52 protein-coding genes, 1 tRNA gene and 1 riboswitch (2 of these 54 cut by a window edge) are annotated in these 57,671 nt (G+C 56.1%); of the genes, 30 read left to right on the top strand and 23 right to left on the bottom strand.

What is annotated here, in order from left to right; all coding sequences use genetic code 11:
- The 9 genes from dppF to AC1MDE_RS10300 form a co-directional block, all read right to left on the bottom strand.
- Positions 1-935 carry the 5' portion of a dipeptide ABC transporter ATP-binding subunit DppF gene (dppF, locus tag AC1MDE_RS10260; RefSeq protein ID WP_479397909.1) on the bottom strand. Its footprint begins 73 nt before the window's first position, so 935 of the gene's 1,008 nt are visible here — the first part of the coding sequence; the start codon lies at positions 933-935; the stop codon falls past the left edge of the window.
- Positions 925-1,911, bottom strand: coding sequence for a dipeptide ABC transporter ATP-binding protein (gene dppD, locus AC1MDE_RS10265; RefSeq protein ID WP_038643846.1), 987 nt, complete (start codon positions 1,909-1,911; stop codon positions 925-927). The genes dppF and dppD overlap by 11 nt, the downstream gene beginning before the upstream one ends.
- Positions 1,912-1,923: 12 nt before the next feature.
- Positions 1,924-2,826 carry a dipeptide ABC transporter permease DppC gene (gene dppC / locus AC1MDE_RS10270; RefSeq protein ID WP_034827779.1) on the bottom strand — a complete coding sequence of 301 codons (903 nt, stop codon included), beginning with the start codon at positions 2,824-2,826 and terminating at the stop codon, positions 1,924-1,926.
- A gap of 10 nt (positions 2,827-2,836) precedes the next feature.
- A complete protein-coding gene (dppB, locus tag AC1MDE_RS10275; RefSeq protein ID WP_034827777.1) occupies positions 2,837-3,856 on the bottom strand; it encodes a dipeptide ABC transporter permease DppB in 1,020 nt (339 codons plus the stop codon).
- Positions 3,857-4,054: 198 nt separating this feature from the next.
- A complete protein-coding gene (dppA, locus tag AC1MDE_RS10280) occupies positions 4,055-5,665 on the bottom strand; it encodes a dipeptide ABC transporter periplasmic-binding protein DppA (protein WP_034827775.1) in 1,611 nt (536 codons plus the stop codon).
- A 1,241-nt stretch (positions 5,666-6,906) separates the two neighbouring features.
- Positions 6,907-6,983, bottom strand: a tRNA-Pro gene (locus tag AC1MDE_RS10285).
- A gap of 125 nt (positions 6,984-7,108) precedes the next feature.
- Positions 7,109-8,800 (bottom strand): kdo(2)-lipid A phosphoethanolamine 7''-transferase, encoded by a 1,692-nt coding sequence (eptB, locus tag AC1MDE_RS10290; protein ID WP_480344534.1) that lies wholly within the window; start codon positions 8,798-8,800, stop codon positions 7,109-7,111.
- A gap of 258 nt (positions 8,801-9,058) precedes the next feature.
- Positions 9,059-9,487 (bottom strand): organic hydroperoxide resistance protein, encoded by a 429-nt coding sequence (locus AC1MDE_RS10295; protein WP_034827959.1) that lies wholly within the window; start codon positions 9,485-9,487, stop codon positions 9,059-9,061.
- Between the two features lie 98 nt (positions 9,488-9,585).
- On the bottom strand, positions 9,586-10,050 hold the full coding sequence (locus AC1MDE_RS10300; RefSeq protein WP_479397908.1) for a MarR family winged helix-turn-helix transcriptional regulator: 465 nt from the start codon (positions 10,048-10,050) through the stop codon (positions 9,586-9,588).
- Positions 10,051-10,111: 61 nt separating this feature from the next.
- On the opposite strand from AC1MDE_RS10300, the gene AC1MDE_RS10305 reads away from it, so the two are divergent.
- Positions 10,112-10,705, top strand: a complete 594-nt coding sequence (locus AC1MDE_RS10305; protein ID WP_058961089.1) for an HD domain-containing protein — start codon at positions 10,112-10,114, stop codon at positions 10,703-10,705.
- Positions 10,706-10,749: 44 nt separating this feature from the next.
- Here the strand turns inward: AC1MDE_RS10305 and AC1MDE_RS10310 are convergent, their stop codons facing one another.
- From AC1MDE_RS10310 to AC1MDE_RS10340, 7 genes are all read right to left on the bottom strand, one after another.
- Positions 10,750-11,046, bottom strand: a complete 297-nt coding sequence (locus AC1MDE_RS10310) for an HTH-type transcriptional regulator (RefSeq protein WP_034827767.1) — start codon at positions 11,044-11,046, stop codon at positions 10,750-10,752.
- 249 nt (positions 11,047-11,295) lie between these two features.
- On the bottom strand, positions 11,296-14,895 hold the full coding sequence (gene uca / locus AC1MDE_RS10315) for an urea carboxylase (RefSeq protein WP_480344535.1): 3,600 nt from the start codon (positions 14,893-14,895) through the stop codon (positions 11,296-11,298).
- A gap of 81 nt (positions 14,896-14,976) precedes the next feature.
- A complete protein-coding gene (locus AC1MDE_RS10320) occupies positions 14,977-15,612 on the bottom strand; it encodes an urea amidolyase associated protein UAAP2 (RefSeq protein ID WP_058961093.1) in 636 nt (211 codons plus the stop codon).
- On the bottom strand, positions 15,612-16,319 hold the full coding sequence (locus tag AC1MDE_RS10325; RefSeq protein WP_058961095.1) for an urea amidolyase associated protein UAAP1: 708 nt from the start codon (positions 16,317-16,319) through the stop codon (positions 15,612-15,614). Before AC1MDE_RS10325 ends, AC1MDE_RS10320 begins: the two co-directional genes overlap by 1 nt.
- Positions 16,320-16,330: 11 nt before the next feature.
- The gene (locus AC1MDE_RS10330; protein WP_480344536.1) at positions 16,331-17,092 is read right to left on the bottom strand and encodes an ABC transporter ATP-binding protein; all 762 of its coding nucleotides are present in this window, start codon (positions 17,090-17,092) and stop codon (positions 16,331-16,333) included.
- Between the two features lie 14 nt (positions 17,093-17,106).
- Complete coding sequence (locus tag AC1MDE_RS10335; RefSeq protein WP_480344537.1) at positions 17,107-17,919, bottom strand: ABC transporter permease; 813 nt, start codon at positions 17,917-17,919, stop codon at positions 17,107-17,109.
- Positions 17,920-17,933: 14 nt separating this feature from the next.
- Positions 17,934-18,992 (bottom strand): putative urea ABC transporter substrate-binding protein, encoded by a 1,059-nt coding sequence (locus AC1MDE_RS10340; protein ID WP_058961101.1) that lies wholly within the window; start codon positions 18,990-18,992, stop codon positions 17,934-17,936.
- Between the two features lie 63 nt (positions 18,993-19,055).
- A riboswitch (guanidine-I (ykkC/yxkD leader) is annotated at positions 19,056-19,150 on the bottom strand.
- Positions 19,151-19,558: 408 nt separating this feature from the next.
- On the opposite strand from AC1MDE_RS10340, the gene AC1MDE_RS10345 reads away from it, so the two are divergent.
- From AC1MDE_RS10345 to AC1MDE_RS10400, 12 genes are all read left to right on the top strand, one after another.
- Positions 19,559-20,281: a FadR/GntR family transcriptional regulator gene (locus AC1MDE_RS10345; RefSeq protein WP_160833346.1), complete on the top strand. Its 723-nt coding sequence runs from the start codon at positions 19,559-19,561 to the stop codon at positions 20,279-20,281.
- Positions 20,278-21,273 (top strand): ABC transporter ATP-binding protein, encoded by a 996-nt coding sequence (locus AC1MDE_RS10350; RefSeq protein WP_058961105.1) that lies wholly within the window; start codon positions 20,278-20,280, stop codon positions 21,271-21,273. The genes AC1MDE_RS10345 and AC1MDE_RS10350 overlap by 4 nt, the downstream gene beginning before the upstream one ends.
- Positions 21,270-22,331 (top strand): ABC transporter ATP-binding protein, encoded by a 1,062-nt coding sequence (locus tag AC1MDE_RS10355; protein ID WP_058961107.1) that lies wholly within the window; start codon positions 21,270-21,272, stop codon positions 22,329-22,331. Before AC1MDE_RS10350 ends, AC1MDE_RS10355 begins: the two co-directional genes overlap by 4 nt.
- Positions 22,332-22,349: 18 nt before the next feature.
- A complete protein-coding gene (locus AC1MDE_RS10360) occupies positions 22,350-23,867 on the top strand; it encodes an ABC transporter substrate-binding protein (RefSeq protein WP_058961109.1) in 1,518 nt (505 codons plus the stop codon).
- A 17-nt stretch (positions 23,868-23,884) separates the two neighbouring features.
- On the top strand, positions 23,885-24,826 hold the full coding sequence (locus tag AC1MDE_RS10365) for an ABC transporter permease (RefSeq protein ID WP_058961110.1): 942 nt from the start codon (positions 23,885-23,887) through the stop codon (positions 24,824-24,826).
- Between the two features lie 2 nt (positions 24,827-24,828).
- Complete coding sequence (locus tag AC1MDE_RS10370) at positions 24,829-25,710, top strand: ABC transporter permease (protein ID WP_058961112.1); 882 nt, start codon at positions 24,829-24,831, stop codon at positions 25,708-25,710.
- Positions 25,711-25,719: 9 nt separating this feature from the next.
- On the top strand, positions 25,720-27,318 hold the full coding sequence (locus tag AC1MDE_RS10375; protein ID WP_479401297.1) for a gamma-glutamyltransferase family protein: 1,599 nt from the start codon (positions 25,720-25,722) through the stop codon (positions 27,316-27,318).
- Positions 27,319-27,591: 273 nt separating this feature from the next.
- Positions 27,592-28,305, top strand: a complete 714-nt coding sequence (locus tag AC1MDE_RS10380) for a DUF3053 domain-containing protein (protein ID WP_034827740.1) — start codon at positions 27,592-27,594, stop codon at positions 28,303-28,305.
- 479 nt (positions 28,306-28,784) lie between these two features.
- A complete protein-coding gene (locus tag AC1MDE_RS10385; protein WP_058961114.1) occupies positions 28,785-30,719 on the top strand; it encodes a PTS mannitol transporter subunit IICBA in 1,935 nt (644 codons plus the stop codon).
- Between the two features lie 94 nt (positions 30,720-30,813).
- On the top strand, positions 30,814-31,962 hold the full coding sequence (mtlD, locus tag AC1MDE_RS10390) for a mannitol-1-phosphate 5-dehydrogenase (RefSeq protein WP_480344538.1): 1,149 nt from the start codon (positions 30,814-30,816) through the stop codon (positions 31,960-31,962).
- A 76-nt stretch (positions 31,963-32,038) separates the two neighbouring features.
- Positions 32,039-32,572 carry an MltR family transcriptional regulator gene (locus AC1MDE_RS10395; RefSeq protein WP_034827734.1) on the top strand — a complete coding sequence of 178 codons (534 nt, stop codon included), beginning with the start codon at positions 32,039-32,041 and terminating at the stop codon, positions 32,570-32,572.
- An 88-nt stretch (positions 32,573-32,660) separates the two neighbouring features.
- Positions 32,661-33,023, top strand: a complete 363-nt coding sequence (locus AC1MDE_RS10400) for a YibL family ribosome-associated protein (RefSeq protein ID WP_058961117.1) — start codon at positions 32,661-32,663, stop codon at positions 33,021-33,023.
- A gap of 7 nt (positions 33,024-33,030) precedes the next feature.
- On the opposite strand, the gene AC1MDE_RS10405 is transcribed toward AC1MDE_RS10400, so the two are convergent.
- The 3 genes from AC1MDE_RS10405 to AC1MDE_RS10415 all read right to left on the bottom strand — a co-directional run bounded on the left by AC1MDE_RS10405 (position 33,031) and on the right by AC1MDE_RS10415 (position 36,057).
- Positions 33,031-34,035, bottom strand: coding sequence for a VirK/YbjX family protein (locus tag AC1MDE_RS10405; RefSeq protein ID WP_058961119.1), 1,005 nt, complete (start codon positions 34,033-34,035; stop codon positions 33,031-33,033).
- Positions 34,036-34,226: 191 nt separating this feature from the next.
- Positions 34,227-34,844 carry a superoxide dismutase [Mn] gene (gene sodA, locus AC1MDE_RS10410; protein WP_034827730.1) on the bottom strand — a complete coding sequence of 206 codons (618 nt, stop codon included), beginning with the start codon at positions 34,842-34,844 and terminating at the stop codon, positions 34,227-34,229.
- A 187-nt stretch (positions 34,845-35,031) separates the two neighbouring features.
- Positions 35,032-36,057 (bottom strand): LacI family DNA-binding transcriptional regulator, encoded by a 1,026-nt coding sequence (locus tag AC1MDE_RS10415; protein ID WP_058961120.1) that lies wholly within the window; start codon positions 36,055-36,057, stop codon positions 35,032-35,034.
- A 294-nt stretch (positions 36,058-36,351) separates the two neighbouring features.
- Between AC1MDE_RS10415 and AC1MDE_RS10420 the strand changes: the two genes are divergently transcribed.
- The 4 genes from AC1MDE_RS10420 to alsE are packed head-to-tail and all read left to right on the top strand — an operon-like array spanning position 36,352 to position 39,101.
- Positions 36,352-36,792 (top strand): PTS sugar transporter subunit IIA, encoded by a 441-nt coding sequence (locus tag AC1MDE_RS10420; RefSeq protein ID WP_034827726.1) that lies wholly within the window; start codon positions 36,352-36,354, stop codon positions 36,790-36,792.
- An 18-nt stretch (positions 36,793-36,810) separates the two neighbouring features.
- Entirely contained in the window at positions 36,811-37,077 is a 267-nt protein-coding gene (locus AC1MDE_RS10425; protein ID WP_034827725.1) for a PTS sugar transporter subunit IIB, read from the top strand.
- 29 nt (positions 37,078-37,106) lie between these two features.
- Positions 37,107-38,369: a PTS ascorbate transporter subunit IIC gene (locus tag AC1MDE_RS10430; protein ID WP_034827723.1), complete on the top strand. Its 1,263-nt coding sequence runs from the start codon at positions 37,107-37,109 to the stop codon at positions 38,367-38,369.
- Between the two features lie 51 nt (positions 38,370-38,420).
- Positions 38,421-39,101 carry a D-allulose 6-phosphate 3-epimerase gene (gene alsE, locus AC1MDE_RS10435; RefSeq protein WP_182056662.1) on the top strand — a complete coding sequence of 227 codons (681 nt, stop codon included), beginning with the start codon at positions 38,421-38,423 and terminating at the stop codon, positions 39,099-39,101.
- A gap of 119 nt (positions 39,102-39,220) precedes the next feature.
- Here alsE and AC1MDE_RS10440 read toward each other — a convergent pair whose 3' ends face one another.
- Complete coding sequence (locus AC1MDE_RS10440; protein WP_480344539.1) at positions 39,221-40,561, bottom strand: aspartate aminotransferase family protein; 1,341 nt, start codon at positions 40,559-40,561, stop codon at positions 39,221-39,223.
- A gap of 172 nt (positions 40,562-40,733) precedes the next feature.
- Here AC1MDE_RS10440 and AC1MDE_RS10445 point away from each other — a divergent pair, with 172 nt between their 5' ends.
- Complete coding sequence (locus AC1MDE_RS10445) at positions 40,734-41,510, top strand: DeoR/GlpR family DNA-binding transcription regulator (RefSeq protein ID WP_058961122.1); 777 nt, start codon at positions 40,734-40,736, stop codon at positions 41,508-41,510.
- Between the two features lie 28 nt (positions 41,511-41,538).
- Here AC1MDE_RS10445 and fdhD read toward each other — a convergent pair whose 3' ends face one another.
- The gene (fdhD, locus tag AC1MDE_RS10450) at positions 41,539-42,321 is read right to left on the bottom strand and encodes a formate dehydrogenase accessory sulfurtransferase FdhD (protein WP_255253273.1); all 783 of its coding nucleotides are present in this window, start codon (positions 42,319-42,321) and stop codon (positions 41,539-41,541) included.
- 305 nt (positions 42,322-42,626) lie between these two features.
- Here fdhD and fdnG point away from each other — a divergent pair, with 305 nt between their 5' ends.
- The 9 genes from fdnG (at position 42,627) to AC1MDE_RS10495 (ending at position 52,782) form a co-directional block, all read left to right on the top strand.
- Positions 42,627-45,674 carry a formate dehydrogenase-N subunit alpha gene (fdnG, locus tag AC1MDE_RS10455; RefSeq protein ID WP_479401301.1) on the top strand — a complete coding sequence of 1,016 codons (3,048 nt, stop codon included), beginning with the start codon at positions 42,627-42,629 and terminating at the stop codon, positions 45,672-45,674.
- Positions 45,675-45,684: 10 nt separating this feature from the next.
- On the top strand, positions 45,685-46,584 hold the full coding sequence (gene fdxH, locus AC1MDE_RS10460) for a formate dehydrogenase subunit beta (protein WP_058961125.1): 900 nt from the start codon (positions 45,685-45,687) through the stop codon (positions 46,582-46,584).
- Positions 46,584-47,225 carry a formate dehydrogenase cytochrome b556 subunit gene (fdoI, locus tag AC1MDE_RS10465; protein ID WP_034827952.1) on the top strand — a complete coding sequence of 214 codons (642 nt, stop codon included), beginning with the start codon at positions 46,584-46,586 and terminating at the stop codon, positions 47,223-47,225. The genes fdxH and fdoI overlap by 1 nt, the downstream gene beginning before the upstream one ends.
- Entirely contained in the window at positions 47,225-48,151 is a 927-nt protein-coding gene (fdhE, locus tag AC1MDE_RS10470; RefSeq protein WP_034827709.1) for a formate dehydrogenase accessory protein FdhE, read from the top strand. Before fdoI ends, fdhE begins: the two co-directional genes overlap by 1 nt.
- A 129-nt stretch (positions 48,152-48,280) precedes the next feature.
- Complete coding sequence (locus AC1MDE_RS10475; RefSeq protein WP_034827706.1) at positions 48,281-48,892, top strand: glutathione S-transferase; 612 nt, start codon at positions 48,281-48,283, stop codon at positions 48,890-48,892.
- A gap of 13 nt (positions 48,893-48,905) precedes the next feature.
- Positions 48,906-50,285, top strand: a complete 1,380-nt coding sequence (gene selA, locus AC1MDE_RS10480; RefSeq protein WP_058961127.1) for an L-seryl-tRNA(Sec) selenium transferase — start codon at positions 48,906-48,908, stop codon at positions 50,283-50,285.
- Complete coding sequence (gene selB, locus AC1MDE_RS10485; protein WP_058961128.1) at positions 50,282-52,132, top strand: selenocysteine-specific translation elongation factor; 1,851 nt, start codon at positions 50,282-50,284, stop codon at positions 52,130-52,132. Before selA ends, selB begins: the two co-directional genes overlap by 4 nt.
- Positions 52,133-52,241: 109 nt before the next feature.
- Positions 52,242-52,526 carry a type II toxin-antitoxin system ParD family antitoxin gene (locus AC1MDE_RS10490; protein WP_058961180.1) on the top strand — a complete coding sequence of 95 codons (285 nt, stop codon included), beginning with the start codon at positions 52,242-52,244 and terminating at the stop codon, positions 52,524-52,526.
- Complete coding sequence (locus tag AC1MDE_RS10495) at positions 52,492-52,782, top strand: type II toxin-antitoxin system RelE/ParE family toxin (RefSeq protein ID WP_160833336.1); 291 nt, start codon at positions 52,492-52,494, stop codon at positions 52,780-52,782. Before AC1MDE_RS10490 ends, AC1MDE_RS10495 begins: the two co-directional genes overlap by 35 nt.
- 50 nt (positions 52,783-52,832) lie before the next feature.
- Here AC1MDE_RS10495 and glyS read toward each other — a convergent pair whose 3' ends face one another.
- Both glyS and glyQ read right to left on the bottom strand, forming a co-directional pair.
- On the bottom strand, positions 52,833-54,902 hold the full coding sequence (gene glyS / locus AC1MDE_RS10500) for a glycine--tRNA ligase subunit beta (protein WP_479397901.1): 2,070 nt from the start codon (positions 54,900-54,902) through the stop codon (positions 52,833-52,835).
- Between the two features lie 9 nt (positions 54,903-54,911).
- Positions 54,912-55,823, bottom strand: a complete 912-nt coding sequence (gene glyQ / locus AC1MDE_RS10505; RefSeq protein ID WP_034827699.1) for a glycine--tRNA ligase subunit alpha — start codon at positions 55,821-55,823, stop codon at positions 54,912-54,914.
- 342 nt (positions 55,824-56,165) lie between these two features.
- On the opposite strand from glyQ, the gene AC1MDE_RS10510 reads away from it, so the two are divergent.
- From AC1MDE_RS10510 to AC1MDE_RS10520, 3 genes are all read left to right on the top strand, one after another.
- A complete protein-coding gene (locus AC1MDE_RS10510; protein WP_038643895.1) occupies positions 56,166-56,558 on the top strand; it encodes a RidA family protein in 393 nt (130 codons plus the stop codon).
- Positions 56,558-57,529, top strand: coding sequence for a D-2-hydroxyacid dehydrogenase (locus tag AC1MDE_RS10515; protein WP_480344540.1), 972 nt, complete (start codon positions 56,558-56,560; stop codon positions 57,527-57,529). The genes AC1MDE_RS10510 and AC1MDE_RS10515 overlap by 1 nt, the downstream gene beginning before the upstream one ends.
- Positions 57,530-57,616: 87 nt before the next feature.
- A protein-coding gene (locus tag AC1MDE_RS10520) for a transporter substrate-binding domain-containing protein (protein WP_034827693.1) crosses the window boundary here: on the top strand, positions 57,617-57,671 show its 5' end (the start). 842 nt of this gene lie beyond the right edge of the window; only the first 55 of its 897 coding nucleotides appear in the window; the start codon lies at positions 57,617-57,619; the stop codon falls past the right edge of the window.

Below are 57,671 nucleotides of genomic sequence, written 5' to 3' on the forward strand. Positions count from 1 at the left end.
AGTTTGGGTTGCAACTGGACGCAGGTACCAAAGCGGCGGCGGCAGCGTGCGTTAAACGCACAGCCCGGTGGCGGATTGAGTGGACTTGGCAGTTCGCCGGTCAATTTAATCCTTTCACGACGCTCATCTGGATTCAAACGTGGCGTGGCTGACAACAAGGCCTGCGTATAAGGATGACGCGGATTGCTGAAAATGGCCTCTTTACTGCCGCGCTCAACGCAACGACCTAAATACATCACCATCACTTCGTCTGCGATATGCTCCACCACCGACAAATCATGAGAAATGAACACATAGGACAAACCCAAATCCTGCTGCAAATCCATCATCAGGTTCAGCACCTGCGCACGCACGGAAACATCGAGCGCAGAAACCGGTTCATCGGCGATCAGCACGTCCGGATCGAGCATCAGCCCACGCGCGATGGCGATACGCTGACGCTGGCCACCGGAAAACATATGCGGATAGCGATCGTAATGCTCGGTTTTCAGGCCCACCTTCGCCATCATCTCCAGCGTTTTCTCGCGACGTTCCGCTTTAGTCAGAGAGGTGTTAATCACCAGCGGTTCTTCGAGAATCTGGCTGATTTTTTTGCGCGGATTAAGCGAGCCGTACGGGTTCTGGAACACGATCTGGATTTTCTGACGACGCAGTTTTTGCGCCTGTGGATCGTGTTTCAGCAAATCCTGACCATGCCAGTAAAGCTGGCCTTCGGTCGGTGTTTCAATCATGGTCAGCAAGCGTCCAAGTGTGGATTTTCCACAGCCCGACTCACCGACCACTGCCAGCGTTTTGCCGCGTTCAAGGTTGAACGAGACGCCATCCAGTGCTTTCACCAGGCGCTCCTGGCCAAACAGCCCTTTCTTCACCGGGTAGTGTTTTTTCAGGTCGATCGCCTGCAGCAGGTAATCCTGCTGAGTATTATCAAGACTCATAAGTCGGTCTCCCGGCATCATCCAGTGGGAAATGGCATTTAGACTGGCGACCCGGAATGTCACGCAGTTCAGGTTCTTCACGACGGCAGCGTTCGGTCACATACGGACAGCGTGGATTGAGCAGACAGCCGGTTGGACGATCATATTTGCCCGGCACCACACCCGGCAGCGAAGCCAGACGCGCTTTATCTGCGGCAAACTCCGGCAGCGCGCGCAGCAATGCCTGGGTGTACGGATGACGCGGGGCTTTAAAGATGTCTACCGCTTTACCGCTCTCCACGACCTGGCCGGCGTACATCACGATGATGTGCTGCGCGGCTTCTGCCACCAGCGCCAAATCGTGGGTAATCAGGATCAGCGCCATGTTCTCCTGCTTTTGCAACTCCAGCAGCAGTTCGATGATTTGCGCCTGAATGGTCACATCCAGCGCCGTCGTTGGTTCATCGGCAATCAGCAGCTTGGGTTTGCAGGCAATCGCCATGGCGATCATCACGCGCTGGCTCATACCGCCTGACAGCTGATGCGGATAAACATCCAGACGTGACGCCGGATCGGGAATACCGACCTGATCCAGCAGGTCGATAGCACGCTGACGGCGCGTGCTTTTACTGCCGCCCTGATGCACCTTCAGCGCTTCCATGATCTGGAAGCCTACGGTGTAGCACGGGTTGAGGCTGGTCATTGGGTCCTGGAAGATCATCGCCACTTCGGCGCCCACCAACTGGCGGCGCTCTTTTTCAGAGATCTTCTGCAAGTCGCGCTGGTTGAACTCCAGCTTTTCCGCCATCACACGACCGGGATAATCAATCAGGCCCATAATCGCCAGCGAGCTTACCGACTTACCGGAGCCGGATTCACCCACAATCCCCACCACCTGGCCTTGTTCAACCTGGTAGCTGATACGGTCTACTGCACGGAACGGTGTTTTTTCGTCGCCGAAGTGCACCGACAGTTTTTCTACATTTAATAGTGCCATCTCGGTGCCTCTTTACTGCTTGAGTTTCGGGTCGAGTGCATCACGCAAACCATCGCCCATGAGGTTGAATGCCAGCACGGTGAGCAGAATGACGACACCAGGGAACGTCACTACCCACCAGGCACTTTGCGCATACTGCAACACGTCGGAGAGCATGGTGCCCCACTCCGGCGTTGGCGGTTGCGCCCCCATTCCGAGAAAGCCCAACGCCGCCATATCAAGAATGGCGTTGGAGAAACCTAATGAAGCCTGCACGATCAGCGGTGCCAGGCAGTTAGGCAGAATATTGACGAACATCTGGCGCAGCGTACCGGCACCCGCCACGCTGGAAGCGGTCACGTAGTCGCGATTCACTTCCACCAGCACCGCAGCACGCGTCAGACGGATATAGTGCGGCAGGGCGACGAAAGTGATCGCCAGCGAGGCGTTGACAATCGACGGCCCAAAGATCGCCACCAGCACCAGAGCCAACAACAAGCTTGGCAGCGCCAGCATGATATCCACCAGACGCATGATCACCGCGTCGACGACGCCGCCGAGGTAACCTGCCATCAGGCCAAACACCACGCCAAGGATCAGCGACAGCACCACCACCAGACAGCCGACCAGCAGCGATAAACGTGCGCCGAACATCAGGCGTGACAGCACATCACGGCCCACGTCATCGGTGCCAAAGATAAATTTCCAGCTGCCGCCTTCCTGCCACACCGGCGGATGCAGCAGCGCATCACGGAACTGCTCTGACGGCGCATGCGGTGCCAGCACATCGGCGAAGATGGCGATCAGCAGCATCAGAATGATGTAAACCAGGCCAATTACTGCGCCTTTATTGCGTTTGAAGTAGTGCCAGAATTCCTGAATCGGGGTCATCGGCTTGGGTGCAGCGCTTACGCTTGCAGGATCAACAGTTGTCATGATGCCCCCCTTATTTCTTATGCCGAATGCGCGGATTCACCACGCCGTACAACAGATCAACCAGCAGGTTGACCACGATGATCAGAATTGCCACCAGCAGCACGCCGCCCTGCACCACAGGATAGTCACGACGCTGCAATGCTTCGATTAGCCAGCGACCCAGTCCCGGCCACGAGAAGATGGTTTCTGTCAGAATCGCGCCCGCCAGCAAAGTGCCGACCTGCAGACCAATCACGGTGACCACTGGCAGCATGGCGTTACGCAGCGCATGCACCACGATGACGCGCATACGCGTCAGGCCTTTAGCGCGCGCGGTACGGATATAATCCTCACCCAGCACTTCCAGCATTGAGGAGCGCGTCATACGCACGATCACCGCCAGCGGGATGGTGCCCAGCACGATGGCGGGCAAAATCATGTGCATCACCGCATCTTTGAAATCGCCCTCCTCACCCCACAGCAGCGTATCAATCAGCATAAAACCGGTGAGTGGGTGGCTGTCATCAAGGAAAATCGTGTCACTGACACGCCCGGATACCGGCGTCAGGTTGAGCTGCACCGATACCAGCATGATCAGCATGATGCCCCACCAGAAAATCGGCATGGAGTAACCGGTCAGGGAGATACCCACAGCGGTGTGATCAAACACCGAACCGCGTTTTACCGCCGCCAGCACGCCCACCGGAATGCCCACCGCAATCGCGAAGAGCATCGCGCAGATGCCAAGTTCCAGCGTGGCTTTGAAACGAGGGACAAACTCATCCCATACCGGGATGCGGCTTTTTAGCGAGATGCCGAGATCGCCGTGCAGCACACCATTAATGTAGGTGATGTACTGTTTCCACATCGGCTGGTCGAGGCCAAATTGGGCCATCAGCTGGGCGTGACGCTCGGGAGAGATACCGCGCTCGCCCGCCATGATCAGCACCGGGTCACCGGGGATCAGATGGACAAACGCAAAGGTCAGTAAGGTAATACCGATGAACGTTGGGATGACAAGGCCCAGACGTCGGAGTATGAATTGCAGCATAAGCCGGATTCTCAGTCATTTCCCGTGGCGTTGCCGCCAGGGACTACATTGCTCACAACACGCAATCGACAAAGCCGATCGCGACGCAAGAAGCGCTTCAATATAAGAAATTAGCCGGAAAAAAAGTGCGGAGACCGGGCGGCAAAGGTGCCGCCCGAGGGCCAGCAGCGCTGGCCCAGACCGCGATAATCCGAAAGGTTATTCCTGGATATCGACGTTTTCGAAGTGATGTTTACCTAATGGATCAACCACATAGCCAGTCACTTTCTTGCTCACCGGCTCATACACGGTAGAGTGAGCAATAATCAGCGCCGGAGCCTGGTCATGCATCACTACCTGAGCCTGTTTGTAGAGCTCAATACGTTTGTTGTGATCGGCTTCTGCACGTGCAGGCTGAATCAGATCTTCAAACGGCTTGTAGCACCAGCGTGAGTAGTTAGAGCCGTCTTTGGCGGCGGCACAGCTAAACAGGGTGGCGAAGAAGTTGTCCGGATCCCCATTGTCACCGGTCCAGCCCATCATGACAGTCTGGTGTTCACCGGCTTTGGCGCGTTTCAGGTACTCGCCCCACTCGAAGGTGACGATCTTGGCTTTCACGCCAATTTTCGCCCAGTCAGCCTGAACCATTTCCGCCATACGACGGGCGTTCGGGTTGTAAGGACGCTGTACCGGCATCGCCCACAGGTCGATAGAGAAACCATCCGGCATGCCGGCTTCTTTCAGCAGCTCTTTCGCTTTGGCAGGATCGTAAGCGTAATCTTTCACATCGTCGTTGTAGCCCCACATGGTTGGTGGGATCAGGTTTTTCGCGGCCTGGCCAGCGCCCTGATACACAGCGTCGATGATGGCTTGTTTGTTCACCGCCATGGTCAGTGCCTGACGCACTTTCACGTTATCCAGCGGTTTTTTCTCGGTGTTGAATGACAGGTAACCGACGTTCAGACCAGGCTGCTCCATCAGGTTAATTTTGTCATCTTTCTTCATGCTGGCGATGTCAGCCGGGTTCGGGTACGGCATCACCTGGCACTCACCCTTCTGCAGTTTGGCGTAACGCACAGACGCATCAGGCGTGATAGAGAACACCAGACGATCTATCTTCGGCTTAGTGCCCCAGAAGTCCGGGTTGGCTTTATACAGAATGCGTGAGTCTTTCTGATACTGCTGCAGCACGAATGGACCGGTGCCCACTGGATTGAGGTCCAGCTTCTCTGGCGTGCCGGCTTTCAGCATGTTGTCCGCATACTCTTTTGACAGGATCGAGGCGAAGTCCATACCGAGGTCGGCAATGAACGGCGCTTCAGGACGGCTCAGGGTGAAGCGTACGGTGTAGTCGTCAACTTTCTCGATTTTCTCGATCAGCTTCGGCATATCCATACCTTCGAAGTATTCGTAGCTGCCGCCCGATACACCGTGGTACTTGTTGTTTTTGTCGAGCTGGCGCTCGAAGGAGAACACGACGTCGTCAGCGTTGAAGGTACGCGTTGGCTTAAAGTCTTTGGTGGTTTGCCACTTCACGCCTTTACGCAGATGGAAGGTATAGGTTTTACCATCTTCGCTAACGTCCCATTTTTCAGCCAGGCCAGGCTGCAGCTCGGTAGTACCGGTTTTGAACTCAACCAGACGGTTGTAGATCGGCACGGAGCTGGCATCGTAAGTGGTACCCGATGTGAAGAGCTGTGGGTTGAAGCCTTCCGGCGAACCTTCTGAACAATATACGAGGGTTTTCGCCTGGACACCCGCGGCAACAGTCATAGCAATCAGGCTAAGACCGACCTTCAGCATCCTGGATTTAGCCAGGGAGTTGATCATGTTTTGCTCCATTGTGATGTGATGTTGTGTGCGTCGCCCGACCTCTGAATTTTTTTATGCGGTTCGGGCAGCATGCGAGTGGTTTATTTTGTCATCCGATAGCCAATGGCTCCTCAGAATCGCCCTACTCTGCATGTTATTGACGCATCAATTTGTCAACAGTTGCAAAGAACGTCAATACAAGGTGGGGTTATTTACACAGAGTGTGAGTAAGTGCAAGCAACGATAAAAAACAGGGTTATTGCGCTGAGCCAAAATTTAAAAAGGTGATAAAGCGCGCAATGCCGCGTGATTGTCTGGCTATACAGTCAAATGACAGTGATTATCACCGCTAAAAAACACACAAAAGTTATTGGTAAACGTCGAATAACTGAACGATTCGCCGTGCGTTATGACGTTCAGGCAGCGAAATATGCTGGTGTAATGGCATAAGAAATCAGCAAAAAGCATTAATCGGTCATAAGAAGAATGTGTCGCGAATTAAGCGTGCAGGGTTGATTACGTGAGGGGTTGAGTCGGTAAAGTGGGAATAATGGCGGGTAAATGTGATTTGTCGGATGGGATGGGTGAATTCTAAGGTTAGGTGCAAACAGCATCGCTTTTAAATGGTGCGCTGCTCAGGGAAGGCGGCTCGATCGCAAAGACGGCGTAAATACATCCCTGTAGCCTCGGTCGCCGCATCCCTGCGGCGAACGCTTTGCTACCCGAGCCGCCTTCCCATCGCTCATCAGCAATGATGCCGCTGTTTTGAAAAACAGCACGCATCTAAGCAACAGCATGTTTTCTTTATGACAGCACGCACAAAGCCGAATGTTCGCTTCCTAAAGCACGCACAGAATCAAACGAAGGAGGGAATGCGGGGCCGCGGAGTAAAGCGTTACACGCCAGGGATGGCGTGTGTCGAGCGATCAGGGACGAGACAGCGACTTTACGCAGCGGCCCCGTATTCACTCCTGGCTGCACCAGCTCCGCTTTTAAAACCCCGCACAAACTTAACAACTCCGCCCCTGGCAACAAACACAAAGCCAAATGTTCACTTCCAAAAGCGCGCACAGAATCAGATGAAGGAGGGAATGCGGGGCCGCGGAGTAAAGCGTTACACGCCAGGGATGGCGTGTGTCGAGCGATCAGGGACGAGACAGCGACTTTACGCAGCGGCCCCGTATTCACTCCTGGCTGCACCGACTCCGCGATCGACAGACGAAAAAAAACCTGCTTTTTCAAGCAGGTTTCTTCAAATATGGTCGGCGAGAGAGGATTCGAACCTCCGACCCACTGGTCCCAAACCAGTTGCGCTACCAAGCTGCGCTACTCGCCGATGGGGGCGAATATTACTGCTCCCCCTTGGGAGCGTCAATCCCTTTTCCGTAAAATCCGCCCGATCGCCTGGAAAGCAAACAGCGCCGCAAAAAGCCCTGCCGCTCAGTACCTTCCAGAAAATACTTACAGCGTTTTGGCTGGCGTCGCCGCGGGTGCCTGACACCAGTTATTCGCCGCTTTAATCCCGCCATCCGGCGAACTGTAGCCCAGGCAGCCTAAAATGGTATCGAACAACTCAACATGACGATGGGTTTTCCCTACGCGCTGCTGCGCCTGCAAACGCTCGAAGTTACTGCGGTTGGTGGGATCTTCGAGATATTTATCAGAGGCCCAAACCATCATCGGCACGCGGAACTGCTCCGGCGGCGCCATCTCACGCGGCGTGCCGTGTAAGTGCATATTATCGCTGATCGACTCACCATGATCGGCGGCATAAAACACAATCGCCTTCTTATCACGCAACTGATCGAGCACACTATCCAGCATGGTATCGACATACAAAATCGAGTTGTCATAAGCATTGATCAACTGCGCTTTGCTACAGGTCTCATCCACACCCATACATTCCGGCTGATAACGGGCAAAGCTGCGCGGATAGCGCTGTGAATACAGATAATGCGAACCCTTAGTGTGCAACACCACCAGATGCTTACCTTTCGGGAAACGTTGCAGCGAGGCCTGCAGTTCTGGCACCAGCAGCATGTCATCCACCGCTTTACCCTGATTACGCTTCTCAGAACCAATCTGCTCACGGAACGAGAAATTATTCACATCGGCGTTATCGTAGAACCACACTTCACTCTGCATGGCGAACAGCTCAGAGGTAAAGCCCAGCTCCTTCATCACCGCAAAAACGTTCTGCTCTTTCAGCGTACGGCCAGGGTTATCCATGGTGCCACCCTCGCGCACAAACATACAACGCAACGACAGCTTAGTGGCGGTATCACAAGATTCACCGCGGAAGGCCACCAGATTCTTCTCTTTAGAAAGCTTCGGCGTGGTATCGCGGTCATAACCCAGCAAGCCCATGTGGTCCCAGCGCGTGGTCTCGCCAATCACAAACACCACATAGGTATCATCAATGCCCGGCGGTGCCACGTAAGTAAACTTCTTCGCTGGATCGAGCAGTTCCGCCCCATCCATCTCTTCATCGACTTTGGTCCAGGCAAACAGCCCTAGCGCCGCAATCCAGTTAGAAGGCAAATACGAGTGCGCCACCACCCCGCCGTAACTTGGCAGGTCGATATTGGTGATCTCTTCATTCACTTTTTGCAGTTTGTCGAAGTAGCGAATCGGCAACCACACCAGCGCTACGCTCAACAGCATGATCAGCGCAGGCTTCAGACGCTGGCCCGGCGTTTTCAATTGCTCAATCAAGGTCTGGCTAAGGTTATTACGCCAAATCAGCAGCAGCGGCAGCGCGCTGACCAGCACCATCCACAGCACAAAGCGCATGCCGACCACTTCTTTAGAGAGATCGACATCAGTGGTCATCACTGAGGCCACGATGCCGTAGCCGATCACCACATTAAAGAAAGCCATGTAATAGGCGGCAGCCACGGAAATTACCACGGTTAACGTGGCAAGGATGCGATAAACCCACTTACCGCCCAGCGATAGCAGACGCATCAGGAAAAACGTCAGCAGCACCGCAGCGGTCACTTCTGCGACCGCAGAAAGCCAGTTAGAGAGGGTGGATTTCGTTAGGAAGCCGTCAAATCGGCGATAAAAAATTGGCAAATTCAACAAGATGCCGAGATAGAGCGCAAGCAACAGCGACAGCTTTTGCTGCGTTAACGTTTTGATATAATTCATTTACTTATTCATTCCTGACCCGGTGTCAATAAACCAACCTTAAATGTGACTATTTAAAGTCAATAGAGTTCGTCCGTGAGCGAGAAAAGCGCAAGCAACGAGCAGGAACGGGACGAATCTGAACCGGAACGGCAATGAAGGCGCATGCAGCGCAGCAGTAGAACATTTAACCAATGGTAAGACCAGACAATAATTGATCTGACCCCATAAAATGATAAAAGGCCCCTGATGGAGCCTCTCTTTGGACTGGCTGCGACCTTAGTTGATGATATTCAGAGTCACATCAATGTTGCCGCGCGTGGCGTTAGAGTATGGGCAAACAATGTGTGCCGCATCCACCAGTTTCTGCGCTTCGGCTGCATCCATCTCTGGCAGGTGGATGTTCAGTTTAGCTTCGATGCCAAAACCGGTTGGAATTGGGCCGATACCGACTTCGCCTTCAATCCACGCATCTTTTGGCATGGTGATTTTGTCGCGACCGGCCACAAATTTCATCGCACCGAGGAAGCACGCTGAGTAACCCGCAGCGAACAGCTGCTCTGGGTTAGTGACTTCGCCGCCTGCGCCGCCCATCTCTTTTGGCACGCCCAGTTTCACATCCAGCACGTTGTCAGACGAAGTCGCACGACCATCACGGCCGCCGGTGGCTTTGGCTTTTGCGGTATAAACAACTTTATCTAAAGACATGATAACCTCACTATTCACTATATAATCGCGCACTATATATCTATGCGCAGTTTTGACGTTGATATCCAGGATGCCGCGATGGCGACATCCAAAATGCTTTATTTGGCGCGGTTAAGATTGGTGCGCAAATCGTCCAGCTGATTTTTCAAAGCAATCAAGGTGTCATCGTCACAGGCGGTGGCACAGCGTACCGCCTCGGGAATGCTTTGTGCTCGTTTACGCAGCGCACGACCTTCATCTGTCAGGGTCACCACCACCTGGCGCTCATCGCGACGCGAACGCTGACGGCGTAACAAACCAGTGGCTTCTAAGCGTTTCAGCAGCGGCGTCAGCGTGGCTGAATCAAGGAAAAGCTGCTCGCCAATCTCCGATACGGTCACATCATCCTGATTCCACAGCACCAGCATCACCAGGTATTGCGGATAGGTAATCTCCAGCTCAGCCAGCAGCTGGCGATAGACTTTGTGCATCGCGAGATTCGCCGAATAGAGCGCGAAGCAGAGGTGTTGATCAACCTGGAGTGGCGTCTGCTGCACTTTTTTGTCATCTTGATTACTGTTCATGCGATTCAATATAGATAGCGCGCTAGATAATTGCAAGCAACTTTATTCCGGAGTGTTAAAGATGCGTGATTCACTGGAAGAGCAAGCGCGCCGTTATGCCACGCAGGCACATGCTGCTGCGGGTCAGCGTCGCAAATACACCGATGAGCCTTACATCGTGCACCCGGCTGCGGTGGCCGAACTGGTGCGCAGCGTCACCGATGATGAACAGATGATTGCCGCCGCCTGGCTGCATGACACCGTAGAAGATACCCCGAGCACGTTACAGGACATTGAAAGTCATTTTGGCCCGCGCGTCGCGCAGTTGGTCGACATGCTGACTGACAGCGCGCAACCCGAGGCGAAAAACCGCGCCGCCCGCAAACTGGCGCACTTCCGCCATACCGCCGAAGCCTGTCCCGATGCGCAAACCATCAAGCTGGCCGATATCATCGACAACACCCGTGCCATTGTGCATTTCGATCCCGACTTTGCACGTATCTACCTGATTGAAAAACAGATCCAGATTCAGTTGTTGAATCAGGGCAATCCGCAATTGTGGCAGCAGGCAGAGCAGATCATTCAGCAAGGCATTGATCAGCTGGCGCAGCCACCACACAGCGTGCCAGAGAGTTGGTTTGTGAAACAGGCGGCAAAATACGGCGGATTAAGCTGAAAAAAAACCCGCCGTGCAGGCGGGTCAGAGAACCGATAGTCTTCTTACTCGAGTAACTGCCGTCCCAGGTAGGGATTCGCTTGCAGCAGTTTCATCAGTTTACGTGCCGTAGCGGATGGGCGCGTGCGTTGCGCCTCCCAACTTTTTACAGATGAAACGCTCACCCCCATCACGCGGGCGAACTCATCCACCTGCATGCCGGTCATTTCGCGTAAACGCTGTGGCTCGGGAACGGATACTGCGTTGAGTGTAATTTCTGATACGGAAGGCTGTGCATCACGTGTCAAAACAATCTGCTCAAGGCTACTCAATAACTCGACCATTGGATCTTTTATTTCCATAGAGAACTCCTTAAAAACTCACTATGAAGCACGTGAAAGTAGAGAGGTAAGCGCCACCAGGCGCTGAAACTCGGCCATATCAGGCTGTATCCCGCAGCGGTCTTTTCAATTTTTTATAAAACCGTTACGGGACACAGCCTGTTGCACACTGCGAAAGATGTCATAGCAATGCAACAATCAGCCGGGTTACTAATTATGGGTCAGATCCCCGGCTTTGCTGCCTGATTACTGATTATTTTTTATTCTTACTTATGCCGCTGAAGGATCGATCACCATAAGTAACTGACCCGCCTGCACTTGCTGCCCGGCCTGGCGATAGAAGCAATGGATTTTTCCACTGACTGGCGCCACGATCGGGATTTCCATCTTCATAGATTCGAGAATGCCTACCGTGGCACCCGCTTCAATCTCACTGCCTTCGTCAACCAACCATTGCCACACGCTGCCCGCCACCTGGCTCTCTACCGGGCTACACCCTGCAGGCACCGTAATCTCTTCACTACTCTGTGCCTGCAGCTGACTGTCGAAGGTGAATTGCCCTTCTGCTCGCCAGCGCGCCAGTTCACAGTCAAAAGCCTGCTGACGTTGCTGCTGGAAGGCGTCGATTTCCTCCGCCTGCTCCACCAGCATCGCCTGATAGTCTGCGAGGCGGAATTCGCCCTCTTCGCTCCGCAGCGGATAGTCACCCCACGGGAAGCGCTCGCGAATGCTGAGCAATTCCTCGGCGCTGACCGGATAAAAACGGATTTGATCAAAGAAGCGCAGCAGCCACGGCTGTGTGAAGGCCGAGGTTTGTCGATCGCGGTTCCACATCTGCATGGTGCGCCCGACAAACTGATAACCGCCCGGCCCTTCCATGCCATAGACGCACATGTAAGCGCCGCCAATACCTACCGAGTTTTCTGCTGTCCAGGTGCGCGCCGGATTGTACTTCGTGGTCACCAGGCGATGACGCGGGTCGAGCGGCGTCGCCACGGGCGCACCGAGATAGACATCGCCCAGCCCCATCACCAGATAGGCGGCGCTGAACACGATCTCCTTCACCTCATCAATGCTGGCCAGACCATTGATGCGGCGGATAAATTCTATATTGCTAGGGCACCACGGCGCATTGGGGCGTACCGACTGACTGTAGCGGGTTATCGCCTCACGGCAGGCCGCATCGTCCCAGCTGAGCGGTAACCACACAGTACGCGAGGGCACAGCGGCCTCGCTAAGGTCGCCCAGCGCATGATCAATGTGCAAAATTTGCGCCAACAGCTCACTTCTCACACAGTGTTGTGCGTCGTAATGCACCTGTAGCGAACGGATGCCCGGCGTTAATTCCAGCTGACCCGGCAGAGAATGGGCTTCCAGCTGTTGCATCAGCGCGTGCACGCGGAAACGCAGGGCGATATCCAGCATCAAATCGCCATACTCTACCAGCAGAAAACGGTCACCTGCTGCACGCACACTGAGCGATGGGCGGCCATTTTCTGCCGCCTGATGGTGCAATAGTGGATCAATAAGGGGCAGCGCAGCGTTCACTGTAAGCGGTACGGATTGCAGTTTGATGATCGCTTCACGCTCTGCCTGCGCCAGTTGATCCGCACTGCTGAGATTGATCGGCAGGAAGCGCACGCGATCCCCTGCTTTGAGCTGTCCCAGCTTCCACAGATCGGCTTCGATCACCGTGGCCGGGCAGACAAAGCCACCGAGCGAAGGACCGTCCGGGCCGAGGATCACCGGCATATCGCCGGTAAAATCCACCGTGCCAAAGGCATAGGCGTTGTCGTGAATATTGGAAGGATGCATGCCCGCTTCACCGCCGTCGCTGCGCGCCCAGGTCGGTTTCGGTCCGATCAGGCGAATGCCGGTACGGCTGGAGTTATAATGCACCTGCCACTCGGCGGCAAAGAACGCCTCGATGTCATCATCGGTAAAGAAGGTCGGTGCGCCGTGCGGGCCGTAAATCACCCGCAGCTGCCATTCGCCGTTGAGTTCCGGCACCAACTCGCGAGGCAAGTCTGCCGTTGCCAGCACCTGCGGTTCGGCAAGATGCAATACATCGCCCGCCCGCAAAGCCCGCCCGGCGTGACCGCCAAACTTGCCGAGCGTAAAGGTGCTGCGGCTGCCAAGATAGCGCGGCGTATTCAAGCCGCCCGCCAGCAGCAGATAGCTGCGGCACCCTTCTCTCACATCGCCCAGCGTCAGGGTTTGCCCGGCCTGCGCGGTGACAATCTGATGCATCGTTAACGGCTGCAGATCCAGCTGCGCGGCAATCGGTGCGCCGGTCAGAACAAAACTGCACGCCTGATTAAAACGCAGCGTGGGACCGCGCAAGGTAATCTCCAGCCCCGCCGCCTGCGCGTCGTTATTCAATAAGCGATTACCCAACTGGAACGCGCGGCTGTCAAACGGGCCAGACGGTGGCACACCGACGTGCCAGTAACCGACACGGCCAGGCGCATCCTGCACCGTGGTCAAGGTGCCGCCGCTGAGGATATCCAGCGTGGGCGGTTGCCACTGCACGCCGCCCAGCGTGGCGGTGATGATGCGGCCCTGCTGCACTTCCGGCAGGGAACAGAGATGGCGCAACCACAGCAGATTGGTTTCGATACCGTACAGCTCGGTGGCGTCCAGCACCTGTGCCAGACTGCGCAATGCCACCTCACGGCTGGCCGCATGCACAATCACTTTCGCCAGCATCGGATCGTAGAACGGCGATACTTCCATGCCGGTTTCCACGCTGCTGTCGATGCGCAGCGTGGCGTCTTCACTTTCCGTCGGGAACTGGACGTGACTGAGCAAACCGGCACTGGGCTGGAACTGTTTGGCCGGATCTTCAGCGTACAGGCGCACCTGAATCGCATGGCCTTGCGCTTCGGTCGATAAGGTGTGCAGCGGCGGCAACGTTTGTTGCGCCAGCTCCACCATCCAGCGAACCAAATCCACGCCATACACCATTTCAGTGACGCCGTGCTCCACCTGCAAACGGGTGTTCACTTCAAGAAACCAGAACTGCTGGCTGGCATCATCGTAGACATACTCCACGGTGCCCGCGCTGCGGTAGTTGACCGCACGCGCCAGTCGCACCGCAGTTGCTTGTAGCTCAGCGCGAACCGCCGCACTCAATCCCGGTGCGGGCGTCTCTTCCAGCACTTTTTGATTGCGGCGCTGAGCAGAACAGTCACGCTCGCCAAGGGCAATCACATTGCCAGCACCATCGCCAAAGATCTGCACCTCAATGTGGCGCGCGCGGGCGATAAACTTCTCTAAAAATACGCCATCGTCGGCGAAATTATTGCCTGCCAGTCGTTTAACACGCGTAAACGCCGCATTGAGCTGTTCGGCATCATCACAACACTGCATGCCAATACCGCCGCCACCGGCGGTGCTTTTCAGCATCACCGGGTAGCCAATCTTCTCCGCCATCACTCGCGCTTCGTCCAGCGAAGTCAGCAAACCACTGCCTGGCAGCAGCGGCACCTGATTCTCCTGTGCTAGCGCACGCGCACGATGTTTTAAACCGAACGCGGCCATCTGCCCGGCACTCGGCCCGAGGAACTGCACGCCGGCCGCTTCACAGCGCGTCACAAACTCGGGATTTTCGCTGAGGAAACCGTAACCGGGATGCACTGCCTGCGCCCCGCTCTGTGCGGCAATTTCCAGTATTTTTTGCTGATTGAGATAAGTGTCTCGCACCTGCCCCTCGCCCAGCGACCAGGCTTCATCGGCCAGTCGCACATGGCGCGCGTGGCGGTCGGCTTCGGCATACACCGCAATCGCGCGGATGTTCATCGCTTGCAAGGTACGGATGATGCGCACAGCAATCGCGCCACGGTTGGCAATCAATACGCGATCAATCATGAGTGAAATCTCATATTACGGCAGGTCGTCCTGCAGGGACAATGACGGCTTAAAAACGGGTCGTCCCGTTGCGTCAAAGATTCACCACACGCTGACTAAGATCGGCGTCGGGTTGTAACCGTTACAGGGGTTGTTGAGCTGCGGGCAGTTGGAGATCAGCACCAGGATATTCATCTCCGCCACCATCTCGACATATTTACCCGGTGCAGAAATGCCATCGGCAAAGGTCAAACCACCGTCGTGCGTCACCGGCACGTTCATAAAGAAGTTGATGTTGTGGGTGATATCGCGACGCGTCAGGCCAAATTCTGGCTTCTCAGCCACCGCCAGCATCCAGCTGTCACGGCAGGAATGCATGTGGCGCTTCTCCAGGTCGTAGCGCACGGTGTTGCTTTCACAGGAGCAGGCGCCGCCCAACGTATCGTGGCGACCACAGGTATCGGCAGTTATCGTCAGCATCGGGCGATCCAAGTTGGAACGCAGCACGCTGCCCGCACTGAGGAACACATTCTTTTGCCCGCGCAGCGTATCGCTCATGCTGTAGCGCTCGGCGGTGTCGTCGGCGTTGAAGAACAGGGTATCGGCAGCCTGATTCCCTTCCAGATCGGTGATGCGCAACGTCTGGCCCGCTTCGATGCGCTGCAACCAGTAATCACCGGCGTTCACCTGCTGCTGGAATTGCGCTTCGGCGGAATTGAGTAAGCTTTCAGTGATCATCAGATTTCTCCTTGCAGCTGATAGAGCGCGTTGTTGCGCAGTCCGCGCTGGTTTTCGGCACGCGCCAGGCAAATGTCCGGCAGCGGCGCGCGCTGGGCGTCCAGTGCGATCTGCACCGGCTGGCGCGGATATTCGCTGCTTACATTCAGCGGATGCGGGCAGGTGTGTAGGATCACCAGCGTGTCCATGGCGAAGCGCAGCCGCACCTGTGCGCCAGGTGCACCCTGCTGCTCCAGTTGCAGCGTGCCGTTATCATCGGCGCGCACCCTGGCAAACAGGTTGAGGCAAGAGGCCATATCACGCTGGCCGAGGCCGTATTTCGCCAGCTCGACGAGGAAACTGTCGTAGCCGTTTTGATGGCGCAGATTGCGCGCCTGCTGATAGTCGCTGGCGCCGAAGCGTGCGGCAGTGTGCTCAGCATTCAAGGTGCCGCAAACGCTCTCATGCCAGCCGAAACTGTCTTCTTCGATGCCGCAAAAAATGCGCCCCATATCGGAATAAAGGCAGTGCCCGGCTGTCAGACGGAAAGTGTGCTGGCACTTCAACGTATCGGGCGCGTTGTAGCGCTCCAGCAGATTTTCCGGGTTGTAGAACAGCATGCCGACGTTGGCACCGCCTTCAATATCGGTCAGTGTCAGCGCGGTGCCGCCGCGCATCACCAGCGACCAGTGCGATCCCGCTGGTAACAGGGTTTGATAAGCCTTCATGTAGTGCTCCTTTAAGCCACCTGCGGCTCAGACGGCAGGTCAGCAGCGGGCTGGTCGCGATTGAGTGGCAGGTCGTAAGTGATAGTCGCGCCCCAGGCTTGCGGCGCGTGCGGGTCATGACGCAGTTTGTCGAACACCAGCAGGCGCGAAGCCAGGCTGAAGCCCTCTTTCAGGTCATGCGTGATCATAAATATGGTCAGGTTGTGTTGCTGCCACAGGCGGGTAATCAGCTGGTGCATTTCACTGCGGATACCGGGATCGAGCGCACCAAACGGCTCATCAAGCAGCAGGATACGCGGCTGTTTCATCAGCGCCTGTGCCAGCGCCAGGCGTTGCTGCATGCCGCCCGAGAGCTGGTGCGGGTATTTGTTTTGCGCATGCTCCAGGCCAACCTGCGCCAGCATTGCCTGCGCACGCTGACGAATCGCCTGGCGCTTTTTGCCCCACACACGTCCCAGCCAGCGGGCGCTGCTGAACTCTTCCGCCAGCATCACGTTGCCGAGCACCGTCAGATGGGGAAATACCGAATAGCGCTGGAATACCACGCCGCGATAGGCATCGGGTTCGTCGGGGATGGGTTCGCCGTCCAGCAGCAGTTGGCCTTTGGTCGGCGATTCGGTGCCAAGTAGCATGTTGAGGAAAGTGGTTTTGCCACAGCCGGACGCCCCGACAATCGCCACAAACTCGCCCTGCTCGACGTTGATGTTGAGACGTTCCAGCACCACCTGATCGCCGTAATGCTTTTCGAGGTTTTTCAGTTGCAGTAATGGCATGGTTCGCTCCTGAATCATTTCGCGTGATACCACGGCCAGCAACGACGGCTGATCAGCCGCAGCAGCAGGTCGAGCACAAAGGCCAGCAGCGCGATCCACGCCACGTACGGCAAAATCACATCCATCGCCAGATAACGGCGCATCAGGAAGATGCGATACCCCAGCCCCTCGGTGGCGGCGATCGCTTCAGCAGCAATCAGGAACAACCACGCTGACGCCAGCGACAGACGCACCGCATCCAGCAGACGCGGCATCATCTGCGGCAGGAGCACGCGCCACAAAATCTGCGCGCTGTGCCCACCGAGCGTCTGCGCTTTCACCAGCTGCTCGCGTGGGATTTTCTCCACCTGCAGCTGCAAATCGCGCGCAATCAGCGGAGTAATGCCGATCACGATCAGCACTACTTTCGACACTTCACCGAGGCCAAAGCAGATAAACAGAATCGGCAGAATCGCCAGCGGTGGCACCAGCGCCACCACCGTCACCAGCGGAGCCAGCACCGCACGCACCACCGGTAACGCACCGGTGAACAGGCCAATCGCCAGCGCCAGCAGCGCGCTGATCGCCACCCCGCTCAGTAGGCGCATCAGGCTGGCGGCGGTGTCGGTCCACAGCAGGTATTCCCCGGTGCGCGGGCTGGGCTGAAACGCCATGCGACTGATGGCGTCCCCCATCGCGTTAAACCCTGGCAACAGTTTGTCTGCGGCGTTCAGGCTGAGACGCGCATCCGACGCGAACAGATAGACCAGCAGCAGCGCCAGCAGCGGCAGGATGCCAAGCAGCAGGCGACCGAGCGGCAGCGGTTGGTAGTTGATCAATTTACGCATCGGCATCGTCTCGCTTAAAGCTGACCCGCAGCGGCCAGTTTGGTGAACTCATCGGTGAAGCGCAGTTTCAGGTTGTTGGTATCGCCCCAATTGCCTGCTGGCGTTTCCACGCCCACCACATCAGCACTCGGTGCGCCTTCACCCAGTAAACCGTGCTTGAAGGAGAACTCTGCGACCAGCTGCATGGTGGCTTTCAACTGCGGGCTGTCGACAAAATCGAGGGTGGTTTTGGCATCGCTGAACAAGTGAGTGGCGGCCAGCTGCTGATCGAAGCCCGCCAGATCGGTGCCGGAAGCCTGCGCCATTTGCGTGCGCGCAGCTTTGGCGCTGTCACTCGCGCCGGACATGGTTTTCAGCGTTTCATACCAGGCACCGGTCAGCGCCTTGCCCAACTGCGGATACTTTTTCAGCGTGGCGGTATTCACCACCAGCAGATCAAGGATTTCGCCGGGGATTTGTGCTGAAGAGAAGATTAAATGACTGTCTGGCTGCTTTTCCGCTTCGGCCAGCAGCGGGTTCCACGTGACGATGGAATGCACGTCAGACGTGCCAAACGCCGCCACCAGATCGGCATCGGCGGTGTTGACCACTTTGACATCTTTCTCGCTCATGCCCGATTTCTCCAGCGCACGCGCCAGCAGATAGTGAGAGACCGAGAGTTCGACCAGATTGATCGGCTTGCCTTTGAGCGAGGCAATGTTGCCTTTGCCCTTCAGCAAAATACCGTCATTGCCGTTGGAGTAGTCGCCGACGATCAGCGCCGTGCTGTCCACGCCGCCGGTGGCAGGAATGGTCAGGGCATCCATGTTGGTCATGGTGCAGCCGTCAAAGCCGCCGGCGGTGTACTGATTCACCGATTCGATGTAGTCGTTGACCTGCACAAACTGAATGTCGATGCCGTATTTATCGGCCCATTTTTTCACGATGCCGCTCTGCTGGGCGAAATCCCATGGCATCCAGCCCGCGTAAATGGACCAACAGATCTTGAAGGAGGGTTTGTCGGCGGCCAGCGTATTGACGCTGAACAGTGCGACGGTGCAAAGCAACAGCAAGCGAAGGCAGGCTTTGATCATGATGGTTCCTCTGGCGTTAACGGGCGAAATAAAAGCAGGAGGCGGCGAGCAACGATCTCGCTTTCCTCCCGGGCTTTTGTCCCGCCGTGTAACCGTCAGAGGACGGTCGGTCACTCTCGGACCAGCATCTTTCGACCGGAACCCTAGTGACCCATTGCAAATTGTTTGGCGACATCGGTTGCCCGCTATCGCTCCTGCATCTGCATAAACACATTCAAAAAAAGTGCCAATATTTCAATTCATTGAAAAACAACATCATTCACGTTATTTCCAGTTCGAACGGTTCGCCTCGTGCACAGCAATGCAGCGTGAGCGCACCAACATGAAGCGCAACTTCCACCATGAATATTGATGCACCTCGCAGTTTTAAACGAAGCCCGAAAAAACTTTTACTTACTGTTCAAAGGGTTATTCCTGTCACGTACCTGTCATCTTTGAACCAATCCAATATTGGTTCGCTTCTTGCCTAAGCTGATAAAGCCGATTGCTCAGCCTTTCATCAGTAAAAGTGCTGGTTAATCCGGGATTACCGATCTTTTTCTGATGTTTAAACAGGCGAACCAATCATGAGTCACACGTCAGATAGCGCCCGCAACTCCAGTTCTGCTCTGGAGCAACTGCGTCAACTGATCCAGCAACAGGAACAGCAGCCCGATCGCGCGCTGCCCACGGAACGTGAACTGGCAGAGCGTTTTGGCGTCGGACGCCGTGAGATCCGCCGTGCTCTAGATGTGCTGGAAGAGGAGGGACGCATCTGGCGCAAACAGGGTAAAGGCACCTTTGTTGGTCCTGCTGCACCGGTGCAGCCGCTGGCGCTGCACGACCTGCCGCAGCAGTCGAATCTGCTGGAAGTGATGGAAGCGCGCTTGCAACTGGAGCCAGGGTTAGCGCGACTGGCCGCCCTGCGCGCCAGTAAAGAGCAGATTGCACTGATGAAGCGCCTGCTGGAACGCATGAATGGCATCACGGCACCGGAGGATGGCGACCAGCACGAACTGTGGGACAGCGCCTTTCATCGCGCTATCGCGGAAGCCGCCGGTAATCGCTTGATGCTGGGCCTGTTCGACGCCGTGGATGCCGTGCGCCGCGATCCAGGTTGGCAGCATCTGCGCGTACAGGCACGCACCCCCGCCCGCCTCAACAACTATGACGACCATCATCAGCGCCTGGTGAATCACATCGCGCAACGCCAGCCGCATGAAGCCGCTGCCGCGATGCGCGAACACTTACTGGCGCTGCAACAGGCGCTGCTTGAAGCGCTTTACAACCATCAGGAGGAGACGCCATGAACGAGCATCCGGTGCTTGCCGTTCGCAATCTGCGTGTGCAGTTTCGCGGTTCGCCCGTTACGGTATTGGACGACATCTCTCTGACGCTGCACGCGGGTGAAACGCTGGCGCTGGTTGGGGAATCGGGCTGCGGCAAAAGTATCACCTCGCTCACCCTGATGGGCCTGCAGCCCGCCAGTGCTGAGATTTTGCAAGGCGAGATGCAGTTCGACGGGCGCAGCCTGCGTGATCTTAGTGCCAGCGATTACGCCAGCCTGCGCGGCAATCAGCTGGCGATGATTTTCCAGGAGCCGATGACCTCGCTCAATCCGGCCTTCACCCTCGGCGACCAGCTCAGTGAAGCGGTGATGCGCCATCGCCACGTCAATCGCCGCACGGCGATGGAAGCCGCGCTGACCATCCTGCAAAAAGTGCAGATTCCCGCCCCGGAGATGCGCCTCAAAGCCTACCCGCATCAGTTGTCTGGTGGTATGCGCCAACGCGTGATGATCGCTATGGCATTGATTAACAATCCAAAGCTGCTGATTGCCGATGAGCCAACCACCGCACTCGATGTCACCATTCAGGCACAGATTCTTGCGCTGCTGAATACCCTGAAGCAGGAAACCGGCACCGCCGTATTGATGATTACTCATGACCTGGGCGTGGTGGCGGAAGTCGCGCAGCGTGTGGCGGTGATGTACGCCGGTCAGGTGGTAGAAACCGGCAGCGTGGAAGCGATTTTTAACGATCCCCAGCATCCGTACACCATTGGCCTGATGGGATCGATTCCCAGCCTGAGCGCACGCAGCGGCACACTGGCCACCATTCCTGGCCAGGTTCCATTACCGGAAAACATGCCCTCAGGGTGTCGTTTTGCCAACCGTTGCCCCTTTGCCGAACTCCGCTGCCAGCATAACCGCCCGACGCTGCGTGCGCTGGCTACCGATCATCAGGTCGCCTGTTTCCGCGCGCCGCTGGAACAGTACGTCTCGTTGGGAGAGATCGCATGAAGCCGATTTTAGAGTGCCGCGATTTAAGCAAAACCTTTGCCGGACCCAACCGCCTGTTCAAACGCAATCGCGGCGTCACCGCGGTTGATCGCGTGTCGTTACAGGTGATGCCGGGTGAGACGCTGGCGATTGTCGGCGAATCGGGGTCGGGTAAATCGACCCTCGGTCGTTTGCTGCTACGTCTGCTGGCGGCCAGTACCGGAGACGTGTTTTATCAGGGCGAAAGTATTACCGATGCCAGCGGCGCACGCCTGAATCAACTGCGCCGCGAACTGCAAATCATCTTTCAGGACCCCTTTGCCTCACTAAATCCGCGTATGACGGTGCAACAGATTGTCGGCGAGCCGCTGTGGCTGCATGAAAAACTGAGCCGAGAGGCGCGCCATGCGCGCGTCGCTGAGTTACTGCGCACCGTGGGTTTACCGGCTGCCTGGGCAGAGCGTTATCCGCACGAATTTTCCGGCGGTCAGCGTCAGCGTATCGGCATCGCCCGTGCCCTCGCCTCCCAACCCAAATTGCTGCTGGGCGATGAGCCGGTTTCCGCCTTAGACGTTTCCGTGCAGGCGCAGGTGGTGAATCTGCTGGAAAGCCTGAAACAGCAGTTTGGCCTGACGATGATCATCGTGGCGCACGGTCTGGCGGTGATTCGCCATATGAGCGATCGCGTGGCGGTGATGTATCTCGGCCAGATTGTTGAAGTCGCCACCGTGGACGAGATTTTTGACGCGCCGCTGCACCCCTATACCCAAGCGCTGATCGCCTCCGCGCCGCAGATGCAACCGGGTGTCAGCCGCCAGATTCCGATGTTGCAGGGCGATCTGCCCAATCCAGCCAATCCGCCCAGTGGCTGTCGTTTTCACACACGCTGCCCATGGGCGACATCGGATTGCCGTCAGTTTGAACCGATTAACCAGGTGCTGAGCGGTGGCCGCCAGATTGCCTGTCATCGCTGGCAGGAGATTAACCGCGATCGCAGCGTCATCGTGATTGCCCCCCCTTCTGCCGCCTTTTTACGTCGCCGCGCGCTGTTTGAGCAGGCGGCCAAGCAACAAGCCTAACCCTCTGGAGATTCGCCTGTGAAGAAAGCTCGTATAACGTTACTCACGGCCTTAAGCGGCCTGCTCTTGCTCGGTGCCAGTGCACACAGCCAGGCGGAAAGTGTGATTCGCATTGGTCTGGGTGCCGACCCAGACATGCTCGATCCGCATCTGGCGCGCACCTATTACGGACGTTTCGTGTTTGCGGCTATGTGCGACCGCTTGGTGGATGTGGATGAGAACCTGAAAGTGGTGCCCGGCCTGGCAACCGATTGGGCGTGGAGTGATGACGGTAAAACCCTGACTATGAACCTGCGCGAGGGCGTGACCTTCCAGGATGGCGAGAAGTTTGATGCCAACGCGGTGAAGTTTAATATTGAGCGTGCGCTGACGCTGCCGGGTTCGCTGCGTAAAAGCGAAATCTCTTCCATCGACAGCGTGGAAGTCAGCGGGCCGATGCAGGTGAAATTCCACCTGAAAACACCGGATGCGGCGCTGCTCAGCCAGCTCACCGACCGCGCTGGCGCGATGCTGGCACCGGAAGCCGCTAAAAAACCGGACTTCGCGACCCATCCAGTCTGCTCCGGCCCGTATCAGTTTGCCAGCCGCGTGCAGCAGGACCGTATCGTGTTGACGCGCTTTGAAAACTACTGGAACAAAAGCGCATACCACTTCGATAAAGTGATTTTCCTGCCGATCCCGGATGCCTCAGTGCGTCTCGCCAACCTGCGCGCAGGCGATCTCGACCTGACAGAAGGCGTGGCGGCCAGCGATGTGAAAACGGTTGAAGGCGACAGCAAGCTGGCGCTGGCTAAAGTCATCGGCCTCGGTTATCAGGGCATTACCTTCAACATCAATAACGGCAAGGTTGACGCCAACAGCCCGCTAAAAGATCCGCGCGTACGTGAGGCCTTCTCGCTGGCGATCGATCGCGATGCGCTGAATCAGGTGGCGTTTGAAGGCTTATATACCCCATCCAACCAAGCCTTCTCGCCGGTCAGTGCCTATCACGTCAACACCCCAATCAGTACACGCGATGTGGAGAAAGCCAAAGCGTTGCTGAAGGCGGCGGGTGTCACCACGCCGCTCAATCTGACGCTGCTGGTCACCAACAATCCAACCGCACAGCAGGTCGGCCAGGTGATTCAGGCGATGGTCGGTGAAGCGGGCATTAACCTCAACTTGCAGATGAGTGAGTTCGCCAGCTTGTTGGATCGTCAGCAGCGCGGCGATTACCAGCTCAGCTTATCTGGCTGGTCCGGCCGTCCCGATCCCGATGGCAGCATCTACTCGTTTATCAACAGCAAAGGCACGCTCAACGACGGCCGCTACAGCAATCCCCAGGTTGATGAGTGGCTGAACGCCGCACGTCTTACCAACGATCAGGCGCAGCGCCAGGCGTTGTACACCAAGGTGGTGAATCAGCTGCAAACCGATATGCCAATCGCCTATCTCTATTTCGAGCCGCGCATCTTCGGCATGACGAAAAAACTGCAGGGCTTTAAAGCCTGGCCTGATGGCTTAGTACGCCTCGCGGGTGTGAGCATGGCGCAGTAAACCGCTGAGGAGCGATGATGCTGGAACTGATAGTTAAACGCTTACTGCTGGCGATCCCCACGCTGCTGCTGGTGAGCATCATGGTGTTTGCGCTGCAAAAGCTGCTGCCGGGCGATCCGGTGCTGGCGATGGCGGGTGAGGAGCGCGATCCTGCGGTCATCGCACAGCTGCGGGCGGAATATCACCTGGATGATCCGATTCCCACGCAGTATTTCTCGTGGATCGGCAATGCGCTGAAGGGTGATCTGGGCATGTCACTGCGCACCAAAGAGCCGGTGACCTCGCTGATCGCCAGTAAGTTGCCGGTAACGCTGGAGCTGTCCCTGCTGGCGATGGTGATTGCGCTGGGGATTGGCATCAGCATGGGCATTATCGCGGCGGTGCGCAAAGACACCTGGGTCGATCACACCACCAATTTTGTCGCGCTCTCCGGCATATCGGTGCCGCATTTCTGGCTGGGGATTCTGCTGATCCTGCTGTTTTCCGTGCATCTGCAATGGCTGCCAGCCTCAGGCTTTGTCCCCATCAGTGAAGATGTGGCGCAGAACCTGAAAACGCTGCTGCTGCCCGCTTTAGTGCTGGGGACTGGCCTCGCCGCCACACTGATGCGCCATACACGAGCATCGATGATCAGCGTGCTAAAGGCCGATTACATCCGCACCGCGCACGCCAAAGGTCTGCTGGCCCCCAAAGTGGTGCTGAAACATGCCTTCCGTAACGCGCTGATGCCGATCGTCACGCTCACCACCTTGCTGTTTGGTGAGCTGTTGGGCGGTGCGGTGTTAACCGAGCAGGTTTTCACCCTACCCGGTTTCGGCAAGATGATTGTCGATGCGGTGTTTAACCGTGATTACGCGGTGGTACAAGGTGTGGTGCTGGTGGTGGCGATCGGCTTTCTGCTGCTGAATCTGCTGGCCGATGTGCTCTATCTGTTAATCAACCCGAAAATGCGAGGCTAACCATGAGCGAGGTGTTAACAGCAGGCGCAGTGCCTGCGGTCACAAAGCCTAACCGCCGGGTGCTGAAGAAATTTCTGCGTAATAAGAGTGCGCTGATCGGCGCAGTGATCGTGCTGCTGTTTGTAGCCGTGGCGTTGCTGGCCCCCTGGCTGGCACCGGCCGATCCGATCAAGGCAAACTTCCTTGCCGTGCGCAAAGCGCCCTCCGCGCTGTTCTGGTTGGGGACCGATGAGCTGGGCCGCGATATTCTGTCGCGTCTGATTTGGGGGGCGCGCACCTCTCTGCTGGCGGGCTGCATCTCCGTGATGATCGCCATTTTGATTGGCGTGCCGCTGGGCTTAATTGCCGGTTACTGGCGGGGGTGGTGCGATGGCATTATCTCGCGCTTTATCGAAGCGCTGCTCGCCTGCCCGTTTCTGATTCTGGCGATTGCGTTGGGCGCTTTCCTCGGACCAAGCTTATCCAATGCAATGATCGCCATTGGGCTTTCCGCCATGCCCATCTTTGCTCGTCTGACGCGCGGCCAGGTGATTGCCATCCGCCATGAAGAGTATATCGACGGCGCGCGCGCCATCGGTTTGCCGGACCGCTGGATCATCCTGCGTTATGTGCTGCCCAACGTGCTGTCGCCGATTCTGGTACAGGCCACGCTGGCGATTGCCTCGGCGATCATCACGGAAGCCAGCTTGTCATTTCTCGGCCTTGGCCAGCAGCCGCCGTCACCTTCCTGGGGTGCGATGCTGAACACCGCAAAAGGCTATCTGGAGCAGGCACCCTGGATGTCGATTTTCCCTGGATTGGCCATTTTTCTCACTGTGCAGGGCTTCAATCTGCTGGGTGACGGACTGCGCGACGCACTTGATCCGCGCAATGACTCACATTAAGGAACCGTTATGAGCGATTTGGATTTCAACGTTAGTTATGTCTCGCACCGCGCCCCAATGATGGGCCGCAATGCGGTTGCCACGTCTCAACCGCTGGCCGCACAGGCGGGGATGCGCATGTTGCAACAGGGTGGTAATGCGGTAGATGCGGCGATTGCTACGGCGATGGCGCTCACCGTGCTGGAACCCACCGGCAACGGCATCGGCAGTGATGCGTTTGCCATTATCTGGGATGGGAAAGCGCTGCATGGCTTAAATGCCTCCGGTCGCTCCCCCGCCAGCTGGAATGCAGAACGCTTTGCCGGACAGAGCACCATGCCGGAAATCGGTTGGGAAGCCGTGACCGTACCGGGCGCGGTTTCTGCCTGGGTCACGCTGGCCGAGCGCTTTGCCACGCTGCCGCTGACCACACTGGCACAACCGGCGATCGAGTACGCCCGCGACGGCTTCCCGGTTTCGCCGCTGATCGCCCATCTGTGGCAGCGCGGCTACAACAAACTGAAGTCTCAGCCGGGTTTTGTTGAGTGTTTTGCGCCAGATGGCCGACCGCCGCGTGCTGGTGAGCTGTTCCGTAACCCGGCGCAGGCCGCCACACTGCAGAAAATCGCCGAAACCAGGGGGGAAGCCTTCTATCGGGGCGATCTGGCGGAGAAAATGGTGGCATTTGCCGGGCAGCACGGCGCGGCACTGAGCATGACCGATCTCAACAACCATCGCGCCGATTGGGTGGATCTGTTGTCACGCCCGTTTGCCAACGGTTCAGTGCAGGAGCTGCCGCCCAACGGTCAGGGTATCGCCACTCTAATTGCGCTCGGCATTCTGGAGCAGTGGGACATTGGCAGCTACACGCCTGATTCCGTGCCGTGGCTGCACTTGTCGATTGAAGCGATGAAGCTGGCGCTGGTCGATCTGGATCGTTACGTCACCGATTACGACCATCTGGAATTCCCGGCAGAGTTGCTGCTGAGTGACAGCTACCTCAAGCAGCGCGCTCAGCTCATCAATCCTGACCAGGCCGGGGATTTTACCTTCGGCTCCCCGCAGCAGAGCGGCACCGTGTATCTCTCGACTGCCGATGCTAGCGGCATGATGGTCTCCTTTATTCAGTCCAACTATATGGGCTTTGGTTCAGGCGTGGTGGTGCCGGGCACCGGCATCAGCTTGCAGAATCGCGGCTGCGGCTTCTCGCTCGATCCGCACCATCCGAACGTAGTGGCCGGTAGCAAACGTCCGTTCCACACTATTATTCCGGCGTTTGCGCTGGATGCGGCGGGACAGCCATTGATGTCGTTTGGCGTGATGGGCGGCCCGATGCAGGCGCAGGGGCACTTACAGCTGGCGTTGCGCATCATGCAGCACAAGCAAAACCCGCAGGCAGCGATTGATGCGCCGCGCTGGCGTGTTGAGCAAGGCCGTGCGGTAGTGGTGGAACCGGGTATTGACCGTAATGTGCTGGCGAAACTGCGCGAGATGGGTCACCAGATTTCGGTGGAGGATCCATTACAGAGCTACAACTTCGGCGGTGCACAGGCGATTGTGCGTGACCCGCAGGGCTTCTACATAGCCGCCACTGAAAGCCGGAAGGATGGGCAGGCGCTGGTGTTTTAAATCACAATCTGGCGGCATCAGTGCGGACTGCCAGATGCCGCCAGGTGATTTCAGCCTTTGGGTTCGGTTTTTGCCTGCGTTCGTTGGTGTCGATGGAGTACAACCTCCAGGGTCGACTACCCGCACATTTCTTTCATGACCTTAATCCGGCGCGCCAGAGTGCGCCTTTTCCCACAGTTTGCCGCACCTCAACCCGTTGTACACGCCAGGCCATTGCACTATCCTTTAGGACCATTCCCACCGAATCGAAATTAGCCATAACAGGAGTTCAACATGGCGTCAGGATTATCCCGCATCTGGATGCGTACCGGCATGCTTATGATCAGCGCACTGGTTGTGCTGCAACTTACCGCCTGTGGCGATAAAGAAGGCGATCAGCGTAAAGCTTTCACCGATTTCCTGCAGAACACCGCGATGCGTAGCGGCGAACATCTGCCAAGCCTGAGCGAAAACCAGAAGCAAACCTTCGGTAACTACGCCAGCGACTACGCCATTTTGTATGGCTTCTCACAGCAGGCCAATCAGGCGGTTGAGCAAGGCATGCGCCCTGTGGTTGATGAACTGGCTGCGATTCGTGTGCCACAAGATTATCTGACCCGTCGCGATAGTCTGCGTCAGGCGAGCGGCAACCTCAGTGTGCTGTCACAGCAGATTCAGAGCGCCAAAATGCAGGCCGACAGCAGTAAAGCCACGCTGAAGCAGCCTGACGATCTGAAGAAAGTGTATGACAGCGTCTACGCCAAAGTGGTGACGCAGCCAGCGGGTACACTGATTCCGCTACTGCCTCAGCTGCAGGCGTTGAGCCAGGCGGCGGTGCAAACCGGTGATTATCTGCAGTCGCAGGGCACGCGTGTGACCTTCAATGACGGTGGCGTTCAGTTCCCAACGCAGGATCAGGCCACGCAGTACAACACCCTGATGAGCAACCTTTCCAGCAATGCTCAAGCCCTGACTCAGGCACAGAATGCTGTGCAGGGTGGTTTGTAACCTCGCTTTGAATGCGTTCAGGGGCGACTAACAGGTCGCCCTTTTCCTGACATACTTTTCATTGCATCTTTCAGATTTTTCGTCACTTCCTTACACCTTACTTATCTGCATCGCTATTGTGTGATCTGACGCATTTTCAACCAAAAATAGTTTGTGATCTCAATCACACTTATGAAACAAACCTGAGAGCTGCAAAGGTGACTTAAGTCACATTTATCCCGTTGTTTTGCTTAAAATTTCGCCTTCGTACTTTTCTTACACTCTATTTATGTGATCTTCATCACCTTATGGCACCCTGACCACCCCAATTTTGAGTGATCTGCATCACACTTATCCCGGATGCTACGCAGCGTAATAAACTAGTGCTAGAGTCCGCGTGCATACAGTGATGCCACGGCCCGCGCCGGAACGGCTCAATAAAAGTCTTAACAAAAACAACCGCGCTCTTATTGCAGCGCGTCTCAATAAGGGGTGGGTTTATGTCCTCATCAGCGAAGGTCAAGGTCCAGAGCTTTGGTCGCTTTCTGAGTAACATGGTGATGCCAAACATCGGTGCGTTTATCGCCTGGGGTATCATCACAGCACTGTTCATCCCAACCGGATGGATTCCAAACGCAACGCTGGCGAAACTCGTCGGCCCAATGATCACTTACCTGCTGCCATTGTTGATCGGTTTCACCGGTGGACGTCTGGTGGGCGGCGATCGCGGTGGCGTGGTCGGTGCCATTACCACCATGGGTGTGATTGTCGGTGCAGATATGCCGATGTTCCTCGGCGCGATGATTGCCGGTCCACTGGGCGGCTGGGCGATCAAAACCTTTGACCGTATGGTTGATGGTAAAATCAAAAGCGGCTTTGAGATGCTGGTTAACAACTTCTCAGCCGGTATCATCGGTATGCTGTTGGCGCTGCTGGCGTTCATCGGCATCGGTCCATTGGTTGAAGGTCTGTCACACATTCTTGCGGCGGGCGTAAACCTGATGGTGCAGAACAACCTGCTGCCACTGACTTCTATCTTTGTTGAACCGGCGAAAATCCTGTTCCTCAATAACGCCATCAACCACGGTATCTTCTCGCCACTGGGTATCCAGCAGGCTAGCGAAGCCGGTAAATCCATCTTCTTCCTGATTGAAGCGAACCCAGGCCCAGGTATGGGTGTACTGGTTGCCTACATGATTTTTGGTCGCGGTAGCGCTAAGCAGTCTGCAGGCGGTGCGGCAATCATCCACTTCCTCGGTGGTATCCATGAAATTTACTTCCCGTACGTGCTGATGGCGCCACGTCTGCTGCTGGCAGTGATCCTCGGTGGTATGACAGGCGTGTTTACCCTGACCGTACTGAACGGCGGTCTGGTGTCTCCAGCGTCTCCGGGTTCTATTCTCGCAGTACTGGCGATGACGCCAAAAGGCGCATACTTCGCCAACATCGCGGCCATCATCGCGGCGTTTGCCGTCTCCTTCGTGGTCTCTTCAATCCTGCTGAAAACCAGCAAAGTAAAAGAAGATGACGACATCGAAGCTGCGACTCAGCGTATGCGTGATATGAAAGCGCAGTCGAAAGGTCAGGCCGTTGCCGGTTCTCCGGTTATCGCCGATGCCAACAGTGTTGATGTGAGCCACGTGCGTAAAATCATCGTGGCCTGTGATGCCGGTATGGGTTCCAGCGCCATGGGTGCAGGTGTGCTGCGTAAGAAAGTGCAGGATGCCGGCCTGAGCAATATCTCGGTCACCAACAGTGCGATTAACTCACTGCCGGGCGATGTGGATCTGGTGATTACCCACCGCGATCTGACGGAACGTGCGATGCGCCAGGCACCGCAGGCGCAGCATATTTCGCTGAACAACTTCCTCGATAGCGCGCTGTATAGCAATCTGACTGAACGTCTGATCGCCGCTAACCGCAGTGAAGCACATCGTGAAACCGTGCAGACCACGCTGGCAGACAGCTACGACGATGGCAGTGCTAACTTGTTTAAATTGGGCGCGGACAACGTGTTCCTGGGCTTGAGCGCCAACAACAAAGAGCAGGCGATTCGCTTTGCTGGTGAGCAGTTGGTGAAAGGCGGTTATGTCCAGCCAGAGTACGTTGAAGCGATGCTGGAACGTGAAAAGCTGACCCCGACCTATCTCGGTGAGTCTATCGCTGTGCCGCACGGCACCGTGGAAGCCAAAGATCGCGTGCTGAAAACTGGCGTGGTGTTCTGCCAGTACCCTGCGGGCGTATTGTTTGGCGAAGAAGCCGATGACGTGGCGCGCCTGGTGATTGGTATTGCGGCTCGCAATAACGAACACATTCAGGTGATTACCAGCCTGACCAACGCGCTGGATGATGACAGCGTAATTGAGAAGCTGGCGAACACCACCAGCGTTCAGGATGTGCTGGATCTGCTGTCAGGTAACACCGCGAAAGCGTAATACCACGTTTTAACTTCCCTGGGGCGGGCAAGCCCGTCCCACATTTCCGGGGCGGATTTGCCCGCCCTTTCGTCATTTGATATGGGTCAAATTTATGAAAGCGTTACATTTTGGAGCAGGTAACATCGGTCGCGGTTTTATCGGTAAGTTGCTGGCTGATGCCGGTATCGAACTGGTCTTCGCGGATGTGAATCAGGTGGTTCTGGATGCCCTTAACGCCCGTCATGAGTATCCGGTTCATGTAGTTGGCGAGCAGGCAAAGGTCGAAATCGTTACCGGCGTTAGCGCAGTGAACAGCACCAGCGACGACATCGTCACGCTGATTGCTGAGGTTGATATCGTTACCACGGCGGTTGGTCCGCAAATTCTGGAGCGCATCGCAGGCGGTGTGGCGAAAGGTCTGGCCAAACGCAGCGACAACGGTAATGTCCGTCCGCTGAATATCATCGCCTGTGAAAACATGGTGCGCGGCACCAGTCAGTTGAAGCAGCACGTTCTGAAAGCGCTGCCAGAACAGTATCACGCGAGGGTTGAAGAGCACGTTGGCTTCGTCGACTCCGCCGTTGACCGCATCGTGCCGCCATCTGAGGCCGGCAGCAACGATCCGCTGGAAGTGACAGTCGAAACCTTCAGCGAATGGATTGTCGATAAAACGCAGTTCAAAGGTGAATTGCCAAACATTCCTGGCATGGAGCTGACTGATAACCTGATGGCATTTGTCGAGCGCAAACTCTTCACGCTGAATACCGGCCATGCCATCACCGCGTATCTTGGCCAGCTAGCAGGCCACGCCACCATCCGCGATGCGATTCTGGATGAGAAAGTGCGTGCCGTGGTGCAGGGTGCGATGCAGGAGAGCGGCGAGGTGCTGATCAAGCGCTATGGCTTTGATGCCGACAAGCACGCCGCTTACATCCAGAAAATCCTCACTCGTTTTGAAAATCCGTACCTGAAAGATGATGTTGAACGTGTTGGCCGCCAGCCGCTGCGTAAACTCAGCGCGGGCGATCGTCTGATCAAACCCACGCTCGGCACCCTTGAGTACCACCTGCCACACGCCAACCTGGTGCAGGGTATTGCTGCCGCGATGCACTACCGCAGCGAAGCCGATCCGCAGGCGCAGGAACTGACTGCCCTGTTGGCTGAAAAAGGCCCGCAAGCAACGCTGGCCGAGATCTCTGGACTGGAAGCCAATAGCGAAGTGGTCACCTCAGTGGTGAGTGCTTACAACGCTATGGCATAATGCGCGCCTTTTAATAGCTCACTCGGGCGCGGTGCCAACCGTGCCCGTCGGCGGTAGCGGAACGATGCAGGCAATAATGGAAGAGAAGCAAGCTTTTGAAAACCGGGTGCTTGAGCGCCTGAACGCCGGTCGATCGGTGAGAAGCTTCCTGATCGCCGCCGTTGAGCTATTGGCTGAAGCGGTCAACCTGCTTGTGTTGCAGGTTTTCCGTAAAGACGATTATGCCGTAAAGTACGCGGTTGAACCGCTGCTGCTCGGTGACGGTCCGCTGGGCGAGCTATCGGTGCGTTTGAAACTGATTTACGGTTTGGGCGTGATTAATCGCCATGAATATGAAGATTGTGAGCTGCTGCTGGCGCTGCGTGAAGAACTCAATCACGACACCAGCGACTACCGCTTTACTGACGATGAGATTTTGGGGCCATTTGGTGAACTGCACTGCGTTGTAGCGTGGCCGCCACAACCTGACTTCACCCGGGATGACGAAGCATTACGCAGTATGCAGCAGCAGCGCTATCTGCAAATGGTGCGATCCACCATGGTGCTGTCGCTCACAGAGCTGATATCGCGCATCTCCCACAAGCAAGCCTTCAAGAAGCCGGCCGTTTAGGGGCTCTGTCGCGGTCGAATCCGCCCCGCTGCAAAATCGCCCCGTTTTGATGTATCCTTTGCCTGTTTTCCTTAACGAGTTTCCCCTGATGAAAGAACAAGAAAAAGCCGAGATCAAACTGCTCAGTGATCAACTGGACGCATTGAATCGCAAAGAACCCCAGCTGCTGGAATCTGGCGATGCCGAAAAACTCGGCGAGCTGCTGCGTGAAAAAGAGAAGCTGGTGCAGGAAATTGAACGTCTGCGCAGTGTTCGCGATGAGAAACTGAGTAAAGAAGCGCAACAGCTGCAGAAGCTGGGTTTCAGCCGTGAGATCACCAGGAAAGAACAAGCCAACATGGGCGCATTTAAGAAGAGCGTGCGCGGCCTGGTGGTGGTGCATCCAATGACCGCGCTGGGACGTGAGATGGGGCTGAAGGTGATGACCGGCTACGCGAAGCAGCCGTTCTGATACCCGATTACGCGGCGTGTGATACGTCGCGTTCCACGCTCTGTTCCTGCACTGCTTCAACCCCTGCCACGGGTTCAACCCCTGCTGCCAGCAATACCTGGGTGTTCAACGCATCCAACAGTGCATAGCGACGACGATACTCCGCACGTTTCTTACTGGCGATCTCTTCCAGTGCTTTCCTTTCCATCTGCAGCGGCAACGTAAACAGGTCGTCGGCACGGGCTTCACCGCCCAGAGACAGCCAGAACTCGCTGTAGCTGGCAAAGAACTTATCACCTTTACTGTGGCGATAACGCATGCTGCGGAACACATGCGTGGTATCTCCTACTGCGCAAATCGCTTGCACGCCACATTGTTGCGCCAGAATAAATACCGCTTCCATTAACAGACGTTTCGGGAATACGCCATGTGCGGCTTTGGTTGCATCGCGAATAACCTCATTTGAGATGTGTTTGCGCGGCCCCTGCAATCCACCAATCAATAATGTGCGCTTGCCCTTTTCCTGAATAATGGAAAAAGAGAGCGAGGCAATATTCATGGTTTGATAATGCAGTGTCAGGGTTATTTCACCTTCACGATCAAAATGTCCAGGGCAGCAATTAATAGCAAACACCTCATCATTTTTTCCGTTAAAAGTGGCAATCACATTTAACACCGGACTCAGCAGTAACTGGCGCAGTTTGGCATTATCCAGTTGATCCATCAGCGTGTAATGGTCAAGCAGCGCCTGTGCACGCTGCGCCACGCTGAAGCCCGCACGCAGGTAGGGACGATGCGGTTTGGCCGGCAGCAAGCCCTGCATTTTCAACAATTGCGGCAGAAACGGCAGTTTCGCTAACTGGTTAAGGTAATTAAACGTCGTAACCGGAAAGATGAAAGACCTTAAAGCAAATTTAAGGCGGAACATTTTGCTATTCCATAACTTATCAGGTCTGACGTTGCCGCGAATTAATGGCAAAAACAGGGATGCCGACGAATCTTTATTCGCCACAGGGGTAGTGATAGTAGACATAATTATTTTACTTTCGTTTGATCAACTGCGGCTACTGTATGCCCCAAATTATCAACGACAGGTTAATAACGGCCGTAACGGTATTGTCAGCAGAGGTAATCTCGAAGTGGTTTAAGAAGTGTTTAGCTTTCGTAAAGAAAAAAACCGGTGAAGCAGCTTCACCGGTTCTGTGCGTTGGCTATCGCCTGAACTTACTTAGCAGCAGCGAAACGCGCAGCCGCTTCATCCCAGTTCACCACGTTCCAGAACGCTTTGATGTAGTCAGGACGTTTGTTCTGATACTTCAGGTAGTAAGCGTGTTCCCACACATCCAGACCAATGATTGGCTCACCGGATGCGCCAGAGATGGCTTCACCCATCAGCGGGCTATCCTGGTTAGCGGTTGAAACCACAGCCAGTTTATCGCCCTTTTTCACCAGCCACGCCCAGCCTGAACCGAAACGGGTGGTAGCGGCTTTCTCGAACTCAGCCTGGAAAGCTTCAACGCTGCCGAAATCTTTTTCGATAGCGGCTTTCAGTTCGCCTTGCAGGCTGGTGCCCAGTTTCAGGCCTTTCCAGAAGAAGCTGTGGTTAGCGTGGCCGCCTGCGTTGTTACGCAGTGGACCTTTTTTATCTGCTGGCAGCTGATCCAGTTTAGCGATCAATTCTTCAACCGGCAGGTTAGCGAATTCGGTACCTTCCAGCGCTGCATTCGCGTTGTTAACGTAAGCCTGGTGGTGTTTAGAGTGATGGATTTCCATCGTCTGCTTGTCGAAGTGTGGTTCCAGTGCGTCGTACGCGTAAGGCAGGGATGGCAGTGAATAACTCATGTTCTTCCTCTCCATTTAGTGTTTTGCAGCATCACCTTAGCAGGGTGCCGCGTAAGCAGTCGGATCATTATAGTTAAAATCATGATCGGTAAAAGGGTTATCAATGCCTTAGTAATGATAAGGATTTGATGAATCTGGGAAAAGCACCGCACGCAGAGTCACATCTCATGCACGCGATGCCGCAGGATTACATCTTGTGTGTGCTGGCGCGCAGCTTGAGCTGTACCGGCAGTTCGTTGATGGCAGGAGGCTCATCGCCTTTCAATGCGGAAAGTAAGCGCTTGCCCGCCATGCGCCCCATCTCTTCATAAGGCAGGACAACGCTGGTGAGCGGCGGTGAGCAGACTGCTGCCAATGGGCCGCCACCGATGCTGGCAATCGCCAGCTGGCTGGGAATGGAGATGCCTGCGGCGTGGCAAGCCATGATGGCACCGCACGCCACTTCATCGCTGGTACAAATCAGCACATCCAGTTCCGGCCAGGTGAGACGGATCTCCGCCAGCAGGCTATGTCCAGCGGCAAAGGTCGGCATTTTCGGCGAGGTCACCACGCGGTGCGGGGCCTGATTTGATGCCAGCATGCCGCTATGCCAGCCATTCAGCAGTTGGCGGAAAATCGTGGTATTGGTTTGCGTACACAGCAAGCCGAGATGACGATAACCGCGCTCCACCAAACTCTGCACCAGCTGGCGAATCGCTTTAGCGTAATCGACACCAATGCTAATACCCGCAGATTCCTGATGCACCCCGCCGATATCCATCACCGGCAGGCCGGAATTACTCAGCAAACGATGAGCTTCAGCGGCATTGTCGAAGTTGAAATGCACCATCGCCGCCGGATTATACGAGAGCAGCATCTCGATCAACTCGCTCTCTTCCGCCGCCGAGTGGTTGGCTTCCGCCAGCATCATGTTGTAGCCCTGCGGACGCAGGATCTCTTGCAGCGCTTCCGACACAATCGCGCTGCCCGGCGTGGCGAACGAAGGCACCACCATGGTGACTAGCTTCGACGATGCCGACGCCAGATTACGCGCCTGGATATTGGGCACGTAAGCCAGTTCGGCGACGGCCGCATCAATTTTGGCGCGGATTTCAGGCGAGACCTTTTCCGGCATGCGTAACGCACGTGATGCCGTCATGGTGCTCACGCCGACCAAACGGGCAACATCGGCCAGTGTGCTTTTGCCGGTACCGCGCCGTTTTTTCTCTGCCATGCCTTCTCCTAGCTGACTTACCACCATTACCCGCACGCAGCTTAAAACCAAATGCGCCAACGTGCCACGTTAATCACCACAGATTCGGGCACGCCTCACCTGCTGAGCATTTTCAGAATCTCCGAGCATGTCAGGTGCTTGCAACGATGACAAACGGGCTGCACAAAAATGTTAGCGATAACACATTTTTTAACAACACCTGTGTTAGCGCTAACTTTTGCGACAATCATCACAGAAAAGCGGTGAGAAAATCACCTAAAGTGCACTCCATCGACGAATAACCAGGAATTACTGATGCTCACTCAATGGCTGACACCGCAACATATTCGCATCGTAGAACAGGTCAGCGACTGGCAGGACGCGGTACGTTTATCCGCTGAGCCGCTGCTGGCCGAAGGGGCGATCACCCCGGCTTACCTCGATGCCATCTTTACTTCGCATGCCGAACTGGGACCTTACTACGTACTGGCACCCGGCCTGGCGATGCCGCATGCCCGTCCGGAACAGGGCGCGCGTAAGAATGGCTTGTCGTTGCTGCATGTGAAGAACGGTGTGAGCTTTGCAGCGGATGAAAACGATCCGGTGCATGTGGTGATTATGCTGTGCGCCGTTTCCGGCGACGATCATATCCAGATGATCACCGCATTAGCCGAAGTATTCAGTGACGAATCTCGCCTGCAGCAATTGCTGACGGCGGCAACCCTACCAGCGATTGAAGCTGTTATTACAAATTAACCACCAGAGAATCCTATTATGAAAAAAGTCCTGATTGTGTGCGGTAATGGTTTAGGCAGCAGCTTTATTGTGGAAATGAACGTGAAGAAAATTGTGGCGGAATTAGGGAAAGAGGCCGAAGTGGGCCATACCGATTTAACCACGGCGAAATCTGAACAGGCCGACCTCATTATCAGCGCCAAAGATATTGCCGATCAGTTATCCGGGCATAGCGCGCAGGTATTTGGTCTGACGAATTTATTAGATAACGCCAAAATTAAAGAAATCCTGGCGGAAAATCTGTAATAGCCCGATTTTACTCACATGGAGTAATTATGCTGCAATTTATCATCAAGGATGTTCTCGGAACACCCGCAATACTTGTCGGCCTTTTTTCCCTGATTGGTTTATTACTGCAAAAGAAACCGGTGTCGGATGTGATTTCCGGCACGCTGAAAACCATCATGGGCTTTGTGATTCTTATCGCAGGGGCCAACCTGATTGCGGCAACACTGACCATTTTCAGCCAGCTGTTTGAGCACTCGTTTAATATTCAGGGTGTCGTGCCAAATACTGATGCAATGGCCGCGCTGGCGCAGAAGAGTTACGGTACTGAAACCGCGATGATCATGGTGTTCGGTATGCTGGTGAACATCCTGCTGGCGCGTATCACCCCGCTGAAGTACATCTTCCTGACCGGTCATCACACGCTGTATATGTCGGCGATGCTGGCGGTGATTCTTTCCGTCGGCGGCGTACATGGCTTCTGGCTGGTGCTAATCGGTTCACTGATTCTCGGCACCATGATGGTGGTGTGCCCGGCGATTCTGCAGCCGTTCACACGTAAAATCACCAATTCGGACGATCTGGCGCTCGGCCACTTCGGCTCAACCGGTTATCTGCTGTCTGCGCTGGTCGGTAAAGCAGTGGGCAAAGGCAGTCCATCCACCGAAGAGTTGAAGGTGCCGAAAACCCTCAACTTCCTGCGTGATTCCTCCGTCGCGATTTCGCTGACCATGATGATTCTGTTTATCGCGCTGGTGTTGGTGGCGGGTAAAGAGTTCACCGAAAGCCAGGTGAGCGGCGGTCAGAACTTCATCGTGTTCGCGATTATTCAGTCCATCACCTTTGCGGCGGGCGTTTATATCATCCTCGCCGGTGTGCGTATGGTGATTGCCGAGATCGTGCCGGCCTTTAAAGGCATCGCAGATAAGTTAGTACCGAACGCCAAACCGGCGCTGGACTGCCCAACCGTGTTCCCGTTCGCGCCGAATGCCGTGATCATCGGCTTCCTGTGCAGTTTCTCCGCCGGTCTGATCAGCATGTTCCTGTGCCCATTGTTTGGTCTGAGCGTGATTGTTCCTGGTCTGGTGCCCCACTTCTTCTGCGGTGCCACCGCGGGTGTATACGGCAACATCACGGGTGGACGTCGTGGCGCGGTGGTCGGCTCCTTTGTACAAGGGCTGCTGATCTCCTTCCTGCCGGCGATTCTGCTGCCGCTGATGGGCGACCTGGGCTTTGCCTCGACCACCTTCGGCGACGCGGACTTCGGTATTGTCGGCATCGTACTCGGCCACATTATTTCGTTCTTCCATTGATGTCATAACACAGCGCCTGCGGGCGCTGTTTATGTAATGAGGAAAAAAACAATGAACGCTCAATTTTCACCGTCATTAATGTGTATGGATCTCACCCGCTTTCGTGAACAGATCGAAGCGATGAATAGTACTGCGGCTTTTTATCATGTCGATATTATGGATGGCAGCTACGTTAAAAATATTACGTTATCGCCGTTCTTTATTGAGAACCTGCGTAAAATTACCGATGTGCCAATTGATGTGCATTTAATGGTCAATCACCCGGAAGATATTATTCCAATGTGCATTGAGGCGGGGGCGGATATTATTAGCTTCCATCCCGAAACCGCGAATAACAAAATATTCCGCCTGCTGACTCAGATTAAGGATGCGGGCCGTCGCTGCGGCGTGGTATTAAACCCGGCGACACCTGCCGAGAGCATTCGTGAGTATGCACATCTGCTGGATAAGGTTACGGTGATGTCGGTGGATCCTGGCTTTGCGGGGCAGAAATTTATTCCGGAAACGCTGAACAAGATTCGCCAGCTGATTGCCATGCGCGAAGAGCACGGTTATCACTATCTGACCGAGATTGATGGTTCCTGCAATGCGCGCACCTTTAAGCAGATTGCTGCTTCTGGTGTGGATGTGTTTATCGTTGGCACGTCAGGTTTGTTCAATCTGGATGACGATGTGGCGCAGGCGTGGCAGAAGATGGAAAGTATTTTTGCCGAGGAAACGGCAGCCGCGTAATCCTTTCCAGGTGCGCATCCACGTGCACATTGAGTGAAACGTGAAGATTCTCAGCCGGGTCGCCAGGAATGGCGACCCGCTTCATCTTCCTGATACTGCTTTGGGGCAACCTTAGCCTTTTACCGACCCAGCTCGGTCAGTGACTTATCCAGCGCACCCACTAGCCAATCAATATCCGATTCCTGGAACGCCAATGGTGGACGCAGCTTCAGTACGTTGCCGTACGGTCCGGCCACTGACGTCAGTACATGGTGATCGCGCAGCTTCTCGGTGAGATCCAGCGCCAGCGCTTTATCCGGCGTTTTGCTGGAGCGGTCCTGCACCAGTTCGAAGCCGATAAACAGCCCCGCTCCGCGCACATCGCCGATACTTTCATGGCGATCCATCAGCTTCTGCAACTCGGCGAGCAGTTTGGCACCCACCACGCGGCTGTGCTCCTGCAAGCCCTCTTCTTTAATCACCGTCAACACCGCCTGCGCCGCCGCCATCGCTACCGGGTTACCGCCAAAGGTGTTGAAGTAAGGGATATCGTCACTAAACGCCGCCAGCACATCACTCTTCGCCAGCAGGCCGGAAACCGGAATGCCGTTACCCATCGGCTTACCCGTGGTCACCACATCCGGCACCACGCCGTGACGGGCGAAGCCCCAGAATGCATCGCCAGTACGACCGAAGCCAGGCTGCACTTCATCGGCGATGAAGATACCGCCATTAGCGTGCACCACATCCACCGCTTTCTGCAGGAAACCGCGCGGATTCGGTAACACACCATCGGAAGAGAAGATCGAATCCGCGAGGAAGCCAGCAAATTTAATGCCGTGTGCTTTCATGTCATCGATCTGTTTCTGAATTTCGTTGGCAAACCATTCGCCGAGATCCGGTGCGTTGACGCGGTAAGCATCGGGTGGCGAAACCAAACGCGTGGTGGCCGCCAGTGGCTGACCGCTGCCCAGTGCCGGGGAGACGCCAGACGTGAGATCGCTGGTGCCGTGATAGGCCTCCTGCGACACGATAATGCCCGTGCCGCCGCTGAAAGCACGCGCCACACGGATCGCCAAATCGTTAGCTTCCGACCCGGTGCACATATACATGGCACGGTCGATGGCGTCTGGCGTGGTTGCCAGCAGCTCTTCGGTGTAATCGAGAATGCGTTCGTGCAGATAACGGGTGTGGGTGTTCAGCATCTTCATCTGCTGATTCACCGCTTCGATCACCGCCGGATGGCAGTGGCCAATACTGGCCACATTGTTGTACACATCGAGATATTTGTTACCTGCAGCATCCCACAGATACTGCCCTTCACCGCGTACCAGATGCACCGGCTTACGATAAAACAGGCGATACGACTCGCCCAACACTTTGCTGCGCTTGTCCGTCAGCTGGCGGGTTGCTGCATCCAGACCGTCGGCGTGCTCAGCACGAAAACTGTTGGTGTCCATGATGGTGGAACGTGTAGCCATGGTAACTCCCGTTGCGAAGGTGAAAGGGGTGCATGATGTGTGACCGTTGTCACCATCATGCCTGCTTTAACGAGAAATGCAACCAAATACACAAATACAACCAAATACACATGACGCCGTAATGACACTCAGGTAAGCTTAGGCCCAGATTATTACGCTACAGGGAAAAGTCATGCTGCAGGAAACCCGCTTACACCGCATTCGAGCCCTGCTGACCACGCAGCATCAGGTCAGCACCGAGCGCATTATCAATGAGCTGGGTATTTCACGGGAAACGGCACGGCGAGACATTATTGAGCTGGAAGCGCAGGGTTTAGCACGACGGGTGCACGGCGGTTTAGTCGCGGTAGATAGCCAGCCGGAAGCACCGCTGCAAGTGCGCCGTAGTGCTCAAGCCAAAGAGAAACGTGCGATTGCCGTGGCGGCCGCACAGCACTTGCAGCCGGGCCAGACGCTGTTTCTGGATGCCGGCACCACCACCACCATGCTGGCGGAGCAGCTGCGCAGCATGGCCGGCTTAACCATTATCACTAACAGTTTGCAGGCTGCACTGGCGCTAAGCGCCGCCGAAGAACATGAAACGCTGAATAATCAGGTGATTTTGCTCGGTGGGATGATGATGGCAGGTGCACAGCAGACGCGCGGCGAAATCACGGTCAGCGAGATTTACCGCTATCGCGCCGACGTTGCCCTGCTGTCGCCGGTTGGCATTGATGCTAAAAACGGTGCCAGCAGTTTCCATCCTCATGAAGCGGCGATTGCTCGCGCCATGGTGCAGCAGGCTGCGCGCACCTTCTTACTGGCAGATCACAGCAAGCTGGGGGTGATCAGCCGCACGGTGTACGCGCCGATTGGAGAAGTGGATTTGCTTATTTGCGACAGCGGCCCCGCCAAAGCAGGCGCATTAGCTGCGCTCCAGCAGGCGCTGCCACAGGTACAGGTGGTTTAAACCAGGCGCTGCCACAGGTACAGGTGGTTTAAACCAGGCGCTGCGGATGGCTGTACACCGTGGCGCGTCCCGGCTTACTAAACCCTATCAGCGTTAAATGACAACGCTCGGCGACCTCAACGGCGAGCTGGGTCGCAGCGGATACCGCAAATAAAATCTCCACGCCGCACATCGCGGACTTTTGCACCATCTCATAGCTGGCGCGACTGGAGACCAGCACCGCGCCCTGCTGCCACGGCTGCTGGCTACGATGCCCCAGCAGTTTATCCAGCGCCACATGGCGACCCACGTCTTCGCAGCCACCGAGCAATTCCCCCTGCGGCGACATCCATGCCGCCGCGTGCGTGCATCCGGTGAGATTGCCGATGGGTTGGTAATTGCGCAGTTGCGCCAGCCCGCTATCGAGGTTTGCCAGATCGAAGGTTTGGGTAAACGGCAACGGCTGCAGCGGTTTACCAATCTGGTCGAGTTGTTCCACGCCGCACACGCCACAGCCGGTTCTGCCCGCCATGGCACGGCGCTGCTCTTTTAGCGCCATAAAGCGTCGGCTGGAGAGTTCGATCTGCACTTCAATACCGTTGCAGCCGGGCACCACATCCATGCCGAAAATCTCATCAGGCTTCTCAATAATGCCTTCTGAGAGTGAGAAACCGAGCGCAAACGCCTCAAGATCGTTGGGCGTGGCCATCATCACCACATGGGAAATGCCGTTATACACCAGCGCGATCGGCACCTCTTGTGCCAGCCAGTCGGTTTCAGACGTGCTGATATCACGCCGCTGACGTACCGGCGCCTGCACTGCGCCTGAGATCTCAATCACACTCTGATGACTTTCCTGTGCTTTGACTTTCACTTTGCTCGCCTCGGACAACAACCCTATTAAAGCAGTGGTATTATTCTACTGCTATTCTCACACTGTTAGTTGGGTCATTGTGAATCTCGGCCCAACGCATCACAAAAAAATTTTTGCCCGTCATTCGGATAGTGGCAAGGCAGCAAGCCCCTTCAAACCGTGAGCTTACACCCGTAAGCGACGGGAACGAATGGGCGCAGGCCATGTAGCGACCATTTGAACGACGCAGGCAAATTGTAGCAATGTCGACTCAAGGATTATTCATGAACGTCAGCCGAAGAAAATTCTTCAAAATCTGTGCTGGCGGTATGGCAGGGACATCGGCAGCACTCCTCGGCTTTACGCCAGAGGTGGCGCTGGCGGAAACGCGACAGTACAAGCTGCTGCGTGCCCGCGAAACCCGCAACACCTGCACTTACTGCTCAGTGGGCTGTGGCTTATTAATGTATAGCCTCGGTGACGGCGCGAAAAACGCCAAAGAGACCATTTTCCACATTGAAGGCGATCCAGACCATCCGGTGAGCCGTGGCGCATTGTGTCCGAAAGGCGCTGGCCTGCTGGATTTTGTCCACAGTGAAAGCCGCCTGCACTACCCCGAATACCGCGCGCCAGGCTCCGATAAATGGCAGCGTATCAGTTGGGATGACGCCTTTGATCGTATCGCTAAACTACTGAAAGCGGATCGCGACGCCAACTTTATCGCGCAAAACGCCGCAGGTGTTACCGTCAACCGCTGGCTGTCATCAGGCATGCTGTGTGCTTCTGCCTCCAGCAATGAAACTGGCTACTTAACCCAGAAATTTACCCGATCGCTCGGCATGTTAGCGGTCGACAACCAGGCACGCGTTTGACACGGACCAACGGTAGCAAGTCTTGCTCCAACATTTGGTCGCGGTGCGATGACCAACCACTGGGTCGACATCCGTAATGCCAATCTGATCGTTGTGATGGGTGGCAACGCCGCTGAAGCGCATCCTGTGGGATTCCGCTGGGCGATGGAAGCCAAGATTCACAACAAAGCCAAATTGATTGTTATCGATCCTCGCTTCACGCGTACGGCATCGGTGGCAGACTTTTACACGCCGATCCGTTCCGGCACCGACATTGCTTTCCTGTCGGGCGTGCTGCTGTGGCTGCTGCAAAATGACAAAATCCAGCATGAATATGTGCAGGCGTACACCAACGCCAGCCTGATAGTGCGCGAAGACTATCATTTTGATGACGGCCTGTTCAGCGGCTACGACGAAGCCAATCGCAAGTATGACAAAACCAGCTGGAACTATGAGCTGGGCGATGACGGCTTTGCCAAACGTGATGACAGCCTGCAACATCCACGCTGTGTGTGGAATCTCCTCAAGCAACACGTCAGCCGCTACACGCCAGAAATGGTGTCACGCATCTGTGGCACGCCGAAAGAGGACTTCCTGCACGTCTGCGAGCTGATCGGTGAGACCAGCGCGCGCGATCGCACCACCTCATTCCTGTATGCGCTGGGCTGGACGCAACACTCGGTCGGTGCGCAAAATATCCGCACCATGGCGATGATCCAGCTGTTGCTCGGCAACATGGGCATGGCGGGCGGCGGGGTTAACGCCCTGCGCGGTCACTCCAACATTCAGGGGCTCACCGATCTCGGCCTGCTGTCGCAAAGTTTGCCAGGTTATATGACATTGCCGTCGGAGAAACAGACCGATCTGCAAACCTACCTCGCGGCCAACACGCCGAAACCGACGCTACCCGGCCAGGTGAACTACTGGGGTAACTACCCGAAATTCTTTGTCAGCATGATGAAGGCCTTCTTTGGCGACAAAGCGCAAGCAGAGAACAGCTGGGGATTCGACTGGTTACCGAAGTGGGACAAAGGCTACGACGTTTTGCAGTACTTCGAGATGATGTCGCAGGGCAAAGTGAATGGCTATCTTTGCCAGGGCTTTAACCCGGTGGCCTCATTCCCGAACAAACGCAAAGTGATCGATTCACTGTCGAAGCTGAAGTTCCTGGTGACCATCGACCCGCTCAACACCGAAACCTCGACCTTCTGGCAAAACCACGGTGAGTTTAACGATGTCGATCCGGCGAAGATTCAGACCGAAGTGTTCCGCCTGCCCTCCACCTGCTTCGCGGAAGAGAATGGCTCCATCGTTAACTCCGGTCGCTGGCTGCAGTGGCACTTCAAAGGTCAGGATGCACCCGGCGAAGCGCTGAATGACGGTGAAATCCTCTCCGGTATCTACAGCCGTCTGCGCAAAATGTACGCCAGTGAGGGCGGTGCCTTGCCCGAACAGGTGCTGAACATGACGTGGAACTACCAGACGCCTGATAACCCGGCTTCGGAAGAAGTGGCGATGGAGAGCAACGGCAAAGCGCTGGCGGATGTGTTCGATGACAAAGGCACGTTGCTGGTAAAAAAAGGCCAGCAGCTCAGTAGCTTTGCTCAGTTGAAAGATGACGGCAGCACCAGCAGCGGCTGCTGGATTTTTGCGGGCAGCTGGACGCCAGATGGCAACCAGATGGCGCGGCGTGATAACACCGATCCGAGTGGATTGGGCAATACGCTGAACTGGAGTTGGGCATGGCCGCTCAATCGTCGCATCCTCTACAACCGTGCATCGGCCGATCCACAGGGCAATCCGTGGGATCCGAAACGGCAAATCCTCAAGTGGGATGGCAGTAAATGGGGCGGCATGGATATTCCGGACTACAGCGCCGCCGCACCGGGTAGCAATGTGGGGCCGTTTATCATGCAGCCAGAAGGCATGGGCCGCCTGTTCGCGCTCGACAAAATGGCTGAAGGTCCGTTCCCGGAACACTACGAGCCGTTTGAAACGCCACTCGGCACGAATCCACTGCATCCGAACGTCATTTCGAACCCGGCAGCACGCGTGTTCAAAGACGATCTGGCGGCGATGGGTAAAGCCGAGCACTTCCCGTATGTCGGCACCACGTATCGTCTCACCGAGCATTTCCACTACTGGACCAAACATGCGTTACTCAATGCCATCGCGCAGCCGGAGCAGTTTGTGGAGATTGGTGAGAAGCTGGCCAACAAGCTGGGCATCGTGCAGGGCGATACGGTGAAAGTGAGCTCCAATCGCGGTTACATCAAAGCCAAAGCGGTGGTCACCAAACGCCTGCGCCCACTTGATGTGGATGGCAAAACCGTCGATACCGTCGGCATTCCGATTCACTGGGGCTATCAGGGCATTGCGAAGAAAGGCTTTATCGCCAATACCCTGACGCCGTTTGTCGGTGATGCCAACACGCAAACGCCCGAGTTTAAGGCGTTCCTGGTTAACGTTGAGAAGGTGTAGGAGAACGTAGATGGCTTATCAATCACAAGACATTATCCGCCGCTCCGCCACCAATGGTTTCACGCCTGCCCCGCAGGCGCGTAATCATCAGCAGGAGGTGGCGAAGCTGATCGACGTCACCACCTGCATCGGTTGCAAAGCCTGCCAGGTGGCGTGTTCAGAGTGGAACGACATCCGCGATGAGGTTGGGCATAACGTTGGGGTGTATGACAACCCAGCGGATCTGACCGCCAAATCCTGGACGGTGATGCGCTTCTCAGAAGTGGAGGAGAATGGCAAGTTAGAGTGGCTTATCCGCAAGGATGGGTGCATGCACTGCGCCGATCCTGGCTGCCTGAAAGCCTGTCCGTCCGAAGGTGCGATTATTCAGTACGCCAACGGCATCGTCGATTTTCAGTCCGAGCAGTGCATTGGCTGCGGCTACTGCATTGCCGGCTGTCCGTTCGACGTGCCGCGCCTGAATAAAGACGACAACCGCGTGTATAAATGCACGCTGTGCGTCGATCGTGTCAATGTGGGCCAGGAACCGGCGTGCGTGAAAACCTGCCCGACCGGCGCCATCCATTTTGGTAGCAAAACCGATATGCAGGCGCTGGCGGCAGAACGCGTGGCGGAGCTGAATACGCGCGGCTATGAGAATGCGGGCTTGTACGATCCGGAAGGCGTCGGCGGCACGCATGTCATGTACGTGCTGCATCATGCTGATAAACCACAGCTGTATCACGGTTTGCCAGAAAACCCGAGTATCAGTCCGGCAGTCACCTTCTGGAAAGGGATCTGGAAACCGCTGGCGGCGATCGGATTCGCCGCCACCTTCGCCGCCTCGGTATTCCACTATGTCGGCGTCGGGCCGAACCGGGTGGAAGAGGATGAGGACGAGAACCTGCACGAAAAAGAGGAGCGCGAATGATGAAAAAGCGCGATCGTCTGGTGCGCTACAGCGCACCGGAACGCATCAATCACTGGATTGTGGCGTTCTGTTTTGTTCTGGCAGCCCTGAGCGGGCTGGGTTTCTTCTTTCCCTCCTTTAACTGGCTGATGCACGTTTTGGGCACGCCACAACTGGCGCGCATCCTGCATCCCTTTGTCGGCGTGGTGATGTTTGCTGCTTTTTTGATCATGTTTTTGCGCTACTGGAAACAGAATCTGATCAATCGCGAAGACCTGATCTGGGCGAAAAACATCAATAAAATCGTACGCAATGAAGAGGTGGGTGATACCGGCAAATACAACTTCGGGCAGAAGTGTGTGTTCTGGGCTGCTATCATCAGCTTAGTCTTGCTGCTGGCGAGCGGAGTGGTTATCTGGCGTCCTTACTTTGCAGGTGCCTTTGCGATTCCGCTGATTCGCGCCGCTTTGGTGGTGCATTCGGTCTCAGCTGTGGCATTGATCGTGGTGATTATGGTGCACATTTATGCGGCCCTGTGGGTCAAAGGTACCATTACTGCCATGGTTGAGGGCTGGGTGCCGGCCGCGTGGGCGAAGAAACATCATCCACGCTGGTATCGTGAGCAGCGCCAACGCCAAACACAACAGGAAAAACGTCCCTGATGAGTATTCGCATTATCCCGCAGGACCAGCTGGAGAAAGGCGAAAAAAACACGGCGGAACAGGTTCCGCCGCTGCTTTTCCCTCGGCTGAAAAATCTGTACAGCCGCCGTGCAGCGCGTTTACGTGAGCTGGCAGCAAAGAATCCGCTGGGCGATTATCTGCGCTTTGCTGCAGTGATCGCGCAGGCGCAAGACATCGTGCTGTACGATCATCCGCTGCAACTCGATTTGCGCCAGCGTTTGGCCGAAAGCGCCGAACAGGGCAAGCCGCCGCTCGATATTCACACCTATCCCCGCGATGCCCACTGGCAGCGTCTGCTGCATTCGCTGATTGCCGAGCTGAAGCCCGAGATGAGCGGCCAGGCATTGGCGGTGCTGGAGAACCTGGAAAAAGCCTCCTCTTCCGAGCTGGAAGGCCTGGCCAGTGCGCTACTGGAGGGTGATTTTGCGCAGGTCAGCAGCGATAAAGCCCCGTTTATTTGGGCTGCGCTTTCGATCTATTGGGCGCAGATGGCAGCGCTGATCCCAGGCAAAGCCCGCGCAGAATACGGCGAGCATCGCCAGTTCTGCCCGGTGTGCGCCAGCGTGCCGGTCACCAGCGTGGTGCATATGGATGTGGGCCAGCAGGGGCTGCGTTATCTACACTGTAATCTGTGTGAAAGTGAATGGTATGTGGTGCGCAGTAAGTGCTCCAACTGCGAGCAAACGCGCGACCTGCACTATTGGTCACTCGACAGCGAAAGAGCCGCAGTGAAAGCCGAAAGCTGTGGTGACTGCGGCACCTATCTGAAGATGTTGTATCAGGAGAAGGATCCGGCGGTGGAACCGGTGGCCGATGACCTGGCCTCACTGGTGCTGGATGCGCGTATGGAGCAGGAAGGCTTTGCGCGCAGCAGCCTGAATCCATTTATGTTTCCTGGGGATTGAGCAAATTGCCGCTTTCCTAAGAACTGTCGCGGCACGATTTATCGCGCTGTTTTTGAGCCAGACAACAACGTGCAATAAATCGCGCCGCTACAATTTGTGTACCTATCTCTGTCGCAAAGGAAACACCTGATGAAACTGATTGGCAGCTACACCAGCCCTTTTGTCCGCAAAATTTCAGTGATCCTGTTGGAAAAAGGCCTGGTGTTCGAATTTGTTAACCAGTCGCCTTGGGTGGAAGACAGCCACGTGCCGCACTATAACCCGCTGGGCAAAGTGCCTGCACTGGTAGACGATAACCATCTCACCTGGTTTGATTCTTCGATTATCGCCCAGGTCATTGAGCTACGCGGTGACGCCCCTGCTCTGTTGCCGGATGACGCCCTGCTCGCTCTGCAGGTACGTCAGCTGGAAAAGCTCGCCGATGGCATCAACGATGCCGCCGTGATGATTGTGCGCGAACAGATGCGCCCCGGCGATCAACAATCCGAAGAAGTGCTAATGCGTAATCGCGAGAAAATTTTGCGTGGGTTGGATGCGCTGGAAACGGCGGCGGCCCAGGGTGAACTCTTGAACAGCGGTACGCTCAATCTGGCCGATATCGCCACTGGCTGCATGATTGGTTATCTCAACTTCCGCCGGGTGCTGCCTAACTGGTGCGTGAACCGCCCGGCATTGATCAAGCTGGCCGATACGTTGTTTGCGCGGGAGAGTTTTGCCCGCACCGTTCCGCCTTCCAGCTAAGCTAAACCACCCGATGAAAACACTGTATTCACAACTGCCTGCTATCGACAGCCTGCTGCGCGATCCCGCGATGCAGCCGCTGCTGCTGCAGACGGGCACCGCGTTTACCACCCGCCAGCTGCGCGCCATGCAGCAAGAAGCACGCACGCATATTCAACATCATCAAACTTTACCCGGCTGGCATCTTAACTGGCCAGAGGAAGCGCAGCGCCGCGCGCAACAGCAGCAACAAAGCGCGCTGCGTCCGGTGTTCAATCTCACCGGCACGGTGCTGCACACCAACCTGGGCCGTGCGCAGTTAAGCGATAGCGCAATTGAGGCGGTCACAGCCTGTTTGCGCCAGCCGGTCACGCTGGAATATGCGCTGGATGATGCGTCACGTGGCCATCGCGATCGTGCGGTAAGTGCGCTGCTGTGTGAACTGACGGGGGCTGAAGCGGCCTGTATCGTGAACAACAATGCCGCCGCCGTGTTGCTGATGCTGGCAGCACTGGCGCCAGGTCGCGAAGTGATTGTCTCACGCGGTGAGCTGGTCGAAATCGGCGGCGCATTCCGCATTCCCGATGTGATGCGCCAGGCGGGCTGCCAGCTGGTTGAAGTCGGCACCACTAATCGTACCCATCTGAAAGATTATCGTGCTGGCATCAGCGACAACACCGGTTTGTTGATGAAGGTGCATACCAGCAACTACCAGATTCAGGGCTTCACCCATGCGGTAGCGGAAGCCGAGCTGGTGGCGTTGGCGGCGCAACATCAGCTGCCGGTGATCACTGATTTAGGCAGCGGTTCGCTTATCGACATGACCGCTTTTAATTTGCCCGCCGAGCCGATGCCGCAACAGCTGATTGCCGCCGGTGTGGATCTGGTGAGTTTTTCCGGCGATAAACTGCTGGGCGGCCCGCAAGCAGGGATTATTGTCGGCAAACAGGCGCTTATCGATCGGCTGCAACAGCATCCGCTCAAGCGAGCTTTGCGCGTGGATAAAATGACGCTGGCTGCGCTGGAAGCCACTTTGCAGCTTTATCGCCAACCGGAAACGTTGCGCGAAGCGCTGCCCACCCTGCGCTTGTTGACGCGATCGTCACACGAGATTTTGCAGCAGGCCGAACGGCTGATGCCTGCGCTGGAACACGCCTATGGCGCTGATTTTTCACTTAATATCGCCGCCTGCTCGTCGCAAATCGGCAGCGGTTCATTACCCGTTGAGCGCTTACCGAGTTTTGCCATCACGTTTAGCCCACGTGAATCTCACGGCAGCTCGCTGGATGCACTGGCACAACGCTGGCGTGCATTATCACAACCGGTGATTGGCCGCATCCAGGAAGGAAGACTGTGGCTGGATTTACGCTGCCTTGAAGATGAAGCGGCGCTGATACGGACCTTAACCACATGATTATCGCCACCGCTGGACACGTCGATCACGGTAAAACCGCACTGCTACAGGCGCTCACTGGTGTCGATGCCGATCGCCTGCCTGAGGAGAAACGGCGCGGCATGACCATCGATCTTGGCTATGCCTACTGGCCGCAACCGGATGGCCGCGTTGTGGGCTTTATCGATGTGCCAGGACACGAGAAATTCCTCGCCAATATGCTGGCGGGCATCGGCGGTATTCATCATGCACTGCTGGTGGTAGCGTGCGACGACGGTGTGATGCCGCAAACGCGTGAGCATCTGCAACTGCTAAGCCTGGTCGGGCAACCCCCGCTTAGCGTGGCGTTGACCAAAGCGGATCGCGTCGACGCCGTACGCATCGCCGAAGTGCAGCATCAGGTGGCGGAGTTGACGCAGCAACTGTGCTGGCTGGCAGTACCGCAATTTGTCACCAGCAGTACCACCCAGCAAGGCATCGACGCGCTGCGCCAGCACTTGAGTGAACTACGCGCACCGAATGTCGATATGGGTCGCCGCTTCCGCCTCGCCATTGACCGCGCGTTTACCCTCAAAGGCAGCGGATTAGTGGTCACCGGCACCGCCCTGGCGGGTGAAGTCAGCGTAGGTGATACGTTGTGGCTCAGCCGCCTCAATTTGCCCGTGCGCGTGCGTTCGCTGCATGCGCAGAATCAGTCGGTGACGCGTGCGCAGGCTGGAGAACGTATCGCGCTGAATATCGTCGGCGATGTGGAGAAAGACCAGATTGCGCGCGGTGACTGGCTGCTGGCACAACCGCAACCTTCGGGCACCCAGCGACTGATCGTGGCGCTGCGTTTGCTACAGCCGTTAAGAAATCCCTCGCAGCCGGTACATCTTCACCATGCCGCCAGTCATGTGACTGGCCGACTTAACCTGATTGCGGGCGAACTGGCGGAGCTGGTGCTCAACGAGCCGCTGTGGCTGGCGGAAAACGATCGGCTGATTATCCGCGACAGCAATGCACAACTCACGCTCGGTGGCGGACGGGTGCTGCTGCTGAACAGCAAGAAACGCGGCAAGCGCCATCCTGATTATCTTGACTGGCTGCAACAGCTGGCGGCGGCGGAAGCCGATGAAGAGAGTCTGCAGTCGCACCTGGCTCAGCAACCCATCGACATGGCCGAGCTGAGTTGGGCACGCCAGCTGAGTGACGATGCACTCAACAACCTGCTGGACAAGGTGGCGCCCGTGCGACTCGGCAGCGCCATCATGGCTGTGGAACAGGCCAATGACTGGCAGCAGCGACTGCTGGAAGCGCTCACCGCGTTTCATCAGCAGCACCCTGAAGTGCCGGGCATTGGTCGCGATCGCTTGCGTCGCGTGGCTCTCCCCCACCAGCCGCCGGAACAGGTTATCGCATTGATCGATCGGCTGCTTTCACAAGGCCAGTTGCAGCACCGGCAAGGCTGGTTGCATTTGCCGGATTTCGAACCGCGCTTCAATCACCAGGAAGAAGCACTGTGGCAGCAGGTTGGTCCGCTGTTTGGTGACCAGCCGCTATGGGTGCGCGATATCGCACTGGCCACCCAGCAAGATGAAGAAACCATTCGCAGCCTGCTGCTCTCCGCCGCGCGTCTCGGTCATATCACGGCGATCGTGCGCGATCGCTATTACCGCAGCGACCAGATCCAGATCTTCGCCGATCTGATTCGCCAGCGTGACGCCAACGGTGGCAGCACCAGCGCCGCCGATTTCCGCAATCAGCTCGGTACCGGGCGTAAAATCGCGGTACAGATTCTGGAATTCTTCGACCGCAGCGGTTTCACCCGCCGTCGTGGCAACGATCACCTGCTGCGCGATGCCCGCCTGTTCGACACCAGCACTTAATCCTTCGCGTTGCTTCGCAGTTGTCGCTGTAACTGCGCTGCAACGCCGATTCCGCATTGCTCAAAAATGTGCCAGGATGTAAGAATATTTCTTACATTGGGGCACGATGATGGCACGTACCATGACAATCGATTTAGGTGATGAACTGCGCGAGTTTGTTGAATCTCTGGTGGCTTCCGGTGATTACCGTACTCAAAGCGAGGTGGTGCGCGACTCGCTGCGTTTACTGCGTGAGAAGCAGGCGGCGTCGAAGCTGGAGGCGCTAAAAGAATTGGTAAGACAAGGATTCGAGAGCGGTCCTGGTAAAGAGTGGGACCATGAAGATTTTCTGAGACGAGCAAAAGCCAGGGTGGGCATTTATGAAAAGGAAGATCACGATAAAACCGGAAGCTGATGCCGATTTGATGAAAATCTGGATTTACGGATACTGGAATTTTGGGGAGCAACTCGCAGACGCTTACAACCTTAAATTTTCCCAGCTCTTCGATAAAATTGCCCTGTTCGATTTAGGGCGAAAACGGCCTGATTTAGGTTATCAAATCTATTCACTTTCCTTCGGTCAGCACATTGTGATTTACCGTGCTGAGGTTGATGAGATCTTTATTGGGCGCATCTTGCACCACTCCCAGGAAGTCAGCGCCGAATTTTAAAAACAAAAAGGGACGATTTCTCGTCCCTTCGGTTCACTTCAACACATCGCTTACTGCAGCAGTGAAATATCCGCTACCTGCAGGAACAGTGCGCGCAGTTGCGCCAGTAGTGTCAGGCGGTTAATACGCACTTCCGCTTCATCGGCGTTAACCATCACGTTGTCGAAGAAGTTATCGACCGCTTCGCGCAGCTGCGCCAGTTCCACCAGCGCATCCTGATAACGGCCTTCCGCGAAGTACGGCTGCAGCTTGTCACCGAGCGCCGTCACGAAAGTCGCCAGCTGGATCTCGGCGTTCTCTTTCAGCAGCGATGCCTGCACGCTGTCGTTGAGGGTTTCGGTGGCTTTCGCCAGGATGTTGGACACTCGCTTGTTGGCCGCAGCCAGCGACGATGCCGCTTCCAGCGTACGGAAGTGGGAAACCGCTTTCATGCGCGCATCGAAGTCCGCCGGGCGGGTTGGACGACGTGCCAGCACGGCCTGAATGGTGTCGACGCTGTGGCCCTCTTCCTGATACCAGGTACGGAAACGACCCAGCATGAAGTCGATCACTTCATCCACCACTTTGCCGTTGCTCAGCTTGCTGCCGTAGAGACGCACCGCTTCTTCGGTCAGCGTTTGCAGATCGAGTGGCAGGTTCTTCTCAACGATAATACGCAGCACGCCCAGCGCAGCACGGCGCAGTGCGAACGGGTCTTTATCGCCTTTTGGATGCTGACCAATGCCGAAGATGCCCGCAAGGGTATCCATCTTGTCGGCAATCGCGACAGCACAAGCCACGAGGTTCGATGGCAGTGCATCACCGGCAAAGCGCGGCTGATACTGCTCGTTCAGCGCCACGGCCACATCTTCCGCTTCGCCGTCATGACGCGCATAGTGCATGCCCATCACTCCCTGCGTATCGGTAAACTCGAAGACCATGTTGGTCATCAGGTCACACTTCGACAGCAGGCCCGCGCGGGTGGCGTGGTTCACATCGGCACCAATCTGAGCTGCGATCCAGCCGGCCAGCGCCTGAATACGGTCCGTTTTGTCACGCAGCGTACCCAGCTCTTTCTGGAACAATACGGTTTCCAGACGCGGCAGGTTATCTTCAAGACGCTTTTTACGGTCAGTGTTGAAGAAGAACTCGGCATCAGCCAGACGCGGGCGTACCACCTTCTCGTTACCGGAGATGATTTGCTGCGGATCTTTGGATTCGATGTTGGTCACGAAGATGAAGTTTGGCAGCAGTTTGCCGTCAGCGGAGTACACCGGAAAGTACTTCTGGTCACCTTTCATGGTGTAAACCAGCGCTTCAGAAGGCACCGCGAGGAACTTCTCTTCAAACTTCGCCGTCAGCACCACTGGCCATTCCACCAGCGAGGCGACTTCTTCCAGCAGGCTGTCGCTCAGGTCGGCGATGCCACCCAGTTGCTGTGCCGCGGCTTCCGCATCGGCTTTGATTTTGGCTTTACGGGTCGCGAAATCAGCCACCACTTTGCCGCGTTCCAGCAGCAGTTGTGGATACTGATCGGCGTTGTCGAGGGTGAACTCTGGCTCGCCCATAAAGCGATGGCCGCGAATCACACGATCGGACTGAATACCGAGAATGGTGGCCGGGATCAGCTCATCGCCCAACAGCAGCGTCACAGTATGTACCGGACGGACAAACTGCACGTCGCTTGCGCCCCAGCGCATCAGTTTTGGAATCGGCAGCTTGCTTAGTGCGGTTGCCACCATCGCGGGCAGCAGTGCCTGAGCACTCTCGCCTTTCACTGAAGCGCGATGCACCAGCCATTCGCCTTTATCCGTGCTCAGACGCTCAGCCTGATCCACGGTGATGCCGTTACCGCGCGCCCAACCTTCGGCTGCTTTGGTGGCATTGCCATCGGCATCAAACGCAGCAGCAATCGCTGGGCCACGTTTTTCCACTTCACGATCGGTCTGCGCTGTGGCCAATTGGGCCACTTTCAGCGCCAGACGGCGTGGAGAGGCAAACCAGCTCACCTCGCCATGTGCTAAACCGGCGCTGTCCAGTTCTGCGGTAAAGTGCGCAGCAAAGGCTTCTGCCAGGCTACGCAGGGCTTTCGGAGGCAACTCTTCGGTGCCAATTTCCACCAGGAAAGTTTTATCGGTCATGGCTGCCTCTTACTTGTTTTTATTGCACATGGGGAAACCGAGCGCCTCACGAGACGCGTAATAGGCTTCCGCCACGGCTTTCGTCAGGGTGCGGATACGCAGGATATAGCGCTGACGCTCGGTTACCGAGATCGCCTTGCGTGCATCCAGCAGGTTAAAGCTGTGTGCCGCTTTCAGGATGCGCTCATAAGCTGGCAACGGCAGGGGTTTTTCCAGCGCCAGCAGCTGCTGCGCTTCTTTCTCGTACTGCTCGAAGCAGGAGAACAGGAAGTCCACATCCGCGTATTCAAAGTTGTAGGTCGACTGTTCGACTTCGTTCTGATGGAACACTTCACCGTAGGTGGTTTGGCCGAATGGACCATCGCTCCACACCAGATCGTAAACGCTGTCGACGCCCTGGATGTACATCGCCAGACGCTCCAGGCCGTAAGTGATCTCACCGGTGACCGGCTTACACTCCATGCCGCCCACCTGCTGGAAGTAGGTGAACTGCGTCACTTCCATGCCGTTGAGCCACACTTCCCAACCCAGTCCCCAGGCACCCAGCGTTGGGTTTTCCCAGTTATCTTCTACGAAGCGAATATCGTGCACGGTCGGATCCAGGCCCAGCTCTTGCAGTGAACCCAGATACAGCTCCTGCAGGTTGTCCGGGTTAGGTTTGATCATCACCTGGAACTGATAGTAGTGCTGTAAACGGTTCGGGTTTTCACCGTAGCGACCATCGGTAGGACGGCGCGAGGGCTGCACATAGGCGGTGGCCATTGGCTCTGGGCCGATAGCGCGCAGGCAGGTCATTGGGTGTGAAGTGCCAGCGCCCACTTCCATGTCCAGCGGCTGGACGATGGTGCAGCCCTGACGCGCCCAGTAATCCTGCAAGGTCAGGATCAGGCCCTGAAAGGTCTTGGTATCAAACTTTTGCATGTTGAGTACGCGATAAGGGTCGATTAAAAAAGAGTGCGACAGTATACCCTTTGACCGCAGATTGTGCAGCCGGAAATCCTGGCGCGCCGGGGAGTGGTTTTGCCACGGTTTAATCGGCTAAAACCTTGCGATAAGAAAATCGTATACGATTCATTCTAACACCTCCGCGAATGCATCAAACCCCAATTTAATCCTTAATTTTTATAAAATTAACCACGCTATAATCAAATCCTATTACGTGACAGACATCACCTTTTCGACCCGATGGTCAAAAATCGCGCATTGACACCTGTATAATCGTATACGAAATTGCGGTGAAACAGTTTTGCTTGGAATTTCACCATGAAGACCGCAATTGCTTATCCAGGAATGAACGCCAGTGACCGTCCAATGGGACCGGCTCCGCTTTCCGCCGCCGTACTGCACGAACCGATGCTGTTTATCTCCGGCCAGGTGGCGATTGACCCCTACAGCGGTGAAATCAAGGGCAATGACATCGCCAGCCAGACCCGCCAGGTGTTGAAAAACGTCGGCGATCTATTGAGCGAAGCGCAGATGACCTTCGATAACGTGGTGCGCGTGACGATCTATCTCACCGACCTCAGCACCTTCAGTGAGATGAACGCGGCGTATAGCGAGTTCTTCCAGTTCCCCTTCCCGGCACGCGCCACCGTCGGTATTCAACTCAACCATCCTGACCTGCTGGTCGAGATGGAAGTCACGGCGATGCGCTGATGCATATTCATATCGAAAACGACGCCAGCGCCCCGCAGGCATTACATCTGACCCCGCAGCACCTGCAACAGCTGTTGGATGCCCATCCGCAACTGCGCGGTCACTTTACCCTGAGCGAAAACAGCCAGGCCGCGCATACCGCAGATTTCCTCGCCACCAGCGACATTTTGTGGAGCGGACGCAAGCTGGCGCTCGATACCTTCAGCGCACCACGTCTCGGCTGGGTGCAGGTGATGTCCGCCGGCGTTGAGCAGTGGCTGGCACATCTGCCGGAGGGCGTGACGCTGACCAATGCGTCCGGCGTGCACGGCGATAAAGGCGCCGAGTTCATTCTGATGGCGGCGTTGATGTTCAACTTTGGCATTCCGGGTTTTCTGCAGGATCAGGCTCAGCGCCTGTGGCGCCCCACCTTCGGCGGCTGCGCGCGTGGCAAAACGGTCTTGCTGCTCGGCGTCGGCGGTATCGGTGCCGCGGCGGCGAAACTGCTGACCGCGCAGGGCTACCGCGTGATTGGTGTGACGCGCAGCGGCCAGTGTGATGCCGACGTAGCGCGTTGTATTCGCATTGATGCGATGGACGATGCCCTGCCGCAGGTGGATGTCCTGGTCTCAACGCTGCCGCTCACGCCCCAGACAGACAAGTTGTTTGACCGTCGCCGTCTCGATCTGCTGCCTGCCCGCGCCGGCATCGTGATTGTCGGCCGTGCCGCCGTGTTCGACTACACCGCGATGCGCGAAAAACTGTGCGCCGGTGAACTGGCCGGTGCGGTTCTGGATGTTTATCCGCAAGAGCCGCTGCCAGTAGACGATGCGCTGTGGAGCACGCCGGGCGTGGTGATGACACCGCACTGCAGTCTGGACGATCACAGTGCCTACCTTGAGGGCTGCCTTGAGGTGTTTATCGATAACCTGGTGTGTTTCCGTAGCGGCCATCCGCTGCGCAACCAGGTTGATGTCGCAAGAGGTTATTGAAGTCGCAGTACCTATAAAAGCCGTAAAGACGTTCATAAAACACAAGGTCATCGCTTACACATTCACCAGCACCAGGGGAACCTTATTATGAAATTTGCACGCATCGCATTACTTATCTCTGGCATTACCGGCACGCTGTTAG

The organism is Pantoea folii (assembly GCF_056678875.1).

Coding starts and splice junctions, on each gene's coding strand:
- AC1MDE_RS10295 (WP_034827959.1), bottom strand. CDS start 9,487: ATGTCTTTAGATAAAGTTGTTTATACCGCAAAAGCCAAAGCCACCGGC.
- dppB (WP_034827777.1), bottom strand. CDS start 3,856: ATGCTGCAATTCATACTCCGACGTCTGGGCCTTGTCATCCCAACGTTC.
- glyS (WP_479397901.1), bottom strand. CDS start 54,902: ATGACCGATAAAACTTTCCTGGTGGAAATTGGCACCGAAGAGTTGCCT.
- AC1MDE_RS10395 (WP_034827734.1), top strand. CDS start 32,039: ATGGAAGAGAAGCAAGCTTTTGAAAACCGGGTGCTTGAGCGCCTGAAC.
- AC1MDE_RS10355 (WP_058961107.1), top strand. CDS start 21,270: ATGAAGCCGATTTTAGAGTGCCGCGATTTAAGCAAAACCTTTGCCGGA.
- AC1MDE_RS10330 (WP_480344536.1), bottom strand. CDS start 17,092: ATGCCATTACTGCAACTGAAAAACCTCGAAAAGCATTACGGCGATCAG.
- uca (WP_480344535.1), bottom strand. CDS start 14,895: ATGATTGATCGCGTATTGATTGCCAACCGTGGCGCGATTGCTGTGCGC.
- AC1MDE_RS10325 (WP_058961095.1), bottom strand. CDS start 16,319: ATGAAGGCTTATCAAACCCTGTTACCAGCGGGATCGCACTGGTCGCTG.
- AC1MDE_RS10430 (WP_034827723.1), top strand. CDS start 37,107: ATGCTGCAATTTATCATCAAGGATGTTCTCGGAACACCCGCAATACTT.
- AC1MDE_RS10340 (WP_058961101.1), bottom strand. CDS start 18,992: ATGATCAAAGCCTGCCTTCGCTTGCTGTTGCTTTGCACCGTCGCACTG.
- mtlD (WP_480344538.1), top strand. CDS start 30,814: ATGAAAGCGTTACATTTTGGAGCAGGTAACATCGGTCGCGGTTTTATC.
- AC1MDE_RS10335 (WP_480344537.1), bottom strand. CDS start 17,919: ATGCGTAAATTGATCAACTACCAACCGCTGCCGCTCGGTCGCCTGCTG.
- AC1MDE_RS10375 (WP_479401297.1), top strand. CDS start 25,720: ATGAGCGATTTGGATTTCAACGTTAGTTATGTCTCGCACCGCGCCCCA.
- eptB (WP_480344534.1), bottom strand. CDS start 8,800: ATGAATTATATCAAAACGTTAACGCAGCAAAAGCTGTCGCTGTTGCTT.
- selA (WP_058961127.1), top strand. CDS start 48,906: ATGAAAACACTGTATTCACAACTGCCTGCTATCGACAGCCTGCTGCGC.
- AC1MDE_RS10300 (WP_479397908.1), bottom strand. CDS start 10,050: ATGAACAGTAATCAAGATGACAAAAAAGTGCAGCAGACGCCACTCCAG.
- AC1MDE_RS10495 (WP_160833336.1), top strand. CDS start 52,492: ATGAAAAGGAAGATCACGATAAAACCGGAAGCTGATGCCGATTTGATG.
- dppD (WP_038643846.1), bottom strand. CDS start 1,911: ATGGCACTATTAAATGTAGAAAAACTGTCGGTGCACTTCGGCGACGAA.
- AC1MDE_RS10440 (WP_480344539.1), bottom strand. CDS start 40,561: ATGGCTACACGTTCCACCATCATGGACACCAACAGTTTTCGTGCTGAG.
- AC1MDE_RS10405 (WP_058961119.1), bottom strand. CDS start 34,035: ATGTCTACTATCACTACCCCTGTGGCGAATAAAGATTCGTCGGCATCC.
- AC1MDE_RS10385 (WP_058961114.1), top strand. CDS start 28,785: ATGTCCTCATCAGCGAAGGTCAAGGTCCAGAGCTTTGGTCGCTTTCTG.
- AC1MDE_RS10345 (WP_160833346.1), top strand. CDS start 19,559: ATGAGTCACACGTCAGATAGCGCCCGCAACTCCAGTTCTGCTCTGGAG.
- glyQ (WP_034827699.1), bottom strand. CDS start 55,823: ATGCAAAAGTTTGATACCAAGACCTTTCAGGGCCTGATCCTGACCTTG.
- AC1MDE_RS10365 (WP_058961110.1), top strand. CDS start 23,885: ATGCTGGAACTGATAGTTAAACGCTTACTGCTGGCGATCCCCACGCTG.
- dppC (WP_034827779.1), bottom strand. CDS start 2,826: ATGACAACTGTTGATCCTGCAAGCGTAAGCGCTGCACCCAAGCCGATG.
- AC1MDE_RS10380 (WP_034827740.1), top strand. CDS start 27,592: ATGGCGTCAGGATTATCCCGCATCTGGATGCGTACCGGCATGCTTATG.
- AC1MDE_RS10400 (WP_058961117.1), top strand. CDS start 32,661: ATGAAAGAACAAGAAAAAGCCGAGATCAAACTGCTCAGTGATCAACTG.
- AC1MDE_RS10425 (WP_034827725.1), top strand. CDS start 36,811: ATGAAAAAAGTCCTGATTGTGTGCGGTAATGGTTTAGGCAGCAGCTTT.
- AC1MDE_RS10490 (WP_058961180.1), top strand. CDS start 52,242: ATGGCACGTACCATGACAATCGATTTAGGTGATGAACTGCGCGAGTTT.
- AC1MDE_RS10320 (WP_058961093.1), bottom strand. CDS start 15,612: ATGATCACTGAAAGCTTACTCAATTCCGCCGAAGCGCAATTCCAGCAG.
- fdoI (WP_034827952.1), top strand. CDS start 46,584: ATGAAAAAGCGCGATCGTCTGGTGCGCTACAGCGCACCGGAACGCATC.
- fdhE (WP_034827709.1), top strand. CDS start 47,225: ATGAGTATTCGCATTATCCCGCAGGACCAGCTGGAGAAAGGCGAAAAA.
- AC1MDE_RS10415 (WP_058961120.1), bottom strand. CDS start 36,057: ATGGCAGAGAAAAAACGGCGCGGTACCGGCAAAAGCACACTGGCCGAT.
- AC1MDE_RS10310 (WP_034827767.1), bottom strand. CDS start 11,046: ATGGAAATAAAAGATCCAATGGTCGAGTTATTGAGTAGCCTTGAGCAG.
- AC1MDE_RS10305 (WP_058961089.1), top strand. CDS start 10,112: ATGCGTGATTCACTGGAAGAGCAAGCGCGCCGTTATGCCACGCAGGCA.
- AC1MDE_RS10445 (WP_058961122.1), top strand. CDS start 40,734: ATGCTGCAGGAAACCCGCTTACACCGCATTCGAGCCCTGCTGACCACG.
- fdxH (WP_058961125.1), top strand. CDS start 45,685: ATGGCTTATCAATCACAAGACATTATCCGCCGCTCCGCCACCAATGGT.
- sodA (WP_034827730.1), bottom strand. CDS start 34,844: ATGAGTTATTCACTGCCATCCCTGCCTTACGCGTACGACGCACTGGAA.
- dppA (WP_034827775.1), bottom strand. CDS start 5,665: ATGATCAACTCCCTGGCTAAATCCAGGATGCTGAAGGTCGGTCTTAGC.
- AC1MDE_RS10350 (WP_058961105.1), top strand. CDS start 20,278: ATGAACGAGCATCCGGTGCTTGCCGTTCGCAATCTGCGTGTGCAGTTT.
- selB (WP_058961128.1), top strand. CDS start 50,282: ATGATTATCGCCACCGCTGGACACGTCGATCACGGTAAAACCGCACTG.
- AC1MDE_RS10475 (WP_034827706.1), top strand. CDS start 48,281: ATGAAACTGATTGGCAGCTACACCAGCCCTTTTGTCCGCAAAATTTCA.
- AC1MDE_RS10515 (WP_480344540.1), top strand. CDS start 56,558: ATGCATATTCATATCGAAAACGACGCCAGCGCCCCGCAGGCATTACAT.
- AC1MDE_RS10420 (WP_034827726.1), top strand. CDS start 36,352: ATGCTCACTCAATGGCTGACACCGCAACATATTCGCATCGTAGAACAG.
- AC1MDE_RS10370 (WP_058961112.1), top strand. CDS start 24,829: ATGAGCGAGGTGTTAACAGCAGGCGCAGTGCCTGCGGTCACAAAGCCT.
- alsE (WP_182056662.1), top strand. CDS start 38,421: ATGAACGCTCAATTTTCACCGTCATTAATGTGTATGGATCTCACCCGC.
- AC1MDE_RS10510 (WP_038643895.1), top strand. CDS start 56,166: ATGAAGACCGCAATTGCTTATCCAGGAATGAACGCCAGTGACCGTCCA.